Source organism: Agrobacterium sp. a22-2 (assembly GCF_012276985.1).
In the GTDB taxonomy this organism is placed as follows: Bacteria; Pseudomonadota; Alphaproteobacteria; order Rhizobiales; family Rhizobiaceae; genus Allorhizobium.
This window is the reverse complement of the sequence record NZ_JAAXMM010000015.1, coordinates 115,343-159,173: the sequence shown is the minus strand read 5'-3', so window position 1 is coordinate 159,173 and position 43,831 is coordinate 115,343. Positions and strand designations below refer to the sequence as shown.

42 protein-coding genes and 1 tRNA gene (1 of these 43 only partly in view) are annotated in these 43,831 nt (G+C 62.8%); 15 read left to right on the top strand and 28 right to left on the bottom strand.

Annotation, left to right across the window (positions count from 1 at the left end):
• The 5 genes from HFC70_RS21675 to HFC70_RS21655 all read right to left on the bottom strand — a co-directional run.
• Positions 1-214 (bottom strand): alcohol dehydrogenase catalytic domain-containing protein (locus HFC70_RS21675; protein WP_168475370.1); only part of this gene is annotated, 214 nt, incomplete at its 3' end.
• A gap of 103 nt (positions 215-317) precedes the next feature.
• Positions 318-935: a GNAT family N-acetyltransferase gene (locus HFC70_RS21670; protein ID WP_168475369.1), complete on the bottom strand. Its 618-nt coding sequence runs from the start codon at positions 933-935 to the stop codon at positions 318-320.
• Between the two features lie 57 nt (positions 936-992).
• The gene (locus tag HFC70_RS21665; protein ID WP_168475368.1) at positions 993-2,264 is read right to left on the bottom strand and encodes a hypothetical protein; all 1,272 of its coding nucleotides are present in this window, start codon (positions 2,262-2,264) and stop codon (positions 993-995) included.
• A 137-nt stretch (positions 2,265-2,401) separates the two neighbouring features.
• Positions 2,402-3,109 carry a hypothetical protein gene (locus HFC70_RS21660; RefSeq protein WP_168475367.1) on the bottom strand — a complete coding sequence of 236 codons (708 nt, stop codon included), beginning with the start codon at positions 3,107-3,109 and terminating at the stop codon, positions 2,402-2,404.
• Positions 3,110-3,204: 95 nt separating this feature from the next.
• Positions 3,205-4,152, bottom strand: coding sequence for a DMT family transporter (locus tag HFC70_RS21655; protein ID WP_168475366.1), 948 nt, complete (start codon positions 4,150-4,152; stop codon positions 3,205-3,207).
• 374 nt (positions 4,153-4,526) lie between these two features.
• Here HFC70_RS21655 and HFC70_RS21650 point away from each other — a divergent pair, with 374 nt between their 5' ends.
• Complete coding sequence (locus HFC70_RS21650; RefSeq protein ID WP_168475365.1) at positions 4,527-4,970, top strand: helix-turn-helix domain-containing protein; 444 nt, start codon at positions 4,527-4,529, stop codon at positions 4,968-4,970.
• Here HFC70_RS21650 and lipB read toward each other — a convergent pair.
• Positions 4,945-5,667, bottom strand: a complete 723-nt coding sequence (gene lipB / locus HFC70_RS21645) for a lipoyl(octanoyl) transferase LipB (RefSeq protein ID WP_168475364.1) — start codon at positions 5,665-5,667, stop codon at positions 4,945-4,947. The two genes, HFC70_RS21650 and lipB, sit on opposite strands and share 26 nt — an antisense overlap.
• Before the next feature lie 190 nt (positions 5,668-5,857).
• Here lipB and HFC70_RS21640 point away from each other — a divergent pair.
• Positions 5,858-5,942 (top strand) — tRNA-Leu (locus HFC70_RS21640).
• Between the two features lie 54 nt (positions 5,943-5,996).
• Here HFC70_RS21640 and HFC70_RS21635 read toward each other — a convergent pair.
• Positions 5,997-6,497, bottom strand: a complete 501-nt coding sequence (locus HFC70_RS21635; RefSeq protein ID WP_168475388.1) for a peptide deformylase — start codon at positions 6,495-6,497, stop codon at positions 5,997-5,999.
• 227 nt (positions 6,498-6,724) lie between these two features.
• On the opposite strand from HFC70_RS21635, the gene mgtE reads away from it, so the two are divergent.
• On the top strand, positions 6,725-8,143 hold the full coding sequence (mgtE, locus tag HFC70_RS21630; RefSeq protein ID WP_168475363.1) for a magnesium transporter: 1,419 nt from the start codon (positions 6,725-6,727) through the stop codon (positions 8,141-8,143).
• A 68-nt stretch (positions 8,144-8,211) separates the two neighbouring features.
• Entirely contained in the window at positions 8,212-8,598 is a 387-nt protein-coding gene (locus HFC70_RS21625; protein ID WP_168475362.1) for a MerR family DNA-binding transcriptional regulator, read from the top strand.
• A gap of 30 nt (positions 8,599-8,628) precedes the next feature.
• Here the strand turns inward: HFC70_RS21625 and HFC70_RS21620 are convergent, their stop codons facing one another.
• The 3 genes from HFC70_RS21620 to HFC70_RS21610 form a co-directional block, all read right to left on the bottom strand.
• A complete protein-coding gene (locus HFC70_RS21620) occupies positions 8,629-9,105 on the bottom strand; it encodes an isoprenylcysteine carboxylmethyltransferase family protein (RefSeq protein WP_168475361.1) in 477 nt (158 codons plus the stop codon).
• Positions 9,106-9,117: 12 nt separating this feature from the next.
• Complete coding sequence (locus HFC70_RS21615; RefSeq protein ID WP_368669775.1) at positions 9,118-10,086, bottom strand: DUF1624 domain-containing protein; 969 nt, start codon at positions 10,084-10,086, stop codon at positions 9,118-9,120.
• A gap of 85 nt (positions 10,087-10,171) precedes the next feature.
• Complete coding sequence (locus HFC70_RS21610; RefSeq protein ID WP_168475360.1) at positions 10,172-10,864, bottom strand: DUF599 domain-containing protein; 693 nt, start codon at positions 10,862-10,864, stop codon at positions 10,172-10,174.
• A gap of 591 nt (positions 10,865-11,455) precedes the next feature.
• On the opposite strand from HFC70_RS21610, the gene HFC70_RS21605 reads away from it, so the two are divergent.
• Positions 11,456-12,856 (top strand): L-serine ammonia-lyase, encoded by a 1,401-nt coding sequence (locus HFC70_RS21605; RefSeq protein WP_168475359.1) that lies wholly within the window; start codon positions 11,456-11,458, stop codon positions 12,854-12,856.
• 61 nt (positions 12,857-12,917) lie between these two features.
• Positions 12,918-13,355 carry a DUF1489 family protein gene (locus HFC70_RS21600; RefSeq protein ID WP_168475358.1) on the top strand — a complete coding sequence of 146 codons (438 nt, stop codon included), beginning with the start codon at positions 12,918-12,920 and terminating at the stop codon, positions 13,353-13,355.
• A 47-nt stretch (positions 13,356-13,402) separates the two neighbouring features.
• Here HFC70_RS21600 and HFC70_RS21595 read toward each other — a convergent pair whose 3' ends face one another.
• Genes HFC70_RS21595 through HFC70_RS21585 form a run of 3 tightly spaced genes read right to left on the bottom strand, consistent with a single transcriptional unit; the run spans position 13,403 to position 17,054 of the window.
• Positions 13,403-14,440 (bottom strand): response regulator, encoded by a 1,038-nt coding sequence (locus HFC70_RS21595; RefSeq protein ID WP_168475357.1) that lies wholly within the window; start codon positions 14,438-14,440, stop codon positions 13,403-13,405.
• Positions 14,437-16,551, bottom strand: coding sequence for an ATP-binding protein (locus HFC70_RS21590; RefSeq protein ID WP_168475356.1), 2,115 nt, complete (start codon positions 16,549-16,551; stop codon positions 14,437-14,439). The genes HFC70_RS21595 and HFC70_RS21590 overlap by 4 nt, the downstream gene beginning before the upstream one ends.
• A complete protein-coding gene (locus HFC70_RS21585) occupies positions 16,548-17,054 on the bottom strand; it encodes a molybdopterin-dependent oxidoreductase (RefSeq protein ID WP_168475355.1) in 507 nt (168 codons plus the stop codon). Before HFC70_RS21585 ends, HFC70_RS21590 begins: the two co-directional genes overlap by 4 nt.
• Before the next feature lie 492 nt (positions 17,055-17,546).
• Here HFC70_RS21585 and HFC70_RS21580 point away from each other — a divergent pair, with 492 nt between their 5' ends.
• Positions 17,547-20,561, top strand: a complete 3,015-nt coding sequence (locus tag HFC70_RS21580) for a calcium-binding protein (protein ID WP_246735898.1) — start codon at positions 17,547-17,549, stop codon at positions 20,559-20,561.
• A 72-nt stretch (positions 20,562-20,633) separates the two neighbouring features.
• Here HFC70_RS21580 and HFC70_RS21575 read toward each other — a convergent pair whose 3' ends face one another.
• The 3 genes from HFC70_RS21575 to HFC70_RS21565 are packed head-to-tail and all read right to left on the bottom strand — an operon-like array spanning position 20,634 to position 23,774.
• Complete coding sequence (locus HFC70_RS21575) at positions 20,634-21,722, bottom strand: ABC transporter substrate-binding protein (RefSeq protein ID WP_168475354.1); 1,089 nt, start codon at positions 21,720-21,722, stop codon at positions 20,634-20,636.
• Positions 21,719-23,110 (bottom strand): sensor histidine kinase, encoded by a 1,392-nt coding sequence (locus HFC70_RS21570; RefSeq protein WP_168475353.1) that lies wholly within the window; start codon positions 23,108-23,110, stop codon positions 21,719-21,721. The genes HFC70_RS21575 and HFC70_RS21570 overlap by 4 nt, the downstream gene beginning before the upstream one ends.
• Complete coding sequence (locus HFC70_RS21565) at positions 23,097-23,774, bottom strand: response regulator transcription factor (RefSeq protein WP_168475385.1); 678 nt, start codon at positions 23,772-23,774, stop codon at positions 23,097-23,099. Before HFC70_RS21565 ends, HFC70_RS21570 begins: the two co-directional genes overlap by 14 nt.
• Before the next feature lie 373 nt (positions 23,775-24,147).
• On the opposite strand from HFC70_RS21565, the gene HFC70_RS21560 reads away from it, so the two are divergent.
• Both HFC70_RS21560 and HFC70_RS21555 read left to right on the top strand, forming a co-directional pair.
• Positions 24,148-24,723 carry a cytochrome b gene (locus tag HFC70_RS21560; protein WP_246735897.1) on the top strand — a complete coding sequence of 192 codons (576 nt, stop codon included), beginning with the start codon at positions 24,148-24,150 and terminating at the stop codon, positions 24,721-24,723.
• 17 nt (positions 24,724-24,740) lie between these two features.
• Positions 24,741-25,547 (top strand): RibD family protein, encoded by an 807-nt coding sequence (locus HFC70_RS21555; protein ID WP_368669773.1) that lies wholly within the window; start codon positions 24,741-24,743, stop codon positions 25,545-25,547.
• Here HFC70_RS21555 and HFC70_RS21550 read toward each other — a convergent pair.
• Genes HFC70_RS21550 through HFC70_RS21535 form a run of 4 tightly spaced genes read right to left on the bottom strand, consistent with a single transcriptional unit; the run spans position 25,503 to position 28,759 of the window.
• Positions 25,503-26,297: a class I SAM-dependent methyltransferase gene (locus HFC70_RS21550; protein WP_168475351.1), complete on the bottom strand. Its 795-nt coding sequence runs from the start codon at positions 26,295-26,297 to the stop codon at positions 25,503-25,505. The genes HFC70_RS21555 and HFC70_RS21550 overlap by 45 nt on opposite strands.
• On the bottom strand, positions 26,294-27,337 hold the full coding sequence (locus HFC70_RS21545; RefSeq protein ID WP_168475350.1) for a glycosyltransferase family 4 protein: 1,044 nt from the start codon (positions 27,335-27,337) through the stop codon (positions 26,294-26,296). The genes HFC70_RS21550 and HFC70_RS21545 overlap by 4 nt, the downstream gene beginning before the upstream one ends.
• Positions 27,334-27,732 carry a 6-carboxytetrahydropterin synthase gene (locus tag HFC70_RS21540; protein WP_168475349.1) on the bottom strand — a complete coding sequence of 133 codons (399 nt, stop codon included), beginning with the start codon at positions 27,730-27,732 and terminating at the stop codon, positions 27,334-27,336. The genes HFC70_RS21545 and HFC70_RS21540 overlap by 4 nt, the downstream gene beginning before the upstream one ends.
• A gap of 13 nt (positions 27,733-27,745) precedes the next feature.
• The gene (locus tag HFC70_RS21535; protein WP_168475348.1) at positions 27,746-28,759 is read right to left on the bottom strand and encodes a zinc-binding alcohol dehydrogenase; all 1,014 of its coding nucleotides are present in this window, start codon (positions 28,757-28,759) and stop codon (positions 27,746-27,748) included.
• A gap of 305 nt (positions 28,760-29,064) precedes the next feature.
• Here HFC70_RS21535 and ribA point away from each other — a divergent pair, with 305 nt between their 5' ends.
• From ribA to HFC70_RS21520, 3 genes are read left to right on the top strand one after another with little or no spacing between them, the layout of a single operon-like run.
• Positions 29,065-30,171 (top strand): GTP cyclohydrolase II RibA, encoded by a 1,107-nt coding sequence (gene ribA, locus HFC70_RS21530; protein WP_168475347.1) that lies wholly within the window; start codon positions 29,065-29,067, stop codon positions 30,169-30,171.
• Between the two features lie 6 nt (positions 30,172-30,177).
• Complete coding sequence (locus HFC70_RS21525) at positions 30,178-30,957, top strand: CDP-alcohol phosphatidyltransferase family protein (RefSeq protein WP_168475346.1); 780 nt, start codon at positions 30,178-30,180, stop codon at positions 30,955-30,957.
• Positions 30,954-31,706 (top strand): FkbM family methyltransferase, encoded by a 753-nt coding sequence (locus HFC70_RS21520; protein ID WP_168475345.1) that lies wholly within the window; start codon positions 30,954-30,956, stop codon positions 31,704-31,706. Before HFC70_RS21525 ends, HFC70_RS21520 begins: the two co-directional genes overlap by 4 nt.
• A gap of 14 nt (positions 31,707-31,720) precedes the next feature.
• On the opposite strand, the gene HFC70_RS21515 is transcribed toward HFC70_RS21520, so the two are convergent.
• Positions 31,721-32,644, bottom strand: coding sequence for a lysylphosphatidylglycerol synthase transmembrane domain-containing protein (locus HFC70_RS21515; RefSeq protein WP_168475344.1), 924 nt, complete (start codon positions 32,642-32,644; stop codon positions 31,721-31,723).
• Between the two features lie 59 nt (positions 32,645-32,703).
• Between HFC70_RS21515 and HFC70_RS21510 the strand changes: the two genes are divergently transcribed.
• Together HFC70_RS21510 and HFC70_RS27210 are read left to right on the top strand one after the other, a co-directional pair.
• Complete coding sequence (locus HFC70_RS21510) at positions 32,704-34,347, top strand: sulfatase (RefSeq protein ID WP_246735896.1); 1,644 nt, start codon at positions 32,704-32,706, stop codon at positions 34,345-34,347.
• A 287-nt stretch (positions 34,348-34,634) separates the two neighbouring features.
• Positions 34,635-35,681 (top strand): helix-turn-helix domain-containing protein, encoded by a 1,047-nt coding sequence (locus HFC70_RS27210; RefSeq protein ID WP_168475343.1) that lies wholly within the window; start codon positions 34,635-34,637, stop codon positions 35,679-35,681.
• Between the two features lie 39 nt (positions 35,682-35,720).
• Here the strand turns inward: HFC70_RS27210 and HFC70_RS21500 are convergent, their stop codons facing one another.
• Both HFC70_RS21500 and HFC70_RS21495 read right to left on the bottom strand, forming a co-directional pair.
• Complete coding sequence (locus HFC70_RS21500) at positions 35,721-37,568, bottom strand: CHASE2 domain-containing protein (protein ID WP_168475342.1); 1,848 nt, start codon at positions 37,566-37,568, stop codon at positions 35,721-35,723.
• Positions 37,565-38,080, bottom strand: a complete 516-nt coding sequence (locus tag HFC70_RS21495; protein WP_368669771.1) for a FecR domain-containing protein — start codon at positions 38,078-38,080, stop codon at positions 37,565-37,567. Before HFC70_RS21495 ends, HFC70_RS21500 begins: the two co-directional genes overlap by 4 nt.
• A gap of 120 nt (positions 38,081-38,200) precedes the next feature.
• On the opposite strand from HFC70_RS21495, the gene HFC70_RS21490 reads away from it, so the two are divergent.
• A complete protein-coding gene (locus tag HFC70_RS21490; protein WP_168475341.1) occupies positions 38,201-38,899 on the top strand; it encodes a Crp/Fnr family transcriptional regulator in 699 nt (232 codons plus the stop codon).
• A gap of 35 nt (positions 38,900-38,934) precedes the next feature.
• Here HFC70_RS21490 and HFC70_RS21485 read toward each other — a convergent pair whose 3' ends face one another.
• The 5 genes from HFC70_RS21485 to HFC70_RS21465 all read right to left on the bottom strand — a co-directional run.
• Positions 38,935-39,786 (bottom strand): ABC transporter permease, encoded by an 852-nt coding sequence (locus HFC70_RS21485; protein WP_168475340.1) that lies wholly within the window; start codon positions 39,784-39,786, stop codon positions 38,935-38,937.
• Positions 39,787-39,790: 4 nt separating this feature from the next.
• Positions 39,791-40,657, bottom strand: a complete 867-nt coding sequence (locus HFC70_RS21480; RefSeq protein WP_168475339.1) for an ABC transporter permease — start codon at positions 40,655-40,657, stop codon at positions 39,791-39,793.
• Positions 40,657-41,727 (bottom strand): ABC transporter ATP-binding protein, encoded by a 1,071-nt coding sequence (locus HFC70_RS21475; protein WP_246735895.1) that lies wholly within the window; start codon positions 41,725-41,727, stop codon positions 40,657-40,659. Before HFC70_RS21475 ends, HFC70_RS21480 begins: the two co-directional genes overlap by 1 nt.
• Positions 41,728-41,811: 84 nt before the next feature.
• Positions 41,812-42,888: an extracellular solute-binding protein gene (locus HFC70_RS21470; RefSeq protein WP_168475338.1), complete on the bottom strand. Its 1,077-nt coding sequence runs from the start codon at positions 42,886-42,888 to the stop codon at positions 41,812-41,814.
• A gap of 244 nt (positions 42,889-43,132) precedes the next feature.
• On the bottom strand, positions 43,133-43,831 hold the 3' portion of the coding sequence (locus HFC70_RS21465) for an FAD-binding oxidoreductase (RefSeq protein ID WP_168475337.1). Its footprint extends 597 nt past the window's final position; 699 of the gene's 1,296 nt are visible here — the last part of the coding sequence; its start codon lies beyond the right edge, outside the window; it ends in the stop codon at positions 43,133-43,135.

Below are 43,831 nucleotides of genomic sequence, written 5' to 3'. Positions count from 1 at the left end.
CGATATCGACAACGATGCCGGCGCCCTCATGGCCGAGAATGGCCGGGAACAGGCCTTCCGGATCGGCGCCCGAGAGCGTAAAATCATCGGTATGGCAGATGCCGGTCGCCTTCACCTCGATCAGCACTTCGCCGGCGCGTGGGCCTTCGAGCTGAACGGTCATGATCTCAAGCGGTTTTCCTGCCTGCACGGCAACGGCGGCGCGAACGTCCATGGTGTTTACTCCTCGATTGATGTGTTGGGGCGACTTTTGCACGGTCAGGCGTCACGGCTCAACCCGGAAACGGCCAGCTGATGTCGCAATCCGGCATGGATGGTCAGGGCTCGATCAAAGGCACATGCGGTGCGAGGTGACGGGGGACGACACCGGTCAGGCGGGGATCGTCGTCGACTTCGACCAGCGTGGCATAGGGGGTGAAACCGGAGCGGCAGTAAAACGGCAAGGCCGCCTGGGAATCATGGGTGCAGGTATGGACCCAGAAACGCCGGATCGGCCGGCTCCAGGCGAGATCGATCGCATGGCTCATCATCAAGCGTCCCGCGCCCTTGCCGATGGCATCGGACACCAGCCCGAAAAAGGCCAGTTCGCATTGCTCAGCCTGCCGGAAGTCCAGCTCCAGCAGGCCGATCGCCTTGTTATCGTCCATCAATCGGTATATCTCAACGCGCGGCTCGGAGAGGATCGCGGCGAGCTTCTCGTCGGCCATGACAAGCCTTGATGTCCACAGCCAGTCCTGGCCGACGGCGCGGAACAGCTCCCGATAGTCAGCGATGGAAGGAGAATGCCAGCGCTGCAGCGAAAGGGCGCCGGCTGGCGGTTGCGGCACTTTCGCAGCGGGTCTCGCCAGCATCTCCAGACGTGTTTCGACATTGGCGATCTTGCCGGGCGGGACCGGCGAGTAGCCGGACGGGAGCTTGGGATTGAGATTTTCCATGACCGATGTTGAAACGTCGCGAAGCCCGCCTGTCAAGCCATGGACATCGCGCCATCGTCAGCCAAGCAGCCGTTCGCAGGCATAGATCACCGCATAGGCATGGATCGATACCGCCGCATAGAGGCCGAAGCCGGCCATCAACCGCTCAGGCGGCGTCATCTCGATCAGCGTGTCGCGCGGCTTGATGCTGACGGCTGCCATTAGGCTCATCAACGTGAAGACCGACAGGGCCGCCAGCAGGGCCATGGTCGGCACGCCGATTCGCCATCCGGTCCACAGGATCGCTGCGGTGATGCCGAAACTGCCCGCCGCAAGAGCGCCGCGGCTGGGAAAGATCTGGCGCAGGATCTGTCCGCCATCGAAGCGCGACATCGGCAGCAGATTGAGCAGATTGAAGGCACCGAGAATGAGCAGGAAGACGAGGAGGGGGCCGTCGACGGCCTGCGGTAGCAGGCTGACGCCGACCGATTGCTCGGCGGCAATCAGGATCGGCACGAGGAAGGCGGAGATGCCGGGACCCATCAAAGCACAGGTTGCGACCTCGAAGAGGCTGTTATAGGGACGCCCGCCAATGGCGACGCCGCCCAGCAGCGGCACGAAGATCATGCGGGCGCTGCGGTGGCCGAAGGCGCGGTAGGCGGTCATATGACCGAGTTCGTGCAGGATGATGACGACGGTGAGCATGGTCGAGATCATCAGCCCGTTGCGCGTCAGCCCGAAAAACGGCCAGAGCATCAGGGTCGAGACGACAGCCAGCAGAACCGTGACCAGAGGGTGTTCCAGCCAGCCGGGGCTTGCTCGCTTGCCGCTTGCCAGAAAACGCTCCAGGGCGCCGATCTCGCGGTAGAGCATCAGATAGCGATAGAGGTAGAAGGCGGCACCGCGATAGTGATCGGTCTGCGCGACCGTCAGGCAGGCGTCGCGGCCGGCCGGCGTCACGGTCCGGTGATCGCGAAACTCCGCCCAGAAGGCCATGTCGAGGCTGCTGTCGGCCACCACCCGCGCATTGATCCGGTAGAGGCCGCCTTCGGGCCTCTCCTCGATGTCGACGGCTAGCGTCCGCACGATCGGCTGTCCGTGACGGTCCGGTTGACGCAGCGATTGCTCCAGCCGGGAGGCAGAGGGGTTCGGCATGCGCTCGGCCGTCACCGAGGGGTGCCAGGCCGCGACAGCGCCGGCCGGCCGGATAGCATTCCACAGGTCGCTTGGACTGGTTCGCATGGTGCGGGTCAGCGAAATGGTCCGCCGGCCAAGCGGAGCGGCCATCAGCAGCCAGAGCAAGCCGATATTGATCGCGAGCAACAATAGCGCCGGGGCAATCGTCTGCATTCCCATCCCTTCCGGACAAAGCCGGTTTCTGCTGGGCCAAGCTTAGCAGGACCGGCTGACGGGAAGGTTTCCGTACGACGTTGCATTTTAGCAAAAATCAAGAGTTCGGCCGGCAGGCGGCCTGGCCCGATACCGGTTCAAGCCGCGGCTTCGTCCAGCAGGAATTCATCCGAGACCCGCAGCCATCTCGACCGGTTGCTTTCGATCGGCCGACATGCCCGCGTTCCAAGCGACGCCATGAAAGCGTGCCAGTCCGGATGGCTGCTGCCGTGAACGGCGGCGCGGTCGATGCGCTGGATGGCGTCGGCCTGCTCGGGGGTGAGATAGGAGATGGCCGGGCCGCAGCTGCCCCGCAGCACGCGAAGCACATAGTCGAGGTCGCCCGGCATCACGCGTGCGCCGCTGTGTCCGCGGACGAGATGATAGGCGCCCATGCCGTTGCTCAGCGCCAGGCGCAGCTGGTCGAGCGCCAGCACCGACAGGCTGGCCGGAACATGGGCGGCAACCTCGATGATATGCAGGACCAGCTCCAGTTCCGATGGCGAATTGATGACACCGTCGGTGGTGAACATCAGCCTGATCCAGTCGGCATTGATGTCGTCCAGCGTGCCCTGGGGATAGCAGTGATGCACGATGTAGTGAGTGAGGGTCTCGACGAAGAAGGTCGACCACTCCTCGCATTTCTCGGGACAGGAATTGTTGAGCGCCAGCATGGTCACGACGTCGACCGAAGTCTGGATGCCATCCGGAAAGGTATATTTGCGCAGAAGTATGACGTCGTCGGCGCTGAGCCTGCTTTTCCCGGCGATAACACATGCCGGAAAAGAGAGACGGAATTCGCTCATCTTTTATCCCCGTTTCATCATGAAACTGGGATTTTTTCTAGGGTACAAATATTGCGATTTCGACAAGGAACGCGGTTGGCAAATCCTTCGCGAATTCAATCGCCTTTTACGCTTCTGACGTGGTTCTGCTCGCGCCAGAGAATGAAAAGGCCGGAACCAACGATGATCAGGATGCCCGACCATTTCGACAGGGTCGGAAAGTCGCCGAACAGGGCGTAACCCAGCACCGTGGCGGCGATGATCTCGAAATACTGGAACGGGGCCAGTACTGACAGCGGCGCCATGCGGAAGGCCCGTACCACCAGCAGATGGATATAGCCCGAGATAGACCCGAGCAGCAGCAGCAGTGCCAGGCCAAGGCTTGACGCCGGCAGCGACATTTCGAAATCGCCGCTGCCAAGGCTGGTGCCGGCGATCAGCGCCAGTCCCATGAAGGCCGTACCGCCGAGGCCGGCCATGGTCTGCATGGTCATCGGCGTGTCGGCTTCGCCAAGCGCCCGGTTGAGGAACATGTAAAGCGCGAACAGGAAAGCGCAGGCGACCGGCAGCAGCGCCGTCCAGCCGAAGATGGCATAGCTGGGCTGGATGACGATCATCGCGCCGCCGAAGCCGACCAGGATTGCCAGCCAGCGTCGCCAGCCGACCCGATCGCCGAGGAAAAGCGCCGACAGTGCCGTCAGGATGAAGGGTTCGACGAAATAGATGGCAAAGACGTCGGCTAGCGGCATGTATTTGACGGCAGCGAAAAACATCAGGCTGGCCGCCCCATGCAGTGCGCCGCGCAGGAGATTGAGCCCTGGCCGGCGGGCGGAGAAGGCCTGCCGCCCCTGCAGCAGGACCAGGACCGGTAAGGTGCAGACCAGCTGAAAGAAGAAACGGTAGAAGGTGATCTGGCCCGGCGACATGCCTTCGACATTCGCCATATATTTGGCGATGGCATCCATACCAGGCAGAACAAGCATGCATCCCGCCATCAGCGCCATGCCACGTAGCGGATTTGAGGCCGTGGGGTGGGGGGAGGTGGTCTGCTGGCGGTCGGACATCGAGTCGGGCTCTCGTGAAAACGCTATCAAGCACGTGGTTCGACGCAGTTCAAGGACCGTTGGCCAATGCCTCGACTGCCATTCTGGCTATGCTTTGTGCTGATTATTTCGTGGGCATTTGCTGCCCATGCGCCTGCAATCCTGCCGGACTTTTCATCGTAGGTCGCATGAACGCGTCGTTTTCGGCGCTTTCGGGGTGGCCCGTCTGGCTCCATGTCCCTATGATGGCCACCTGCCGCATGATCGGCCGGAACATTCCGGAACCGTCTGAAGCGCCATTGCTTCTCCGTCCCGATCGATCATCAACGCTATGCGCCTTGCGATCCGGTGATTGTCGTCGGAGGAAGATCAAGCGCCAAGCAGAGGAGAGCATGATGGCTCTACGACATAACAGCGCCCTTATTCCGGATGCCAGCGACGATACGCTTGGCGGACGCCTGTCGGCGGCGCGCGACGCGGCCGGCATCGACCTGAAAACCTTGGCTAACCGGCTCGGCGTCAAGCATGAGACGCTGCATTCCTGGGAAGCCGATCGCTCCGAGCCGCGGCCGTCACGGCTGCTGAATCTCGCCGGCATTCTCGGCGTCTCGCCGATGTGGCTGATGACCGGCAATGGCGAGGGGCCGGTGGAGAACGACGGGCAATTGCCGGTCGAGGCCATGCGCCACCAGCTGCTGCGCCTCAACGAGCTGCATCAGGAGACCGGACGGCTGATGATGTCGCTGGCCAAGCAGATCGATCGATTCGAAACCGAGCGCGGCAACGAGGCCTGGATCGGCCCGGGCTTGACCATCACGCCGCCGGCGCGTCCGTTGTAGCGCCGAAAACCTGCTCGAAGGCCTCCCTCAGTCGCATGTCGAGATCGGCCATCATGACCGGCAATCCGAGATCGACGAGGCTGGTGACGCCGTATGCCGAGATGCCGCACGGCACGATGCCGCCGTAATGGCTGAGATCAGGATCGACATTGAGCGACAGGCCGTGGAAGCTGACCCAGCGGCGCAGGCGAATGCCGAGGGCGGCGATCTTGTCCTCGGCCATGCTGCCATCGGGTAGCAAGGGCTTTTCGGGGCGGCGGACCCAGACCCCGACCCGATCCTCGCGCCGCTCGCCGCGCACATTCATCAGGTCGAGCGTGCGGATGATGACGTCTTCAAGGGCTGCCACATAGGCGCGCACATCAGGGCGTCGGCGCTTGAGGTCGAGCATCACATAGGCGATGCGCTGGCCGGGACCATGATAGGTGTATTCACCGCCGCGGCCGGTCGCAAACACCGGAAAGCGGTCAAGGTCGATCAGCCCGGACGGCTTGGCGCTGGTGCCGCCGGTATAGAGCGGCGGATGCTCCAGCAGCCAGACGAGTTCGTCGGCGCGACCCTCGGCAATGGCGGCCACTTCCGCCTCCATCTCCGCCACGGCTGAATCGTAGGGGACAAGGCCTTCGGAGATTCGCCACCGGACTGGAGGCGAGCCGGGCAGGGGCAGCATTTCGGTCTGAATATCGGTGCGCAGCATGGTCATGGCTTCCTTTGCCCCTAATTGGCAAGAAAGGCGAGACACTTCAAGAGCGCCGGTTTGCGGCGTGTTCACGGTGGGCAAAACAGCTTGCCGGCGAATTATCAAAAATCTGTCACGGTGGCCTTGTGCACCCCAATCGCTTTTGCTACATGCAGCCCCGCCGGAGCAGTTCGGCATCTACCACGATGCGGTCGTGGCGGAATTGGTAGACGCGCAGCGTTGAGGTCGCTGTGGGGCAACCCGTGGAAGTTCGAGTCTTCTCGACCGCACCAGATAAACCCGCTTCGGCGGGTTTTTTCGTTTCTTGGCGCTTTGTTTGCTTCCTGTCAGTCGTCCTGCCGCTGCGACTTTTGCCATTTGCGCACCAGCCGGTCGCGCTTCAACTTCGACAGACGCTTCAGCCAGAACATTCCGTCGAGCTGATCCACCTCGTGCTGCATGCAGATGGCCGCAAAGGCTTCCATCCGCTCTTCGATCAGCTGTCCATCGAGGTCCTGATACCGCACCCGGATCGATGCCGGACGGGTCACGGTTTCGGTGGCACCCGGCATGGAAATGCTGCCCTCGCTGTGGCTCATCAGATCGGGCGAATGCCAGGTGACCTCCGGATTGACGTATGTTCGCCGTCCGCCAAGTTCCGGCAGATCTAGGACCACCAGTCTCAATCCGACACCGACATGGGCGGCGGTGATGCCGACGCCTGGGGCGGCGCGAAGCGTGTCGTAGAGGTCGTCGGCGAGATCGCGAAGCGTCTGATCGAATGTCGCGATTTCGGCACAGACGCGGCTCAGGGCCGCATCGGGAAAATAGACGATCTGGCGCTTCATCGCGATGCCTTTCGAGGGTGGATCGCCTTGCGGCATGGATCTTGCCTTGCCTGCGCGCCACCATTGCTGGACCTGACATGGCGAATGGGGTAGCAGGGGCGTGTCGGCATTTGCAATAGCGTCATTCAAAGAGGCTAGAGGATTGTTGACAATGGGCTTTCAGGCGCCATTCTCCAGTTCGGCCGATCAGTCGTGCGGCTGTCGGATCCATCAAGGCGGGAGCGGAAATGACCAATATCGGCGATGATATCCGCCTGCGCGCCGCCCCTGACGACCGTCAGGCCGACATCTATGGCGAAGACGGTTCTATCCGCTCGGACTTCCTGGCCATGGTTGGGGCGGCGATCGCCGATCGCGATGTGCTGTTCCTGCGCCAGAGCGTGGCGCGGCTGCACGAATCGGAAATGGGCGACCTGATCGAATCGATACAGCCAGAGCAGCGTTATGCGCTGGTGCGGCTGCTGGGCGACGATTTCGACATGACGGCACTGACGGAGGTCGACGAGACGATCCGCCTGCAGATCGTCGAGCAGATGTCGAATGCGCAGATCGCCGCGGCGATCGGCGATCTCGATTCGGACGATGCCGTCTACATTCTCGAAGACCTCGACCACGCCGACCGGGAAGAGATCCTGGCGCAATTGCCGTTTACCGAGCGAGTGCGGCTGCGCCGGGCGCTCGACTATCCGGAAAGTTCGGCCGGACGACGCATGCAAACGGAGTTCGTCGCCGTGCCGCCGTTCTGGACGGTCGGCCAGACGATCGACTACATGCGCGACGAAGAGGGGCTGCCGGAGACGTTTACGCAGATCTTCGTCATCGACCCGACGTTCAAACTGCTCGGCACCATCGACCTCGACCGCATCCTGCGCGCCAAGCGACAGGTGAAGATCGAGACCATCATGCGCGATACCAACCACCCGATCCCGGCCGAGATGGACCAGGAAGAGGCAGCGCAGGTGTTCGAGCAATATGACTTGCTTTCAGCTGCCGTCGTCGACGAGAACGGTCGGCTGGTCGGGGTGCTGACCATCGACGACGTGGTCGACGTCATCCAGGAAGAGGCCGAGGAAGACCTGATGCGCCTTGGCGGCGTCGGCGACGAAGAACTGTCGGACAGCGTGCGCGAAACATCGCGGTCGCGCGTGCCATGGCTGCTGATCAATCTGGTGACGGCGTTCCTATCGGCATCGGTCATCTCGATGTTCGAGGCGACCATCGAAGAGGTCGTCGCTCTGGCGATCCTGATGCCGATCGTCGCTGGAATGGGCGGCAATGCCGGATCGCAGACCATGACGGTGACCGTGCGGGCCTTGGCGACCCGCAATCTCGACATCCACAACGCCTGGCGCGTCGCGCGTCGCGAGGCGGGCGTCGGACTGATCAACGGCATGCTGATCGGAACCCTGGTCGGCACAGTGGCCGGATTCTGGTTCCAAGATTATCATATCGGCGGCCTGATCGCGACGGCGATGATGATCAACATGTTCGCCGCCGCCATGGCCGGCATTCTCATTCCGCTGCTTCTCGACCGGGCCGGGGCGGATCCGGCGGTTTCCTCGGCGGTTTTCGTGACGGCGATCACCGATACAACGGGATTCTTCAGCTTCCTGGGACTTGCCACGTGGTGGTTCATGTCCGGTTGATCGGCAAAAAATTGACTTTTACGTAACAGTCAATATGATGACCGTTCGAATACGGAATCGGAACGGTTGTGACGAAATTTTTCAGCATTACAGAATTGACACGCGAGTTCGGAGTGTCGACCCGCACGCTTCGCTTCTACGAGGACGAGGGTCTCATTCATCCGGAACGTCGCGGTCGTACGCGCCTTTACAGGGCAGCGGACCGGCGCCTGATACAGGAAATCCTGCGTGGCCGGCGGATTGGCTTTACCATAGCAGAAATCCGCGAGGTGATCCATGTCTACAAGGAGCCACCGGGCGAGATCGGCCAGCTGAAGCTGTTGATGAAGCGCATCGACGAGAAGCGTGAGGAATTGCGCCAGAAGCGCAAGGATATCGACGAGACGCTGACGGAACTCGACAATGTCGAGGAAGCCTGCCTGACCCGCCTGGTCGAGATCGGTGTCGGCACCTGAGATCGGCTCGACGGATCCGGCGGTGTCGGGTCAGATCCAGCGCCGGGTTCGCCGGCAGTAGCGTTCGAAATCGATGCCGAAGCGGGCGAGCAGGTGCATTTCCTCGCAGCGGATGGCCAAAAGGGTCGTGGCGACGGCGGCTGCCGGAGCGGCGAGAAAAAACCAGGGATTGCCGGTCAGCAGGCCAAGGGCGATCATCATCAAGGTATAGCCGAGATAGATCGGATTGCGGGTGAACCGGAAGGGGCCTGTCGTCACGAGCCGGCATGCGCAGCGGTGCGGCATGATGGGGGTGTGGAATTCCATCAGCGTGCGCACGGCCCAGATATCTAGCGCCAGTGCAAAAACGGCGGTCAGTCCTCCCGCGAGCCAGGCCAGCGATCCGGTCATTACGGTGACCGGCACCCGGCCGACCAGGCGGTCAAGCAGAATGGCGGCCACGAAGGCAGCCCCATAGAGCAAAGGCGGCCAGGGAAAGTTCAGCGGCCTCAAGCGATAGGCGTTCATTGATATGTCCGATCATTGGCTTGCTACGGTGCATTCGCGCGCGATCTTCAATATCCTTTCATCTTGATCTGCCTGGATTGCGCCAGACTGGAGCGGTTCAAGCAGTTGCGTCTGCTGCAATTCGGTCAATGTGCAGCTGCAGAACCGCGTACAGACAGCCGCTTCGGAGCCTTGCGCCACGCAGGATGCCTCGCAACTGCTCATATAGCCTTCGACCGGATCGGGTTGCGGCGGAGGCGCTGCCATGCTGGCGAGATAGACCAGCGTGATCAGCACCGGCTGGTGCAGCAGGTAGACGAGAAGGCTGTGACGCCCGGCAAGGCGCAGCAGGCCCGGCCCCTTGGGCAGGGCCGCCAGTGCCTCGAGCCATCCGAAACGCCTTGCGCAGCGCATGGCGGCAAGCCCCAGCAGCACGGGCGCGAACCAGGGCAGCAGCGGCACGTAGTCGTTGGAGCGCGGCAGGCTTTCCGACAGGCCAAGCCACCAGAACCACGGCGCGTCGAAAACCGGCGAGCGCAGATAGATAGGCAGGGCGATGCTGACCCCGGCAGCCAGCAGGGCGAAGACGATCGGCAGCCGCAGGAAGGGCAGCGCCAGCAGGCTCGTCAGGGCAATGCAGTGCAGGATGCCGAAGAAGATCATGCCCTGCGGCATGGCAATGGCTGTGGCAACCGTAATGGCAGCAGCGGCTCCGGCGACGATGGCAAAGCGCTTGGCGAACGGCCGCCAGCGGATAGCGGGCTCATGGGCGAGCGCCAGGCTGGCGCCGGCCAGAAACAGGAATGTGCCGGCAATCAGCCGGGCATAGAGTTTCCACCAGCCATGGGTGGCGGTGCCCGGCTCGATATAACCGAAGAATTCCAGATCCCAGGTGAAGTGGTAGGAGGCCATGGCGATCAGCGCCGCCCCGCGGGCCGCATCCAACAGGCCAATCCGCGGGGTGGGCGTGGCAAGGGTCGGCAAGGTCGAGGGACGGGACACGGGGATTCCTATCGGGTCTGGTCGGGCCTCGGATAAGTGGCCCGGATCAACGGCGTTCTCGCCAAACCGCGCAATCGCGGCCTTTTCATGACCTTTCGGTGTGCATGACGGCCAGGCGGGCTTCGGAAAAGAACTGCCGGCGGATCAGCACGAAAAATACGAAGAGCGTCGAAACCATGAAGACAGGCGCGCTGACGAACCAGCCAAGATAGCCGATCGACAGAAAGATTGCCCTGAGGCCGGCATTGAAGTGCTTTGCGGCGATGATGTTCATCTGCACCACCGTTTCCACGGCCCGCTCGGCAGCAGCCGGATCGCGGCGCGCCTCGTCCATCATCGGCATGGCTCCGAACAGGATGGTGCAATAGTTGAACAGGCGGTAGGACCAGCCGAATTTGAAGAACGAGTAGCCGAAGATGGCGATCAGTCCGCAGACCTTGAGTTCGAAGGCGGCCCGGCCGCCTTGCGCGAAGAAGGGCAGGTCGCGGAAGACGGCATCCACCTGTTCGGTGGCCCCCAGCATGGCAAAACAGCCGCCGATGGCAAAGATCGAAGTCGAGGCGAAGAAGGCCGTACCGTTCTGAAGGCCGGCCAGGATCTGCGTGTCGATCATCTTGAGATCGCGCTTCAGCGAATTTCGGAACCACTCGCGTCGCCGTGCGGCCATGGCCTGGGTGAGGCTGACGCGTGGAAAGATGCGGGCGCCACCGGTGACCCAGGAAAACACCAGCCAGAGGCAGGCAAACAGCGCGAGAGCGGCGAGGTCCAACAGGGTCATGGGCGAATCCGAGCTTGCGGCGATGTCGGCATTCTTAGATTCACCGGTGCCTGTGGACAACTGTTTTAACGAAATGAAACGCATTGGCCGAAATTACGGCACCCTCGACACGGCGCGAAGATGAAATAAGCCGGTTAAGCTGCTGAAAGGCAAGAGTTCCATGCATCTGTCACATGGCTGTCATGTTCCTGCCGCCACCTTTCTGCCATTTTTGCAGTTGCGAAGAGCCTCGAATTTTAATAGATCAGGGTCAGCGAAGGGCGGTCGGGGGATGGTCTTTCGCAAGGTTCAAAATCGGAGATATCATGGAAGACAGCATCCAGAAGTCTTGCTGGGGCGTTACATTGCGTGCCTTGATCGGATTTGTCGGCATTCTGGCCATTGCCTATCTTTTTGGAAGAATCTGACATCTGAAACGGATACAGTCCTGATTGGCAGCGTGGCCCGAAAGAGCCGCGCTGTTTTCTTTTTTGGCAGCGGCCCGTGTGTCGCACGGATGAAAGCGAATGTCGGTGCGCCACCGGGTTCGAATCTTGTGATAGTTTAGCGTGACAGTTCGGCTCAGGGGCTCCACGCAAAGGCGCGATTTCAATGTTTCTTTCGGTTTTCGATGTCTTCAAGATCGGCGTAGGCCCGTCGAGTTCCCACACGATGGGGCCGATGTCGGCGGGAAAGCGGTTTCTCGACTTCATCCTGTCCGATGAATGGCCGCGCCCGGCCGGCGCTGCCGTCGCCTCCCTCAAGGTCAGCCTGCATGGTTCGCTGGCTTATACCGGCATCGGCCACGGCACCGACCGGGCCGTCATCATCGGCCTGACCGGCGGCACGCCGGATCGTGTCGATCCCGATCAGATGGATGCCTTGGTCGCTGCGGTCGGCGCAGGTGGCACGGTCTGTCCGCCCGGCCATCCCGCCTATCGGTTCCGCCCGGGCGAAGACCTGATCTTCGACAAGAAGACGCCCTTGCCGGGCCACGCCAACGGCATGCGTTTCTCGGCCTTCGACCGCGACGAGCGGCTGTTGCTGACCACCGTTTATTATTCGATCGGTGGCGGGTTCGTGGTGACGGATACCGAACTTGCGGCGATGCAGAAGAACAAGAAGGCGGCCTCCTCCGTCAAGGTGCCTTACCCCTTTGCCACGGCGCGCCAGATGCTCGACATGGCGCAGGCGTCCGGCCTGTCGATCGCGCAGATGAAGCGGGCCAACGAAGAAGCGACGATGACGGCCGACGCGCTCGATGCCGGCCTCGACCGCATCTGGGATGCCATGAGCGGCTGCATCGATCGCGGCCTGCGCCATGACGGCACCCTGCCGGGCGGCCTCAACGTCAGGCGCCGGGCGCGCTCCATTCACGACCAGCTGCAGGAAGAATGGCGCAGCAATCGCGCCAATCCGCTGCTGGCCAATGACTGGCTGTCGGTCTACGCCATGGCGGTCAACGAGGAGAATGCCGGCGGCGGCCGGGTCGTCACGGCGCCGACCAATGGGGCGGCCGGCGTCATTCCGGCGACGATCCGCTATTACCTGCATTTTCATCCCGATGCCGATCAGGACGGGATTCGCGATTACCTGCTGACGGCTGCCGCGGTCGGCGGGCTGATCAAGCACAATGCCTCGATCTCCGGCGCCGAAGTCGGCTGCCAGGGCGAGGTTGGGTCTGCCGCCGCCATGGCCGCGGCTGGACTTGCGGCCGTCATGGGCGGCTCGCCGGAGCAGATCGAGAATGCGGCCGAGATCGCGCTGGAGCATCACCTGGGCATGACCTGCGATCCGGTCGGCGGCCTTGTGCAGGTTCCCTGCATCGAGCGCAATGCGCTGGGCGCGGTCAAGGCTGTCACCGCGGCGTCTCTGGCGCTCAAGGGCGACGGCCAGCATTTTGTGCCGCTCGACGCCTGTATCGAGACCATGCGCCAGACCGGCAACGACATGAGCGAGAAATACAAGGAGACTTCGCTCGGCGGTTTGGCCGTCAACGTGGTCGAATGCTGAGGCCTGTGGACCGTCTGCGCCAAGGCTTGACCCTGGTCGCCAAACGGCCGACATAGTCGGCATGGCTTTGCATCTCATCAAACTCTGCGTGGGCGCGGACTCGATCGACGATCTCCGGGAATGGGTCGCCGAGAAATCTCTGACGGCGATGGCCGCCGGTCTGGAACCCCACAGTTCGCATGTCACCCGCATGGCGCCGAAGCGGGCCGCGGAACTGCTGGATGGCGGCTCGCTCTACTGGATCATCAAGGGCCAGGTCGCCGCGCGACAGAAACTTCTCGACCTGTCGATCTCCACTGGCGGCGATGGCATATCCCGATGCAAGCTGATCCTCGGCCCTGAAGTCATCGAAACCGTGCCGGCGCCGCGACGGCCGTTCCAGGGCTGGCGCTATCTCGACGCCGCCTCGGCACCGCGCGATCTGTCCGAGGCCGGAAGCGATCTCGGCGCCATGCCCGAGGATCTGAAGCGCGAGCTGGCGGAACTCGGCCTGCTTTAAGACTGGCGATATCAATTCCGATATTCTAGTTTTATTTCAATGTACTATCATCCAAAGCTAATCCTGTTTAGCAGCAAGACGAGTTCGCTCTGGCGATTGGTCTGGGTCTTGCGGAAGACATTCTGCAGATGGAAGGCAATGGTCGTCGGCGCAATGCCGAACTCGGTGCCGATCTCGTCCAGCCGCTTGCCGTTGGCAAGCGCGACACAAAGCCGGGCCTCGGATGGCGTCAGCGCGTAAGTCTTGATCACGGTATCGGCCGAGAGTTCCCGTCGCCGGTCCGGATCGATCAGCACGGCGGCGATGGCCGGACCTTCGCTCGTTGCGGCCGGCAGGGTGCGCAGATGGATTTGAACCGGATTGCCGTAGTCTCGCGGCGCGGCGACCAGGTGTTCGGCCTTGATGCCGGCGGCGATATCGGCGAAGGCGCCCCGTAGATCGCGGGCGGCGGTTCGCGACACGGTGGAAAGCCCGGCCGGTGTTCGCAGCAGCACGTCGCCATCCTCGGTGATTGCCTTTGCCGTGGCATTGGCGTGGATCACCTGGCCGGACTGGTCCAGCACCATGAAGCCGGTTGCCAGATGGTCGAGCGAGGCGGCGACGGCATCGACCGTCTCCCGGACGCCGGCCAGCAGCGTGTCGGTCATCGACTGGCGCTGGTCCTCCAGCGTCCGCGCCATGGCGTCCTGGATGCGCTGCACCTGCGACAGCCGGGCCTTGAGCGTTGCGAGCAGCACGTCGTAGTCGATCGGCTTGACGAGATAGTCGTCGGCACCACTGCGCATGCCGTTGATCAGGTCCATGCGGCCGGCCAATGCCGTCAGGAACACGAAGGGCACATCGGCCAGATCGGGGCGCTCGGCGCGCATGTGCTCCATCAGTTCATAGCCGTTCATGCCCGGCATGGTGATGTCGCAGAGGATCAGATCGGGGCGATGGCTTTCGAGCAGGGCCAGCGCCTGGCTGCCGTCGCCGGCGCCGAGCGCCAGATAGCCGGCTGTCTCAAGCTCCTCGATAATATCCATCCGAAGGTCGATTTCGTCCTCGACGCACAGGATGATCGTCTGGCGGTCGGCAGGCTTCATTGCAGCACCTCTACGGGATGGGTGTCGACCGGCAGGGTCAGGATGGCGGATGTTCCTCTGCCGACCACGGATTCGATGGTGATGTTACCGCCGTGCAGAAGCGCGATCTGGCGTGCGACGTGCAGGCCGATGCCGGTGCCTTCGACGCCGGTGGCCGTGCTGGCGCGGAAGAACCGGTTGAACAGTTTCGGGATTTCATCGGCGGGAATGCCGACGCCGCGGTCGCTGACGGTGAGGGCGGCCTGGCCGCTCAAAACCGTTCCGCAGATGTCGACCTGGGTTTCGGCCGGCGAATACTTGAGCGCATTGGAAATCATGTTTTCGATCACCTGATCCATGAGCATCGGGTCGCAATGGATTGTTTTCGGTAGATTTTCGAGATGGAGGTTGAAGGCGCGATTGGGGTTGAGCTCGTTCTGGCGATCGCAGACGTCGCGCACCAGCTGGGACAGATTGCAGTCCTGCGGCCGGAAATCCATCTGGCCGGCATCCATGCGGGCCGCATCGAGGGTTGCCTGGACAAGGCCCGCGAGCCTTGTGGCGGCGGCGCGGATCTTCGAGGTCCGCGTCTCGACCTCCTCCGGCGTCATCTCGCCGGAACGGCGGGCCATGCGTTGTGCGCCGGAATCGATGATCGCCAGGGGCGTGCGGAACTGATGGGAGACCATGGAAACGAAATCGGTGTGCAATTGCCGCAGATGCTGCTCATGGGCCAGCGCGTTGGCCAGCGTCTCAGCCGCCCGCTTGTAGGCGGTGATATCGGCAAAGCGCAGCACGCTGGTGCCGTCGGCGGCCTGGCGCAGGGTCACGAGCAGCCAGGAGCCATCCTCGATCTTCAGTTCGGTCGTCTCGATGCGCACATCGGTGCCTGGCTCGACCGGCGAGCCGCTGTGCAGCCGTTCGGTGAGTCCCGCATTGGCAAGGATGTGCGACAAAGGCGTGCCCGGCTGGAACGATGCCTTTTCGTCCTTGACCAGAAGGCTTGCCTGCTCGTTGGCGACGATCAGCGCGCCGCTGGCATCGAAGGCGGCAAAGCCGTCCGGGGCAGACTGGATGGCCGAGCGCAATTGCCGTTCGGTCTGGTTCAGCGTCGTGGTGCGCTCCGTCACCAGTTCCTCAAGCCGGGTGCGATGGCCGACGAGTTCCAGATGGGTAAGGTGGCGTTGCGTGACATCGCGGGTGATGATGACGCCGCCGATCACGATGCCGTCCGATTGCACAGGAAATCCGTATTTTTCCAGAAAACGGTCGCTCCCGGGCAGGCGATGCTCGGCGATGCGCTGCGATTCGCCGTTGACCGTCTTGTGCAGCATGATCGACACGTCGTGATCGTCCGGGAACGGAAAGACGTCGAACAGGTTGCGGCCGATCACCTCTTCGGCGGCCTTGCCGTAAATCAGCGCATTGCCGGAATTCCAGTGCGTACAGTTGAAGTCCTTGTCGAAGGCGACGATGCCATCGCCGCTGGCTTCGATGAGAAGCTGCAGAAAATCCTTTTCCTTGCGCAGCTTTTCGTCGGCATTGGTAAGCTTCTGCAGGCTCGACAGCAGTCGGGTGATGAGGAAGAGGCCGCTTGCCATGACGCCGAAGGTGAAAATGATCACCCGGACGACGCCATTGCGGAACATCTCCCGGCGGGCGCCGGAGCGATTGTTCTCCTGAACCATCACGGCATTGGCCAGATCGCGCAAAGCCTCAATGCTCGGCGACAGGAGCGCATTGGCGCGGTCTCCGATATCGGCTCCCGGCACCGCGATATCGGCCTCAAGCGACATCAGATCGGCTCGCGCCTTTTCGACCACCGGAATCCCCTCGGGCGGCAATCGGCGGGCGACGCTGCCCCATTGCAGCAGGTCGAAGCGGCTGATGGCAATATCGAAGCGTAACTGCCGGGTTTCGACGTCCTGTTCGGTTGCCGTGGCGATGACCAGTTTTTGAAGTTCGGATTGTGCCTGGACGATTGTCCACAAGCGGTTCTCGTCATTGCCGGCCACGAGGGTGCGCTGGGTCTCCACCAGTTCGAACAGGCTGAGAACCAGCAGAGCCGTGAATGTGGCGATAGCGATGCCGGTCGCCAGGATTTCCCGTCGATCTCCCGGCAGGCGGCTCATCGCAGCTCCAGGCGATTGAGCTGCCAGACCCAGCGCTGGTCCATCCGCTCATCGGCAAGCTCGCCGTGGTCGTCCCGGGGATAGACGATCCAGAGCGGACCCTTGTCGCGCGCCGTCAGCATCTTGCCGTCCAGGCTGCTGGCCAGGATGACGTCGTAGCGCTGGAAATCGGCAACCGGGATCTCAACCTGGTAGTCGTTGAGCGCTTTTGCCTTGACGGTGGTTGCCTTGGTCGCGCCGACGGCTTTCAGCACATCGCGCATCAGCACCCCTTCGAATTGATGGGGCCCGCGTTCGGTCCATACGGTAGAGGTTGTCACCACGTGCCGGCCGAGCGCGTCCAGCATGGCGGAATCGAAGACAGCGACGCCGTCGCGATTGGTATTGGCGATCTCTCCGCTGATCTCGAGCACGACCTTTCCTGTCGGCTCCGGCAGATCGGCGGCGGAGGCGGGTGCCGCGACGGGTGCAAAAGCGGACAGAATGGTGAGCAAGGCCAGCATCGGCAGGTGAGCCCACCTGCTTCGCCGCCTTGCGGTCATGGGGAGTGCCGCATCTAAGGCGAGTGTTTTCGAGTATTCGTCCATTCGCTTCTGAAAGTTACAATACTCGGCCATTCTTGTTCCCCAATTGTCTCGCTTCAATATTGCGATTGTCTTTGCCGTTGCGTCATCGGTCAAGCATGGCGCCGTTTTACAATTCCGATAACACCCAGAAATTTGAATGCCCCCCTTTGATTGCAGGGGGCGGATGGCGAGCGGGCCGATTAATCCCGGTCTGCCTCCCGAGGCATGACGCGTCGCGCCTGCCGGTGCGCTCGATCGAAGCGGACCGCGATCAAGTTGACGTGTCCGGATCTGGCCACTGTCCAGTCCGGGCTACCGCACCGGCGGCGCGTAGGTTCTGGGACGGCACTGGAGCAACATGAGCGTGATGCGATCGACAGGGGCCCTTGATCAATCGGGCCGTCGATCTCACGACGGGAAGGAATGGAAATGAAGAAGTTCACGACACTTGCGACGCAGACCGGGACAGACGGGATCGATACGCTCTTCGACATGACGGGCACCGATACGCTGATCGGCGGCTTTAGCGGCGATGGCCTCTACGGCGGCGACGGTATCAACAACCTGCAGGGCGGCTATCAATCCGACACGATCATGGCGGGCGGCGGTGACGACACCGTGCTGGGCGGATCCGGTGACGACTTCATCTATGGCGGGCTTGGCAAGGACACGATCTCCGCCGGCATGGGCGATGACCGGATCGGCGCAGGCGACCTGGCGGAATTCAGTGGCGACAAGCTCGATGGCGGCCTTGGCTTCGATACGCTGATGATCGATTTCGGGGACAACAATGCGGGCATCAACTTTGCCGTCTCCGATCCGCTGGTGCAGAAGACCGTGGCCGGCATGACGGTGCTCAATGTCGAACAGTACTGGCTGACCGGCACCGAGTTCAATGACCAGGTGACCGGCGGCCGCTGGGACGACCAGCTGATCGGCAATGGCGGCAATGACCAGCTGAACGGTGGCGTCGGCCAGGACTTCATCATGGGGGGCACGGGCAACGATAATCTCGACGGCGGCAATGGATCTGACTTCATCACCGCCGATGTCGGCGACGACCTGCTGAAGGGTGGTTACGGCGGAGACTATCTTTCGGCCGGTGATGGCAAGGACCGGGTCTACGCCGGTGCCGGCAATGACAGCGTGACCGGGGAGCGCGGCAACGACACTCTCTACGGGGAAGACGGCGATGACAGCCTGAGCGGTGGCGAGGACGATGATGTCCTTTCCGGCGGCAATGGCAACGACCGACTGCAGGGCGGCCTGGGCATCGACCAACTGTCCGGCGGTGCCGGCAACGATGACCTGGTGATCACGATGAAGGAAGGCAAGGATGTCATCGACGGCGGCTCCGGCATCGACCGCATCGTCATGTATTCGGCCCAGGGCACATTCGCCGCAGCGGCCTCGAACGTGGTCAAGACGCTGTCGGACGGCTCGACCATCGTCAACATCGAATCCTACACGATCAACGGCAGCGCCGGCGCCGACAATTTCACCGGCTGGAACTATAACGACGTGCTCAATGGCGAGGGGGGCAACGACCAGCTGACCGGCGGGGCGGGTGACGACACGCTTTACGGCGGCACCGGCAATGATGTCCTCGACGGCGGTACCGGAAACGACATCATCTTCACCGGTGATGGGGTGGCCGAAACCGTCAGGGCGGGTTCGGGGACCGATACCGTCTATATCGATCGCAACAAGGCGACCTCCGCTCTGACGTTCTCGGTCTCCGGCACCAAGGCGACCCTTTCGGACAAGACGGTGATCACCGACGGCGAGTATTTCACGGTGTCCTCCGGCAGCGGCAACGACATTCTGTCAGGCGGCACGGCGAAAGGCGTCTCGTTCACGTCGGGGGCGGGCGACGACCGGCTGACCGGGACCGCGGGCCACGATACGTTCGACGGCGGCCTTGGCAACGACAATATCAGCGGCGGCGCCGGTCTCGATACCATCTACGACAATGGTGGAGCCAACACCATCAATTCCGGCGATACCGGCGACATGGTGTATGTCGACATCTCCAGCGGCACATTCAAGAATACCATTACGCTGGGTTCCGGCAACGATAGCGTCAACCTGAACTCCAGAAACGGCGGGATGATCAACGGCGTCTTCAACGTGGACGGCGGCACCGGTACGGACTATGCGACGGTGATCCGCGCCAAGTCGACCAAGGACATCACCTTCGTGCTGTCCGCCAATGCCACCCTGGTCAATGGCGATACGATTCTGAAGAACATCGAACAGGTGCGGATCGAGACGGGCTCCGGCAATGACCGGCTGACGGCGGGCAATCTGGCCGACTGGCTCGATGGCGGCGCCGGGAACGACGTGCTGAAGGGCCTTGGCGGCAACGACCTGCTGATCGGCGGTCAAGGCACGGACAATATCGACGGCGGCGACGGCAATGACGTGATCTGGGCCAGCGGCAACGTCAAGGATACGTCCCGCGACAGTCTGGCGGGCGGCAATGGCGACGATCACCTGCATATCAATGTCGGCGATGTCGCCAACGGCGGCGGCAATAGCGACCGGGTCTATGTGGATCTGACGGCTGAGACGACAGGGGTCAATTTCGTCTTCTCGAACGCAACGGTGAACGTCAATGGCACAACCCAATTCTCTGCGATGGAAAGCCTGGAGTTCGACGGAACCAAAGGAAATGACGCTGTCAACGCCAGCAACCTCGCCGACGTCCTTGAGGGCAATGCCGGCAGCGACCTGCTGCGCGGTCGCGGCGGCAACGACCGACTCGAAGATGGTGCCGGAAACGACAAGCTTTATGGCGAGGACGGCAACGATGTTCTGGCTCGCAAGGACGAGCAGGGTGTCGATCTTTTTGACGGCGGCGCCGGCACAGATACCCTCGTCTTCGCATTCAGCTCGAACATGTCCGTTGTGCTCGACCTCGCCGACAACACCAAGAATGCCGGCATGGCGAAGGGGCTGACGGTTAGCAATGTCGAGATCGTGGTCGGCAGCACGGCTGACGATGTCATTCGCGGCACCAGCGGCAATGAAGTCTTCCAGGGCGGCGGCGCGGACGACATTCTCGACGGCCGCGCCGGCAACGACATCCTCGAAGGCGGCGCCGGCGGCGATCTGCTGCAGGGTGGCCTTGGCAATGACCGTTTCGTGTTTGCCTCCGACGGCATCGGCACCGGCGACCAGATCACCGACTTTACCCGCGGATCGGACAAGCTGGTCATCGACCGGGTCGATTTCGGCATCGGCGCGAATGACGGTATCAATCTGATCAACGTCACCGATCCGGATGCCGCTACCGGCTCCAAACCGCAGTTCCTGTTCGAGAAATCCAACGGGCGCCTGTGGTTCGATGCCGATGGCAGCGGCAACGAATACGACGCGGAACTGATCGTCACGCTGCAGGGCGTGTCGACGCTTTCCGCCAGCGACTTCCTCTTCGGCTGAGAACCCCACTTCGAAGCCGTAGGGCGGCATCCGGGGGTTGGCTCCCGGATGCCGTTTTTGCATTTTGGACGGTCATGGCTGCGGATGGGCGATCAGGCTCATCCAGTCGTCGATGAACCGCTGCCGCTGGATTTCGTCCTGGGCGGCCAGCAGGGCAGGGCCGATGCGGATCGGGCGGCCGATGCCGGAATCCATCAAGGCTGCCGGGCCGTCGACGCCGGGCGGCAGGGGACCGTTTTCCGAGAAGAAGAACGATTTCTCGCGGGCAACGGCCTGACCGCGATCAGACAGAAGATAATCGAGAAAGCGCTCGGCCAGCTCGCGATTGGCACTCTGGGCCGGAATGAGTGCGCCGCGCGACAGGATCAGCGTGTAGTCGCGGGGTATGACGATCTTGAGATTGGGATTGAGGCGCGACGCTGCATAGGCGTAGGAGCCGAGAATATTATAGGCGATGCGCACGTTGCCGCTGGCGATTTCGCCCAGCACTTCACTGTTGCAGCAGCGAATGACGGTGTCCGACCGACTGAGGCTCTCGATCAACCGGCCATAGACGGTCGGCGCCTGGCGGGCATCGTTGAAAGCCAGGAGATAACCGACACCGGAGGCCTGGATATCGTAGGTGCCGATACGGCCGCGATAGAGGTCCGGCTTGCGGCGCAGCAGGTCGGCCAGCGCGTCGTGGGTGCGCGGCACGTCTTCCGGCGGAACGCGGGCGCCGTCATAGACGAAAACCGCAGGCTCGAAAGCGAAACCATAGACCTCTTCACGCCAATTGGCCCAGTCCGGCACCTTCTGAGCCTCCACGGAATGATGCGGAGAAGCGCAGCCGTCATTGGCAAGCTTCACCAATTGGTCGACGGAGGACGATAGCAGGATGTCGCCGTGGGGGCGTCCCTCGCGGCAGGCGAGTTCCGATTCACGAAACAGATCGTTGCTCACGTAGTCGACAAAGATGACCGCAACGTTCGGCGCCGTCTCCTGAAAATCGAGGAGGATCGGCCGTATGGCATTGAAATCCGTGACGCCGTGAATGGTCAGTCTTTCCGTTTCGGCCTGCAATGCCGGCAGGAAGGCCTGCTCGCCTTCAACCGCCAGCACAGGGCACGCCCATGACAGGCCAAGCAGGGCGAGCGATGCCGTCAGAGCCGGCACTTTCATGATTTATCCTCCTGATGGAGCGGAAGTTCCAGCACGACCGCAAAACTCCGGGTCTGGGTCTTTTCGCGAAACGTCAGGGCTCCGCCGAGCACGGTCGCCACTTCGGAAGCGATCGCAAAGCCGAGACCGGAACTGCCTTCGCCTGACTTGGACGAGACGAACCGTTTCGTGACATGATCCCAATCGCCCGGCGGAATGCCGGGGCCGTCATCCTCCACTTCGACCCGGCCGAAGGCACCGTCGCTCGACACTCTGACTTCCAGGCGCGACAGGGTGCCGTGGCGCAGCGAATTGTCGATGACGTTGACGATCGCCTCGCGCAGGCTGAGCATGTCACCGAGCACGATCACGTCCTCATCCGGCGCCTCGAAGGAGACGATGATATCCGGATCGATGGTGATCGGGATCGCGGCACGGTAGGCCTTGCGGGTGACGGAGGTGAGGCTCAGGGGGAGCAGTTGCGCCGAATCGAAGCGATGGATCACCATCGCATGGTTCAGGAGCTGGTTGGTGAAGCGGGCAAGCTCGGCGGTGCGGTTGCGCACCCGCGCCAGATGGCGTCGATCCTCCGGTGTCAGGCGTTCCTCGTCGATCAGGCTGACCTGTGCCGAGAGGGCGGTCAGCGGGGTGCGGATCTGGTGGGCGCTGTCGGCGATATAGCGCTGCAGCAATTTTACCCTTTCGTCGAGCCGGTGCATGAAATGATTGATCGACGAGACGAAGGGCGACAGCTCGCGCGGCACAGCCACGGTGAGCGGCGTCAGGTCATGGGGCTCGCGTTGCCGCAAAGCCCGACCGAGTTCCGCCACCGGCCTCAGTGAATAGCGCACGGCTAATATCGTGCCGATCATCGCCAGCGCACTCATCGCCGCCACCAGGATCGAGGCGCGGGTGGTCAGCTCGGAGGCCAGCGCTTGCCTCGCTTCCGTCGTCTGGGCGATGATCACATAGGCCCAACCGGACAAGGCCGGATCGGACAGCGCCCGGCCGGTGGCCGCAACGCGCACCGGAACGCCGCGATAGTTGGCCGACAGCAGGACCGGGCCGGCGCGGGCAACGGACAGATCCATATCGACCTGCAGGTCGTCATAGCCGGTCAGCGTCAAGCCGGAGGGATCGACGACCCGGTAGAAGATCCGGTCACGGCCGGCCAGTCCCAGGAGCTCGAATGCCGAGGATGGCAGGTTGACGGCAAGCCGGCCGTTGTCCACCACGAGGCTCTCCCGCATCTGGAATGCGGCACCCAGCAGCAGGCGGTCATAGGCATCGTCGGCGGCGGTGCGGGCATAGAACCAGGCGCCGCTCATCAGCACGGCGGCCCCCAGCGCCAGCACCAGCGCCATGCGCAGAACCAGTCGCGAGAAAAGCGAGGCTTCACGGCGTTGCATCGGACACCAGTTGATAGCCGATGCCGCGCACCGTGACGATGCGCGCCTTGGCACCTTCGAGTTTCTTGCGCAGCCGACCGACATAGAGCTCGATGGCATTGGGTCCGGCGGCCTCTTCGAAACCGAACAGCTGGTCGAGAAGTTCTTCCTTGCTGAAGACGCGGCCGGGCCTCGAGGCGAGGATCTCGAGCAGAGTCATCTCGCGGCGCTTCAACGTCACCTCGCGCTTGCCGACCCGCACATTACGGTTGGCGCGATCGAGGGTGACGTCGCCGCAGGCAATGATATTGGTCGCCTCGCCGCCGGCGCGGCGGCGCATCAACACCCGGGCGCGGGCCTCCAACTCGCGGAAATCGAAGGGCTTTACCAGGTAATCATCGGCGCCAAGATCGAGTGCCCCGACCCGGTCGTCGATTTCCGAGCGCGCGGTCAGCACCAGAACCGGCACGGTGTTGCGGGCCTGGCGCAGGCGCCTGAGGATTTCGAACCCGTCCATTCCCGGCAGCATGACATCGAGAATGACGAGATCATAGTCGGTGAAACCCAGAATCTCCGACGCCGCGCGGCCGTCCGTCTCCCAGTCGACCGTGTGCCCGATTGTTTCGAAGCGGCGGCAGATCGCCTCGCCGACATCGTGAGTATCTTCCACCAGCAATATGCGCATGGCCGGAAGGTGACACGGAAGATGACGGCGATCAAGCGCTTCGCCGCCGGCATTCGTCCGGCCGGCACGGTCTTTGCCCAACCGGCCGGGCCGGAGTGCCTGGCCGGTGCGAGATCCGGCTGTCGTCACCAATGCCGGATTGATCTCCGGTGCCTATGGCATTTTCTTCGATGGCAGCGCCAGCGGCGACGAACCATATGCTTTGTCGGTCGAGTACGACGGTTTTGCACTGGGAGACAACTGTCATGCACGCAGCGTCATTTGCACTTAAGCACTTGACGAATTAAGCTGCCGTGCTGGGGCGGCGACTTTGACTCACGTAGACCCCGGCGTGCTTTTGCTTGGTTTTACGGGTCAACGGCGGGAGATGATCATGTCCACGAACGGCGAAATGAACGTTTTGTCCCGGGCCATCTGTCCGTCCGAAGCGGTCATCCGCGTCGAGCGCTATCCGGCGACGTCGCGCATCCTGCACTGGATCGTGGCTGTACTGGTGCTGGCGACCTGGCCGCTCGGCTTCTTTATCCAGTTCACCAAGAAGGAAGTGTCGCTGGATTTCTACATGGTGCATGAGAGCTTCGGTTTCCTTGTGCTGTGGCTGATGCTGCTGCGGGTTGGCAACAAGCTCATGGCCAAGGCACCTGATCCGCAAGGCCCGGCGATCGAACGCTTTGCGGCGTCCGCCGTGCATGGCCTGCTCTATGTGTTCCTGATCGTCATGCCGGTCAGCGGTTTCCTCGCCACCAACGCGCATGGCTTTCCGCTCGTCTGGTTCGGCCTGGTGCCGGTCTGGAGCCCGTTGGACAAGGCGCCCGACATTGCCTGGACGCTGTCGGCGATCCATGGCTGGAGCGCATGGATCCTTTTGCTGCTCTTTGCGTTGCATATCGGGGCCGTGCTGCTTCATCATGTGATCAAGCGTGACAACACCCTGTACCGGATATTGTAAGGTCGACGATGCGCAGCATGGAGATCACCGAGGCGATTTGGGAGCGGCTGCTGGCCCTTCGACAGGGCGCTTGCGATATTGCGGCGACCGACGCCGCCTATGGTCTCTATGCGCCGATCGCCGGCGCGCGCGGTTCCTTCGTGCTGGCGCAGGTCGGGCAGTCGCTTGACGGCCGAATTGCCACGCCGGCGGGCGACGCGCGGGACGTGTCCGGACCGGATGGCCTTGTCCATCTTCATCGCTGTCGGGCGCTGGTCGATGCCGTGATCGTCGGTGTCGGCACGGTGAAGGCCGACGATCCGAAGCTCTCGGTCAGGATGGTCAAAGGGCCGGCCCCTGTCCGGGTGGTCGTCGATTGTCATGGGGTACTTGAGGGCAGCGAAAGCCTGTTTCACGATGGCGGTGCGCCGGTAATCGTCTTGCGCAGCGCCGCTGCCCGAGGTCGGCCGTTGCCTGCGGCGGAGGTGATCAGCCTGCAGCCCAAGGCCTGCGGGCTCGATCCTCAGGACATCCTGGACATATTGGCAAGACGGGATCTCCTGACCGTCCTCGTCGAGGGCGGTGCGCGCACGATCGCCCGGTTCATCGATGCCGGCCTCGTCGACCGGCTGCATGTGGCCATTTCGCCGATCATCATCGGTTCGGGGCCGGCCGGCATTACCCTGTCGCCGATCGAGCGGCTTGCCGGTGCCCATCGCCCGGTCACCGAGGTCTACAGTCTCGGCAGCGACATCCTGTTCGATTGCCGGCTGGAACGGCGGCGCGCTGGAGACTTGGTATCAGACCGGCAGGGCGAGAAGGTCCGTGTGGCCCACCAGGCATAAACTGCCCGGTTGACCGATAGCGGAAAGTCGAAATTCCAGCCAGGCGTCGACCGTTGCTTTGGACAGTTCGGACATCTCCAGAAGCGGTCGGCGCAGGCCGTGCAGAAATTCGGCCTGCAGGGCAGCCATCCTTGAATCCATCCTCCAAGGACTGTCCTCGATCCTGACGCTAAAGCCGTGCGCCGTCAAAAGTTGGGCGAGGCAGGCCGTGGCATCCGGGCCGAGGGCGGTTCCGAACCCCTTGTCGGTGCGTTGATGCCGGTTGAACAGGTCGACCATCTGTCCGTCGAGCGGATGGGGCAGGGACCATTGCATGATCCCGTCATAGTTCAACGCCGCATAAAGGCCGATCCGTGCCGATGCGAGCCGGTCGGCAAGCTCGCTGCAGACGCATTCCGAACACAGATCGAAGAGTGCTGAGGCGGTGACGACGCAGACGCCCTGCAGAGGAAGGCCGGCGATGGCGTTGAGATCGTGCTGGCGAAACGCGATCCCGTTCTCCTCGCCGATGCGGCGCTGGGCTTCGTCCAGCAGCGCGGGGTCATGGTCGAGCAGGGTCCAGATGATCTGGCCGGGCAGTCGGTCATTGAGGCTGCGCCAGGTCGAGCCCGTGCCGCAACCGATGTCGAGGATGTGTGCTTGCTCCAGGGCGCCAAGATGACCCGCCAGGTCGTCGAGTAATCCGCCATGGCGAGCGGTGCGATCGGCGGGCTCGCGCAGTGCCAGCCAGTCCTTGTCGAAACCGCTCATGCCAGTGCTCCCAAAGAGGTCGATATGATCTCCGCCGTTGTGGCCCAGCCTGGCAATTGGGCGCCGGCGCGCCTTGCCGCCTCGGCTTTAGCAAGGCGTAAATCCTTGTCGATGAGGAGACTTGCAAGGGCTTCCGCGAAGGCGCCGACGTCATCGACGGGCACGAGGATGCCGGCATCGTCCGGCACGACGTCGGGTACGGCACCGCTTCGGCACGCGACGATCGGCAATCCCTGCGACAGGGCTTCGGCGAAGACCATGCCATAACCTTCGAAGCGGCTGGCCAGCGCGAAGATGTCGGCGCCGGCCAGAACCGCACGCGGATCGTCGCATTCGCCGGCAAGCGAAATCCGGGTGGTCAGGCCGAGTGCCTCGATCTGCTGCGCCAGAAGTGCCGCCGTCTGCGGATAGAGGCTCTTGCTGCCGACGATGGTTGCCCGCCAGGCGAGGTTCTCCACCTGCTTCAGTGCCGAGATCAGCACGTCGTGACCCTTGCGCGGCGAAAGCGTACCGATCGAGAGGATATGCGGCGGATCGCCGATGCCTGTGGCGGCGGGTGCCGGATCTGTGCCGGGAATGGCAACCGTGATCCGGTGCTGAGGCACGTCGTATTGGGTCTCCAGCTGGCGCGCCGTCATCGGTGACGTCACGATGATATGCCTGGCGAAGGACAGCGCGCGGCGCTCGCGGTCCCGAAAGGAGGTCTGTTGCGTGCTGTCGAGGCCAGTTTCGAGCGCCAGCGGATGATGGACGAGGGCGACGATGCGCAATCGGTCGGTCTCGCGTTTGGCCCATTCGTCCAGAACGCCGAAGGCAAGCCCGTCTATTATAACGAGGGTGCCATCGGGCAGGTCCGACAGCCGGCGCTCGGCTGCGCGCCTGACATGGGGAGCAGGGAAGGGAAAGCCATTGCCGAGCGGCAGCGGATCGACCGACCAGCCGTAATCGCCAAGACCTGAGATCACCCTTCGGTCATAGGCATAACCGCCGGTGTTGAGGGCGAGGTTGCCGGGATAGGCGAAGGTGACGCTGCGCTTCAAAGATCGGCCTCGTACCAGCCGCGGGCGGCGTGGGACTCGTGCAGGGTCACCTTCAGACGGCAGATGCGGTGGCTGCCGGGGCCGAGCCGCTTGTCGGCGACGGCGCGGGCGAGTTCATCGAAAATGTGTTTGGCGATCACCTCCGTCGTCGTGATTTTTCCGGTGAAGACAGAGAGTTCATCGAGATTCTTGTAGTTGAGCGGCTTCAGCACCTCGCCGAGTACGGTGGTCGCGGCACCGATATCGACCGCCAGGCCGTCCTCGTCGACATCGCGGGTGAAAAAGGCGGCATCGACCACGAAGGTTGCGCCATGCATGCCCTGGGCGGGGCCGAAGACGGGACGGGGCAGGCTGTGGGCGATCATGATGTGGTCGCGGACTTCAACGGCGAACATAGGCTTTCACTCTCTAAGTTTGGTACTGGTAGCAAATACGATGGCAAAGGGTTTGTGGATCGGCGAGGATGGCCGGATAGGCGGTCGCCAGGTCGGCAAAGCCGGTTTCACCCGATATCAAGGCGTCGAGGCGGTCGTCGCGCAGAAGCTCGAGCGCCTTGGCAAGACGCCTTGCATAGGTCCAGCGCGCCCGCCTGGCCGGCGGCACGGAGCCCACCTGAGAGCTGACGATGGTCAACCGTCGCGCATGAAAGGCACCGCCGAGCAGCAGGCTCACAGGCCGGTCGCCGTACCAGCTGGCCTCGACGATGCGCGCTTCCTGCCCGGCCAGTTCGATGGCGCGGGCAAGAGCCTCGGCCGAACCGGACGCGTTGACAGCCACGTCGAACTCGAAGGCGTCCTCTTGGCCTGCGTCAAAGTTGAGACCGAGCCTGTCGGCCAGGACCTTTCTTGCCGGGTTTCGATCGATGAGCAGGACGTCTGTGCCGATGATCTGTGACGCAAGATAGGCAACGAGGGACCCGACGACGCCGGCGCCAAACACGGCGACCCGATCGCCCGGCAGGATGCCGGCGTCCCAGACGATGTTCAACGCCGTCTCCATATTGGCGGCCAGCACGGCGCGGGCCGGCGGCAATCCGACGGGCAGGACGGTCACGGCCGCCTGGCTGACGTTGAAAAAATCCTGATGGGGATGAAGACAGAATACGGCCTTGCCGACTAGGTCGGCCCTGCCAGCCTCGATCTGTCCGACCGCCGAATAGCCGTACTTGACCGGAAAGGGGAATTCGCCGCCCATATGAGGACCGCGCATGCGGTCGAATTCGCTCGAAGGGACGCGACCGGCGAAGACGAGGTTCTCCGTGCCGCGGCTGATGCCGCTGAACAGCATGCGCACCCGCACCTCGCCATCGACCATGGACGGCAGGGTGTCGTCGCGCAATTCGCAGGTGCCGGCGGCCGGAAACCATAAGGCGCGAGACTTGCTGGTTTGTGCCATTCCGGCTGCCCCGGTGTTCAAGCTCATTCGTTTTCTCCTCGGCGGCCCGGCGCGACCGGCGCCGTCCGTTGCGCAGTCGGCGGCTACGATGCCTCGAATTGGCGCACGGCGCTATGGCGTTTTCACCGACCGACCGGTTCAGGTATCACGGTTGATCTCGCCCTGTCGCGAAGAGCGATTGTGCAGGCGTGCAAAATGCTTGTCATTCTGTGCGCGGTGCCGGGTTTGGCATGGCGGCCGGATGGAAATTCCGGCAAACGACAAGCAACAGGAATGATCCGGCGTGAGAGTCTCCACGTATCCCGTGGTGCTGGACATTTTGGAGACACTTCATGACACGGACCGACGATCACAGTTTTCAGTTTGTCTCGCCTGTGATGCAGGTGGAACGCGCTGCTGCCGAATTGCGGTTCGGACGACCGGTCATCCTCAGGGACGGCACGCAACGCCTGGCCGTGCTGGCGCAAGATAGCGCCGCACCGTCGGTCTACGATCAGTTTGCCGCTGCCGTCGAAGGCGAGCATACACTGTTTCTGACGTCGCATCGCGCCGGGCGCCTGTTGCCGGGCAACCGCGGCGACATGTCGGTGCCGCTCAAGGGCGTGTCGTTCGCCGACGCTTCGCGCCTTGCCTACGGGATTGGCGCAAAGGCGCCAGCGGGCTGGCGCGAGGCCGGCCTGTTGATGGGGGCATCCGCCGAACTGGCCCGGCTGGCCCTTCTGTTGCCGGCCATGATCTGTGCCGACGTCGATGGCTTCGAGAGCCGCTTCGCCGCCTGCTGCGGGCTCGAAAAGTCGCTTCTGACGGAGGCCGGCGCGGCGCGGCAGAGGTTCGATATCGTCGTGCGCACCCGCGTTCCGCTGCGCGACCTCGGTGATGCCGAGTTCGTCGTCTTTCGCGGTGGATTGGCGCAGAAGGACCAGGTTGCAATCGTGGTCGGCCGGCCCGATTTCACCGCCGCGGTGCCGATCCGCATCCATTCCTCATGCATCACGGGCGATCTCTGCGGTTCGCTCAAATGCGATTGCGGCGACCAGTTGCGCAATGGTCTGGCATCGATGCAGGCGATGGGCGGCGGCGTGCTGCTCTATCTTGACCAGGAGGGTCGTGGCACCGGGATCGGCGCCAAGATGCGGGCCTATGGATACCAGCATCTCGGGATGGACACGATCGATGCCGATGCCGAACTCGGTTACGGCAGCGACCATCGACGCTACGAGGCGGCGATTGCCATGCTGCGCTTGCTGGGCATTGCGAAAACCGTCATCTTCACCAACAATCCGGCCAAGATCGCCGCGCTGACCAACGCGGGCATCGAGGTTGAACGCCGCATGGCGCTGACGGGCGAGGTGACGGTCGAGAATGCCGGCTATCTGCGGACGAAAAAGGCGCGTGCCGGCCATATGCTTGACATCGAGGCGCTTCTTGCGGCGGAGTAGGTGAACATGTCGTCAAAGGAATCGCCCGTCCTGCAGGCCGTCGCCGTGGACAGCGCACCGTCGCTGGCGCTTAAGGCCAGTGCGCTGATGGTCCTTGGCTGCGTTTTCGCCACAGCGGTTGTTGGTTACGTGTTGGCGGACATGCATTGGTCGCTGGGCCGCAACGCCGTCATCGCTGCGGCGATCCTGCTGCTGGTGATCTTCTCGCTGGTCGTTCATGGACTGCCTCACCACGGCTTCGAGCGTTTTGGCCTCGCCAACACGGTGACGGCGGTCCGCGCGGCACTGGTCAGCCTGGTGTTTGCCATGATCTTCTTTCCTGGTGCCATGCAGCATGCCCAGACGATGACATGGGCGCTTGTGCTCCTCGTTCTGATGGCGCTTGCGCTTGATGGCGTCGACGGCTATCTGGCGCGCCGTTTCGGCCAGGAATCGGCCCTCGGCGCACGGTTCGACATGGAAATCGATGCTCTGTTGATCCTTTGTCTCTCGGCGGCGGCCTTCCTGCTGGGCAAGGCGGACCTTTGGGTCCTGCTCATCGGGTTGATGCGCTACGGTTTCGTGCTGGCGCAACATCCGCTGCCGCGCCTCAAGGCCCCGCTGCCGCCGTCGTTCCGGCGCAAACTCGTCTGCGTGGTGCAGGTCGCTGTGCTGTGCCTGGTCCTTGTTCCTGTCGTCGTGCCGCCGCTCTCGTCCTGGCTTGCCGCCATGGCGCTGGTGCTGCTGTGCTATTCCTTTGCGGTCGATTGCCTTTATCTGCTGAGGAAGACAGGGGCCACTGAATGAGTGGCGCGGGCAGCTTCGACACGGCGATCGGCGTCGCCCGCTCGCTGCTGATTTACTATGGCCAGCCATGGCGAAGGCGGCAGCTGCGTGGCTTCTATGGCGGCCTCATTTCGCCCGGCGACCTTGTCTTCGACATCGGAGCCCATGTCGGCAGCCGCAGCCGAACGCTGCTGTCGCTCGGCGCCGAGGTGGTGGCGGTCGAGCCGCAGCCTGTTTTCGCCGGTCTGATCGAAAGACACCTGGCCGGACGGCTGAAGGGTTTAGAGCGCGTGGCGGTCGGTGCGGCCGAGGGTGAGGCGGTGCTGCGTATTTCAAGCCGTCATCCGACGGTCACGACCATATCCGAGCGCTTCATCGATGGCGTCAGCCATGTTGCAGGGTTCCGCGACGTGGTCTGGGACAGCGAGATTCGTCTGCCGATGACGACGCTGGACCTGCTCATTGACAAATACGGGCTTCCGGCGTTTTGCAAGATCGATGTCGAAGGGGCGGAGAGCGAGATTTTGCGCGGCCTTTCCCAACCGATCGGGCTGATCGCGTTTGAATATATTCCGGCCCTGCCGGAGATCGCCCAGGAGGCGATCGAGCGGCTGCGGCATCTCGGCGACTACCGTTTCAACCGGGTGGTGGGCGAGAGGCATTGCTTCGTCGATGCGCAATGGACGGATGCGGACGTGCTATCAAGACAAATTGCGGCGCTCACGCCTGAAAGCCCGTCAGGCGATATCTACGCCCGGTTGATCGCGTGAGACGGGATCAGACGCTATTTGCCACGGTGCGGCCTAGTGAGCAGGGAGGCTGCCAGTACGAGCAGGCCGGGCAGGGCGGCGCCGATCAGCGAGAAGACACCATAAAGCAGGCTTGCGGCCAGGCCTTCCGCCCCGGTGAAGCCGAACAGCGGCCAGAGAGCGGTGGCGGCGGCTTCCCGCGTCCCCCATCCGCCGATGCCGATGGGAATCAGCATGGTGAGCAGGCAGAGCGGAATGGCGGTCACGGCCGCGATCGGCGGCAACGCGGCGCCGATCGCATCGGAGGCCATCAGGAAGATCACGACATAGCTGGCGACGACCAGGGTGCTGAGGCCGGCCTGCACCGCGAATGCGCCGTCCGCCCAGAAGACCGCAGCAAGGTCGGGCCCGAACCGCGCAAGTTGTGCCTTGAGCGCTGCACCGAACCAGACGGCGGCGAAGCCGAAAAGGACAAAAACGGCACCGATCATCCAGATCGCCGGCCAGGGATCAAGGGGCAGGGTCTGCGGAAGCAGGACCGGCCAGGCGATCACGCCGAGGCATGTCAGCAGGAAAAAGGCAAACTGGCCGGACAGCCGCTCCAGCACGATGGCGGTCGCCGCCCGCTTCCATCCGCCGGCGGCTTCCCGTCCGCTGCGGTAGGCGCGCGTGGCGTCGCCGGCGATGCCGCCCGGCAGGATCTGGTTCAGGACGCTGCCGAGATAGTATTCGCGGATCGCGTGCCGTACCGGCATCGGGTGACCGAGCCGGGCAGCGGTAAAGCGCCAGCGCAGCGCCGACAACACGATCTGCACCTGCACCACCAGCACGGCCGCCAGCGCGTGGGCCGGTGGCACCTTGCCCAGCGCCTCGACCAGACCGGACGGATCGACGGAAAATGCGAGGGCCACCACAAGCAGCACACCGGCGCCGATGGTCAATGCCTTCAGCCTGCGCACGAGCGTCTCCTGCCGGCGTGGTCGCTCAAAGCTTTTCTCCTGATTGGAAGGTGCACCGGATGACGCACGATGGATCGCATGATGGGCGCATGCTTGTCTCCGGCTGGAAGGCCGGGCTTTCGATCCTGGTCTTCGCCATTATCGGCGCTGCGGCCTGTACTGTTCCGGACACTCCGGAGTCCTTTCATCTCGTTGCGTTCTGGCGCCTGCCAATCGAGCTTCCTCTGGTCGCGCTTGCCTTGCTGCTGCTGCCGCGGTGGATGGCCGTGCCGCTTGCGACACTTGCCACGATCACCGTCTTTTGTCTGCTGTTTCTGAAGCTGGCGGATATCGGCGTATTCGCCGCATTCCAGCGGCACTTCAATCCCTATCTCGATGGGAAGATGCTGCTCGACGGCTGGAACCTGCTTTCCGGCTCGATCGGCACGATCGGTGCAGCGCTCGCCACGGGTCTGGCCGTGGTAGCGGTCATCGCACTGATCGGCATCTTCTGGTGGGCCTGTCGCACCATGACGCGGTTCGGACGCCGGGCCTGTCGCGCGGGCGTCGCCGGCTCTGCAATTCTGCTCGTTCTCGGTTTCGGTTTGCAAGCCGCCGGCTCTAAGGCCGGGGTAAAGGATATCGCCCAATTGCGGGGCCTTGCCTATCTCCATGACCGGCTTTCGCTGGTCACCCGGTCGGTTGCCGACATCAGGGCCTTCGAAGGCGAGTTGGAGGCCCAGAAGGGCTATGCCGACGGCGGCGATCTGTTCGCCCGCATCAAGGGACGCGACGTTGTCCTGATCTTCGTCGAATCCTACGGGCGCAGCGCTATCGAGGATCCGCGATACGGTGGGCTGATCGGGCCGCGTCTGGTCCGCGTCGAACGGCAATTGCAGGCGGCCGGCTTCCATGCTGCAAGCGGATGGACGCGGTCGCCGACGGTCGGCGGGCTCAGCTGGCTTGCCCATGGCACGCTGCTGTCGGGCCTGTGGATCGACAGCCAGGCGCGCTACGACCTGTTGATGAAGAGCGAACGGGTGAGCCTCAACCGGCTGTTTCGCGAGGCGGGGTGGAGAACGGCGGCCGTCATGCCGGCGATCACCATGGATTGGCCGGAGGCCGCCTATTTCGGCTATGACCAGATCCTTGCAGCAAAAGATCTCCGATATCGCGGCAAGCCGTTCAACTGGGTGACCATGCCGGACCAATATACGCTTTCGGCCTTCGAACACCTGGCCCGGAGACCGGCGAGGGACGCGGGCAAGCCCGTGATGGCCGAGATTGCGCTGATCTCCAGTCATGCGCCGTGGACGCCCGTGCCTGACCTGATCGACTGGGCCGCGGTCGGTGACGGTACCATTTTCAACGACCAGGCCGAAAGCGGTGATCCCCCGGCCGTCGTGTGGGCCGATCACGATCGCGTCCGCCGGCACTATATCGAAACCATCGACTACACGCTGGAAACGCTGGGGGATTATATCGCCCGCTTTGGAGGCAATGCCATCTTCGTGGTGCTGGGCGATCATCAGCCTGCGGCACTTGTCACCGGACCGGATGCCTCGCGTGCCGTGCCGATCCATATCATCAGCAAGGATGCGACGCTCATTGACGGCTTTCGATCGGAAGGCTTCAAGATCGGCATGACGCCCGATGCGCAAGCGCCGGAGCTGTCGATGGATATCATGCGCGAGCAGCTGATTCGCCATTTCAGTGCGAAGTGAGGCCGATGTCCCGCGCGTGGTGCGTGAAGATCCCCGATCGGACACCGTGTCAATCTCTCCGTCGAGCCTCGGCTATCTGCGGGCGTCCTTGAGGCTTCAGCGCGCCCTGCCGGTCCTGTCCTGGCGACAGGCCGGAAAAAGCTAAGGCATTTCCCGAACTAGGCCCGTTTCGTTCCGATTGGGTGTGACGCGCATTACAGCGCGGACGGCCCCGTTTGCCTCCTTATGCGTTCTCAAGCCGCGATGAAACGTGTCCGCAAGTCGGACGAAAAGAGAGAGCGACTGGCATGGGCGCACTGCAAACCAGGGCTCAGGATATCGATTTGCCGATCCGCGAGGACCGGTTCACCACCCTCGTGAAAGACAGGGCGGAGCAGTTTCCCTGCTGGCGAAATCTCATGGCGTCCATTGCCGATGTGGAGCCTGGCGACCCGTCGAAGCATGGCTTCCACGCCACAGTCAGGGGGCATGATCTGGGCAAGATGCACATTGCCTCCCTCCGGGTCGATGCGATGACATACCGCCGCACGCCACAGATCATCCGCCGGAGTGGCATCGATCACTGGCAGATCGTGCTGCGCCAGACGGGCACGGAATTCGGCAGTTCGAGTGGCAATGTCCTGCGCAGCGGCAAGGGCAGCCTGGATTTGCGATCCCTGGCGCTTCCCAGCGTCTGGCATTGCAGCGCCGGTGAGTTGGTCTGCGTATGGTTGAAGCGGGACAATTTTTCCGCATTGGCCGGCCGTCTGGATGCGGCCAGCCACAAGCCCATCCAGGGCGTGACGAGGGATATCCTGCAGCATTTCATCGTGACGCTTGATCGCCACAGATCGACGCTCACCCAAAGGCAGATTCCGGCCGTCGTGGATTCCCTGACCGCCCTGCTCGGGGCCTTCATCCAGCCTACCAGGGACGCCGTGAGAGAGGCGGCGATGCCGATTTCCGCCAGCCGGATCGAGATCGCACGGACCTATGTGGATGCCCATCTTGCCACGCCGAATCTCGGAACGGAGGCGCTCTGCCGGAAACTGGGCGTGTCCCGCCGCAAGCTCTATTACCTGTTCGAGCATTGCGGCGGTGTTTCCAAGTTCATTCGCGACCGGCGTCTTGCGGCCTGCCATACGGCGCTTGAACATACCGCGGATCTGCGGCTGATCAGCACCATCGCCTACGATCACGGCTTTACCGATCCAGCCCATTTCAGCAGACTGTTTCGCGCCCGATACGGCTATAGTCCGAAAGAAGCGCGCGAGTTGCGGCTGAGCGGGGAGGCCATGCAGCCTGGTGTGCCGAGCAGTTTTGCGCAATGGCTGCTGCAGGTGCGCAATCGCTAAGCCGTTGCCGCCGCGCCGTTGGAGCAAGGCATTTCGTGCTCACCGATCCGCCGCTGCTTCCGATGCCGACCAGACCGCGACGTCGATCGACTGCTCGCGCCCTCTGATCTTGACGTTGTCGAACTGGCGGCCGCGGGATAGCACGTCCTGCTCCAATCCTGCGGCTGCCACCAGATCCGATGACAAAGCAAGTGAGGCGGCATGGGATCGTGCAATATCCAGCAACCGGCTTGCCACGTTCACGCAATCGCCGGTCGCCGCGATCTGCTGGTGATTTTCGTGGCCAAGGCGCGACAGGACGACCGTCCCATAGTGGGCGCCCACCCGCACGGCGCTGATTTCGGCTTCCAGTTCCTCGCGAGCGAGCCACTCTCCGACGGTCCGGACCAGACTGAAGGCCGTCGACACGGCATTGGCGGCGTCCTGTGGGTCCTGATCCGGAATGCCGAAGCCGACCATAATGCCGTCGCCCATGAAATCCATGACCAGCCCATGGCGCCGCTCTGTTTCTTCGACGACGACGGTATGGAAGGCCTTGAGCACGTCGCGGGTTCGCCGCGGCCCAAGGCGCTCGCTGAGACCCGTATAACCGACGAGGTCGATGAACAGGATGGCGGCTGTCTGTTCGCGGGGTTCGAGAAGAAAGGCAGGATCCTCGGCGATGCGCTTTGCGAAGACGGCGGACTGAAAGCGCCCCAGGGCCGCCTGGGCGGAGGCCAGCTGACGCATCTCGTTGCGATCGAAATACTGCCGCAGCACGGCCAGGGCGGCGACCGGCGGAAGACTTGCGGCAAGAGGCAAAACCCCGCTCAGCCAGTAGAAGTGGCCGAAGGCCAGCGTGATGGCGGCAAACCAGACGAGCAGAAGACCGGCAAAAACCATCGATGCGGTGGCGAGCGGCAGAAATGCCATGGCCGCGACCCCCGACAAGGTGATCAGCATGGCCGTGGTCGTATCGATCCGCCGCACCGTCGTGTCGCGCACCAGGGCCGATCCGTCGATGAGGTTCGACACACCGGTTGCCAGTACTTCGACGCCCGGCAAGATCTGGTCGAACGGTGTGGTGAAACGGTCTCCGACCCCCGTCGCCGTGACACCCAGCAATACGACGCGGTCCTTGAGGTTTGCCGCAGCGTCAGCGTTGTTACGTAGCGTTAGCGCGCTGATGGTCGGGATTGTTCCGCCGGGACCATAATAGTTGAGCGACAGGTGCCAGCCGAGATCGAGCGCCAGGTCACGGTTTTGAAATGCCAAGCCCTCTGCGGTGATGACCGGCATACGGCCGTCGTAGAGGCCGGTGGCGCGAAGGACGAGTGATGATGCCGGTCCTTCCGTCAAGTCAAACAGCATGGGGATCTGGCGCGGCGTGCCGCCTCCGTCTGTCACGACATTGACCAGGCCGAGTTCGGCGGCTTGCTTCAGAACGGGCAGCGGTTCCAACACGCCTTTTGGTGCGGGAACATATCGCTCATGGGTTTTCTGGTCGGAAAACTGCGCAGCCCCGGCAATCACCGTGGGAAGGCGGCCAAGGGCGGTTGCCAGTGCCGCGTCGGCCCCGCTGTCCGTCGTGCCGACAAGCAGCATGTCAATGGCAAGCGCGCGGGCGCCGGCAAGCCTGATCCTGTCGATCAGCTCGGCCAATTGCCGGCGATCCAGCGGATAACGTCCGGCATCGGCCACCGTGGCGTCGTCGATTGCAACGATGGCAACGGCTTGCGGCGGGATGCGCCGGCCGATCAGGTCGACTCTTGCGTCAAGGAGTACGGTTTCTACTCGGTCGATCGGGCTGGCCCTGCCGGAAAGATGGGCCATTGCGAGCAGGCCGGCCCATATCCCTGCCGCGGCAAAGGCTGCAAGAATGAATCCGACCGGCAGGCTGCTTTTCATCGCGCGAAGCGGGCCAAAAGACTTTCAACCCGTTGCTGGCCCCAGACCTTGACCGTCAACGGCTGGGCGGCAGAAACATCGACTCCCTCGCCAGGACGAAGGGTGACCGCTTGCGATCCATCGGTACGGGACACGCCGACTTCGCCGCGGATGACGAAGACAGACGTCGCGTCGCGCGTGACGTCGACCGCATAGGCAGTTCCGCGCACCGCGGCGATCGCGTGCGGCGTCAGGATCTGGAAGGGGCCGCTGCCGGGTTCGACTTCGATGAGCAGCGCCTTGTCCGACAGGCTTGCGGCGGCGGGGCGCTGCTGTCCGGGCTGTTCGGCCAGGTCCAGGTTTGCTGCCGCCTCCGCTTCCAGCACCAGGCCATTGGGGCAACGATAGATGACCCTTGGCGGTTCAGGCAGTTGCTCGCGCTGGCACGCGGCGTCCTGGGCCATCGCCGTCGCGGGAACCAGTAACGAGAGGGCCAAAAAAGCCAGCAGGTTTGCACAGGACACAATTTTCACGTGCTTCTCTCAAGTTTGCCTGAAACGATCTGAACGTTATCCGGTTGCAATTCCGGAATGTCAATTTAGGTGTAGTGAGCGCCGCTTATTTGGCGGCATCGACGGATGGATATGACACGGATGAGCGAGAGCGACGTCAACAAGGAAAAGCTGCTCGGCCAAAGCCTGGTCTTCAAGGCGTTGGATCAGCAGGCGCGGCAGGATCTTGCCGCCTTTGCCCTCGTCAAAAGTTACGCAGCGGGCGATGTCATCTTCAACATGGGATCCGTTGGCCAGAGCATGATGGCCATCGCCGAGGGCACGGTCCGGGTGGAGGTCGTCACGCCTGGCGGCCGCGATGTCATCCTGAGCGAATTGCGGGCCGGCGATGTCTTCGGCGAAATCGCCCTGCTCGATGGTGGAGAACGATCTGCAACCGTCCGGGCGGCGAGCAATTGCAAGCTGGTTGTCCTGGAACGGCGCAGCCTGCTGGATGTGTTGCAACGAAATCCGGCATTGTCCATCCAGTTGATCGAGCTTCTGTGCCAGCGGGTCCGGCGTTCCGACGCACGCATGCTGGAAATTGCCTTCATGGATTTGCCGACGCGGCTTGCGCGCCTGTTGCTGCGCCTGACGGTTGCGCCGCCCGCGAGCCCGGAAACGCCTGCCAGGCGGCTCTCCCTGTCCCAGTCGGAGCTCGCGAAGATGATCGGCATCACACGCGAAAACCTGAACCGCTGCCTGCGCAAATGGCAGGAGGCGCAATTGATCGACCTCAAGGACGGTTGGCTCATCCTGCGCGACCGGGCAGGGCTCGAGGCACTTGCGGGCGCGGAGTGACGACCGCGACCCGAGCCGAAATCGCGCGCGGCCCCTCAGGACGGGGACCTTTCGCGCTGGACCACGACGCTCAGCAATGCCAGGACGCCTGATCCCAGCATCAGCACCACCGACACGGCGTTCAGCACCGGTGTCGAGCCGACCTTGACCATGCGGTCATACATGGTGACCGTCAGCGGTGCGTCGGAGCCGACCAGCATCAGCGTCGTGTTGAAGTTCTCGAACGAGACGAGAAAGGCGACGACGAAGGCGGAGAACAGCGCCGGCAGCAGGAAGGGAAAGGTCACCGTCATCAACACCCGCAATCCGCTGGCGCCTAAGTTGAGGGCCGCTTCTTCCAAGGCGATGTCGAATTTCTGCAATCTTGCGGCGATGACCAGCGAGGTGATCGTCGTCAGGAACGAGAACTGGCCGAGCACGACCAGCGGAATGCCGGGCCTCAGCCAGGTCAGGAAACGCCCGAACTCCTGGTCGGCGAAATTGGCGATCATCGAGGCGAAGACCAGAATGGAAATGCCGAGAATGACGCCCGGAATGACCAGCGGCACGACCATCAGGATGTAGAGAAAGGGTTTGAACGGAAAATCCTTGCGCACGAACAGAAAGGCATTGGCCGTGCCGGCCGCAGTCGAAAGAGCGGCGACGATCACGCCGATATAGACCGAATTGCCAAGCCCGCGCAGCAGCCGATCGTCGTGGAACAGGCCGAGCTTGGGCTCGACCGGTGAGAAAAACCAGTCGAGCGTGAAGCCCTGCCAGGGCAGGGAGGGAAACAGCGAATCGTTGAAGGCGAAGGCTCCGGCGGCGACCAATGGCGCCACCAGATAGAGAAAGAAGATCAGCACATAGGCGCGGTAGATCCACAGGAGATGGGCAGGGGTGCGCATGGGGCTACTCCTTCGCCACGGTGGTGGCCAGGCTCTGGCCGGTCAGCTTCAGGCCGGCCCAGACGACGAGCGAGGTGAAGCCGAGCAGCAGCACGCCGAAGGTTGCGCCCGCTTCCCAATTGTAGCGAGTGATGAACTGGTTGTAGATCTGCTCGGTGAACCAGCTGGAATTCTTGCCACCCAAAAGGATCGGCGTCAGATAGCTGCCGGCGGCCAGCATGAAGGTGATGATGCAGCCAGAAACGATGCCCGGCATGGCATAGGGCACGACGATGCGGCGAAAAACGGTGAACCGCGAACCGCCGAGATTGTAGCCGGCTTCCATGAGCGCATCGTCCATGCCCTGCAGGGTCGAGACCAGCGGCACGATCATGAACAGGATGACGGTATAGACCAGGCCCATTACCACGGTGACGTCGTTATAGAGCATTTCCACCGGTTGGGCGATCAGGCCGATATTCACCAGCGCCGTGGAGATCACGCCGGTCTCGCGCAAAAGCACGATCCAGCCATAGGCGCGCACAAGGTCGCTGACCCAGAGCGGAATGAGGCACATCAGGAACAGGGCGGCACGGCTACGCTCCCGTGCGATCTTGGCTATGTAATAAGCGACCGGAAAGCCGAGAACGAGGGCGAGAACCGTGACCAGCACCGAAATCCATGCGGTCCGTAGCAGGGTATTGCGGTAGATCGGTTCACCAAAGAAGGCCGCATAATTGGCAAAGCCGTATTCATACTGGTTGAAGCCGACTTTCTCCCGCAGCGAGACATAGCCGATGCCGATCTGCGGCAGCAGGATCAGCAGGCCGATCCACAGCGCGAAGGGCGCCAACAGCAGGATCAGCGACAAGCGCCCCGCATCGCGTCCCATCAGACGGTCCTCCGGGCAAAGATGCGGGCGCGGTCCGGCTGCCACGAGAGTGCGACGGCATCGCCCTGACGGACGGTGGATGCCGCCGAGGGATCGGCGACCTCGATCAACTGGCCGTTCGCCACCCGCAGGAGAATGCGGGAATTGGCGCCGTTGAAGAGCAGACTGTCGATGATGCCGCCAAGCATGGCACCGGTCTCGCCGGTTGCAATGGTCAGGGCTTCCGGCCTGAGAAAGACCTCGACGGCGTCGCCAGGCCGGCTGGCGTCCGATACACGGCCAATCACCATGCCGCCGCCGTCGAGATCGACGCTCGCCTGATCACCACGGATTTCGGCAAGCCGGCCGGACAGGCAGTTGGAATCGCCGACGAAGCCCGCCACGAAACCGGAAGCCGGTGCGTCATAGAGTTCGCGTGGGCTTCCGATCTGCTCGAAGCGCCCGGCATTCATCACGGCGACCGCGTCCGACATGACAAGCGCTTCCGACTGGTCGTGGGTGATGTAGAGGAAGGTCGTTTCGAACTGATGCTGCAGCTGTTTCAGTTCGATCTTCATGTGCTCGCGCAATTTGAGGTCCAGCGCGCCCAGCGGCTCGTCGAGCAGCAGCACGTCGGGTTCGAGCACCATGCAGCGGGCGATGGCGATGCGTTGCTTTTGGCCGCCTGAGAGTTGAGCGATCTGTTTGGTCTCGACGCCCGGCAGGCCGACCCGTTCGAGGACGCGGGCGACTCTTCTGGGAATATCGGCTTTGGCATCGCCGCGGCAGCGCAGGCCATAGGCGATGTTTTCGCCGACATTCATCATCGGGAACAACGCCAGGTGCTGAAACACCATTTTGACGGCGCGCTTGTTGGGCGGCACCTTCACCACGCTCTTGCCCTTGAGCCGGATATCGCCCGCGGTCGGGCTTTCGAAGCCGGCGATCATCCGCATCAGGGTGGTCTTGCCGCAGCCGGAAGGCCCGAGGATCGAGAAGAACGAACCGGAGGGTATGTCGAGGGAGACGTCCGATACGGCGGTGAATGCGCCGAATGTCTTGGTTACGCTGGCACAGCTCAGGTCATACATCGCGCTTATTCCATTTCGGGCCATTTCGTTCAGCGGCCGGGACGACGGATCGCCCCGACCGCTGTCTCAAAGGGTCAGATGCGGTCAGTTCGACGCTGCCTTGATGCGCTCAAGGGCGATGCCTTCCATGTCCTCGATCCCCGGAGGAATGTTGGCAAAGAACTTCAGGTTGTCGAGGTCCTTCTGCGAGAAGGCGGCCTGCACGGCGGCCTTCTTGTCGTCGGGCAACAGATCGGCGGCATTCGGCACCGCGGCGAGCGAGCCGGTGGAGGCCGACATGATCTTGACGTTTTCCGGTTTGATGACGAAGTTGATCCACTTATAGGCGGCTTCGTCATTCTCGCCGCCGCGCGGGATGGCGAAGGTATCGATCCAGGCCAGTGCTCCCGTTTCCGGCGGTACGAAGACGATATCCTTGTTCTGCGCGTAGAGCTTGAAGGCCGTGGAATCCCAGGTTTCCGACAGGATGACCTCGCCCGACAGCATCAGCGCCGACAGGTCGTCGCCGCCGGTCCAGTAGGTCTTGAGGTTGTCCTTGCAGGCGGTGAGCTTTTCTGTGACCTTGTCGAGCATGCCCTGATAGGCCTTGGCGTCGCTGTAGAGATCGAAGGGGTTCATGCCCATCGAGAAGGCCGTGCCGAGCAGGATGGTGCGGCGCAGGCGCATCGAGGTGCGGCCCTTGTATTTGGGGTCGCAGAGATCGGCCCAGCTCTTGGCGTCAGGGGCTTCCTTCTTGTTGGCCATGATGCCGGATGTGCCCCACTGGTGCGGCACGGCGTAGACCTGGCCATCGATCGTGGTGTTCTGCTTGACGCCGTCCACGAGGTTCGGCGACATCTGGTCGACATTGATCTTCGAAAGATCGAGCGGCTTGTAGATCTTGTACTCGAGCTGTGCCGCATAGATGCGATCGTGGCTCGGCTGGGCGAGGTCGTAGCCGGTGCCGCCGGTGGCCCTGAGCTTGGCGACCATTTCCTCATTGTTGGAGAAGGTGACCTCGACCTTAAGGCCGGGGTTCTCGGCTTCAAATTTCTTGACCAGTTCATCTGGCGCATAGCTGCCCCAGGTCAGGATGCGCAGCGTTTCGGCGCTGGCGTTCGACAGGCTGGCGATAAGCAGCACGGCCGTAGCCGCCAGCAGTTTTTTTTCCAGTATTCCCATTGTTCTCTCCTCTTTGCTTCACTGACAATCGTTATTATTTTCGTCGTTGTCATTCCTGGTTGGCTGGCCTGATATGCTGGCCTGGCAGGCTGGTCCAGGGACCGGCAAACGCTGACCTGCGGCCTGTTTGACAGGGCTCAGGCCGTGGGTGCCATTGGCGCAGTGGAAGCTCAAACTGGCCATCATGGAATAGCCATTCTTTCCATTGTTAAGGGCCATTCTGCGCCAGCATTCTCCGCGCATCTCAGATCCCGAACCGATCCCTCAGCCGATAGACATGCACGGCCGGCGCCAGGAACCAGGGCTTGCCGAAGTAGTAGGCGCGCGACGGGAATTGCGTCTCACCGTAGCCGGTGCGTCCCTCCGCCTTGCCGAGAATGGTCTGGCCGACCCGCATGCCGAGATAGCCGGCCATGCCGACGCCCGAGCCGCAATAGCCCATGGCATAATGGATGCCGTCCTGCTCTCCGACATGAGCCAGCGTGTCGAAGGTGTAACCGACATAACCCATCCACGAATGGCTGATCCGATAGGGCCCAAGCTGGGGAAAAAGCCGCTGCATTTCGCGGAAGAGCAGGGGGCCGCTTTGCCGCGGATTGGTCTCGCCGATGCTCACCCGGCCACCGAACAGGATGCGTCGGCGATCGGGCGAGGCGCGGAAGTAGTAGAGCACGCGCCGCGTGTCGGAGACGATGCGGTTTTTCGGGATCAGTTCGTCGATCAGCGCTTCGGGCAGTTCTTCGGTTGCAACGATATAGCTGCCGATCGGGATGATCCGGCGCCGATGCCATTGTGACAGCGGGCCGGAATAACCATTGGTGGCGAGCACGACATTGCGCGCTTCGACCATTCCCCGCGCGGTTTCGACCGCAAAGCCGTTTGCCGATTGGACCGTGGCCGTGACCTTGCAATGGGCGGCAAAGCGCACGCCGGCCGACCGCGC

Excerpts from the sequence above, each read along its gene's own strand:
- HFC70_RS21670 (WP_168475369.1), bottom strand. The coding sequence starts at position 935 with ATGGAAAATCTCAATCCCAAGCTCCCGTCCGGCTACTCGCCGGTCCCG.
- HFC70_RS21665 (WP_168475368.1), bottom strand. The coding sequence starts at position 2,264 with ATGCAGACGATTGCCCCGGCGCTATTGTTGCTCGCGATCAATATCGGC.
- HFC70_RS21660 (WP_168475367.1), bottom strand. The coding sequence starts at position 3,109 with ATGAGCGAATTCCGTCTCTCTTTTCCGGCATGTGTTATCGCCGGGAAA.
- HFC70_RS21655 (WP_168475366.1), bottom strand. The coding sequence starts at position 4,152 with ATGTCCGACCGCCAGCAGACCACCTCCCCCCACCCCACGGCCTCAAAT.
- HFC70_RS21650 (WP_168475365.1), top strand. The coding sequence starts at position 4,527 with ATGGCTCTACGACATAACAGCGCCCTTATTCCGGATGCCAGCGACGAT.
- lipB (WP_168475364.1), bottom strand. The coding sequence starts at position 5,667 with ATGCTGCGCACCGATATTCAGACCGAAATGCTGCCCCTGCCCGGCTCG.
- HFC70_RS21635 (WP_168475388.1), bottom strand. The coding sequence starts at position 6,497 with ATGAAGCGCCAGATCGTCTATTTTCCCGATGCGGCCCTGAGCCGCGTC.
- mgtE (WP_168475363.1), top strand. The coding sequence starts at position 6,725 with ATGACCAATATCGGCGATGATATCCGCCTGCGCGCCGCCCCTGACGAC.
- HFC70_RS21620 (WP_168475361.1), bottom strand. The coding sequence starts at position 9,105 with ATGAACGCCTATCGCTTGAGGCCGCTGAACTTTCCCTGGCCGCCTTTG.
- HFC70_RS21610 (WP_168475360.1), bottom strand. The coding sequence starts at position 10,864 with ATGACCCTGTTGGACCTCGCCGCTCTCGCGCTGTTTGCCTGCCTCTGG.
- HFC70_RS21605 (WP_168475359.1), top strand. The coding sequence starts at position 11,456 with ATGTTTCTTTCGGTTTTCGATGTCTTCAAGATCGGCGTAGGCCCGTCG.
- HFC70_RS21600 (WP_168475358.1), top strand. The coding sequence starts at position 12,918 with ATGGCTTTGCATCTCATCAAACTCTGCGTGGGCGCGGACTCGATCGAC.
- HFC70_RS21595 (WP_168475357.1), bottom strand. The coding sequence starts at position 14,440 with ATGAAGCCTGCCGACCGCCAGACGATCATCCTGTGCGTCGAGGACGAA.
- HFC70_RS21590 (WP_168475356.1), bottom strand. The coding sequence starts at position 16,551 with ATGAGCCGCCTGCCGGGAGATCGACGGGAAATCCTGGCGACCGGCATC.
- HFC70_RS21585 (WP_168475355.1), bottom strand. The coding sequence starts at position 17,054 with ATGCTGGCCTTGCTCACCATTCTGTCCGCTTTTGCACCCGTCGCGGCA.
- HFC70_RS21580 (WP_246735898.1), top strand. The coding sequence starts at position 17,547 with ATGAAGAAGTTCACGACACTTGCGACGCAGACCGGGACAGACGGGATC.
- HFC70_RS21575 (WP_168475354.1), bottom strand. The coding sequence starts at position 21,722 with ATGAAAGTGCCGGCTCTGACGGCATCGCTCGCCCTGCTTGGCCTGTCA.
- HFC70_RS21570 (WP_168475353.1), bottom strand. The coding sequence starts at position 23,110 with ATGCAACGCCGTGAAGCCTCGCTTTTCTCGCGACTGGTTCTGCGCATG.
- HFC70_RS21565 (WP_168475385.1), bottom strand. The coding sequence starts at position 23,774 with ATGCGCATATTGCTGGTGGAAGATACTCACGATGTCGGCGAGGCGATC.
- HFC70_RS21560 (WP_246735897.1), top strand. The coding sequence starts at position 24,148 with ATGTCCACGAACGGCGAAATGAACGTTTTGTCCCGGGCCATCTGTCCG.
- HFC70_RS21555 (WP_368669773.1), top strand. The coding sequence starts at position 24,741 with ATGGAGATCACCGAGGCGATTTGGGAGCGGCTGCTGGCCCTTCGACAG.
- HFC70_RS21550 (WP_168475351.1), bottom strand. The coding sequence starts at position 26,297 with ATGAGCGGTTTCGACAAGGACTGGCTGGCACTGCGCGAGCCCGCCGAT.
- HFC70_RS21540 (WP_168475349.1), bottom strand. The coding sequence starts at position 27,732 with ATGTTCGCCGTTGAAGTCCGCGACCACATCATGATCGCCCACAGCCTG.
- HFC70_RS21535 (WP_168475348.1), bottom strand. The coding sequence starts at position 28,759 with ATGAGCTTGAACACCGGGGCAGCCGGAATGGCACAAACCAGCAAGTCT.
- ribA (WP_168475347.1), top strand. The coding sequence starts at position 29,065 with ATGACACGGACCGACGATCACAGTTTTCAGTTTGTCTCGCCTGTGATG.
- HFC70_RS21525 (WP_168475346.1), top strand. The coding sequence starts at position 30,178 with ATGTCGTCAAAGGAATCGCCCGTCCTGCAGGCCGTCGCCGTGGACAGC.
- HFC70_RS21520 (WP_168475345.1), top strand. The coding sequence starts at position 30,954 with ATGAGTGGCGCGGGCAGCTTCGACACGGCGATCGGCGTCGCCCGCTCG.
- HFC70_RS21510 (WP_246735896.1), top strand. The coding sequence starts at position 32,704 with ATGACGCACGATGGATCGCATGATGGGCGCATGCTTGTCTCCGGCTGG.
- HFC70_RS27210 (WP_168475343.1), top strand. The coding sequence starts at position 34,635 with ATGGGCGCACTGCAAACCAGGGCTCAGGATATCGATTTGCCGATCCGC.
- HFC70_RS21500 (WP_168475342.1), bottom strand. The coding sequence starts at position 37,568 with ATGAAAAGCAGCCTGCCGGTCGGATTCATTCTTGCAGCCTTTGCCGCG.
- HFC70_RS21490 (WP_168475341.1), top strand. The coding sequence starts at position 38,201 with ATGAGCGAGAGCGACGTCAACAAGGAAAAGCTGCTCGGCCAAAGCCTG.
- HFC70_RS21485 (WP_168475340.1), bottom strand. The coding sequence starts at position 39,786 with ATGCGCACCCCTGCCCATCTCCTGTGGATCTACCGCGCCTATGTGCTG.
- HFC70_RS21480 (WP_168475339.1), bottom strand. The coding sequence starts at position 40,657 with ATGGGACGCGATGCGGGGCGCTTGTCGCTGATCCTGCTGTTGGCGCCC.
- HFC70_RS21475 (WP_246735895.1), bottom strand. The coding sequence starts at position 41,727 with ATGTATGACCTGAGCTGTGCCAGCGTAACCAAGACATTCGGCGCATTC.
- HFC70_RS21470 (WP_168475338.1), bottom strand. The coding sequence starts at position 42,888 with ATGGGAATACTGGAAAAAAAACTGCTGGCGGCTACGGCCGTGCTGCTT.